Annotated in this window: 58 protein-coding genes, 2 tRNA genes and 1 pseudogene (1 of these 61 cut by a window edge); 17 read left to right on the top strand and 44 right to left on the bottom strand. The window is 41.7% G+C overall.

Going from position 1 to position 57671, the window contains the following annotated elements:
• From MTF64_RS04735 to MTF64_RS04605, 27 genes are all read right to left on the bottom strand, one after another.
• On the bottom strand, nt 1-318 hold the 5' end (the start) of the coding sequence (locus MTF64_RS04735) for a phage minor head protein (protein WP_248450757.1). The gene continues 1164 nt to the left of window position 1, outside the view; the window shows 318 of its 1482 coding nt (coding positions 1-318); its start codon is at nt 316-318; its stop codon lies off the left edge, out of view.
• Nucleotides 319-1884: a DUF935 domain-containing protein gene (locus tag MTF64_RS04730; RefSeq protein WP_248450756.1), complete on the bottom strand. Its 1566-nt coding sequence runs from the start codon at nt 1882-1884 to the stop codon at nt 319-321.
• Between the two features lie 157 nt (nt 1885-2041).
• Nucleotides 2042-3646 carry a terminase family protein gene (locus MTF64_RS04725; RefSeq protein ID WP_248450755.1) on the bottom strand — a complete coding sequence of 535 codons (1605 nt, stop codon included), beginning with the start codon at nt 3644-3646 and terminating at the stop codon, nt 2042-2044.
• On the bottom strand, nt 3639-4235 hold the full coding sequence (locus MTF64_RS04720) for a DUF3486 family protein (protein WP_248450754.1): 597 nt from the start codon (nt 4233-4235) through the stop codon (nt 3639-3641). Before MTF64_RS04720 ends, MTF64_RS04725 begins: the two co-directional genes overlap by 8 nt.
• Nucleotides 4236-4238: 3 nt before the next feature.
• Nucleotides 4239-4538: a hypothetical protein gene (locus MTF64_RS04715; RefSeq protein WP_024606090.1), complete on the bottom strand. Its 300-nt coding sequence runs from the start codon at nt 4536-4538 to the stop codon at nt 4239-4241.
• Nucleotides 4539-4549: 11 nt separating this feature from the next.
• The gene (locus tag MTF64_RS04710; protein WP_024606089.1) at nt 4550-4762 is read right to left on the bottom strand and encodes a hypothetical protein; all 213 of its coding nucleotides are present in this window, start codon (nt 4760-4762) and stop codon (nt 4550-4552) included.
• A complete protein-coding gene (locus tag MTF64_RS04705; protein WP_002960373.1) occupies nt 4749-5063 on the bottom strand; it encodes a DUF2730 family protein in 315 nt (104 codons plus the stop codon). Before MTF64_RS04705 ends, MTF64_RS04710 begins: the two co-directional genes overlap by 14 nt.
• A gap of 1 nt (nt 5064) precedes the next feature.
• A complete protein-coding gene (locus MTF64_RS04700) occupies nt 5065-5286 on the bottom strand; it encodes a TraR/DksA C4-type zinc finger protein (protein WP_024606087.1) in 222 nt (73 codons plus the stop codon).
• Entirely contained in the window at nt 5283-5729 is a 447-nt protein-coding gene (locus tag MTF64_RS04695; protein WP_248450753.1) for a 3TM-type holin, read from the bottom strand. The genes MTF64_RS04700 and MTF64_RS04695 overlap by 4 nt, the downstream gene beginning before the upstream one ends.
• Nucleotides 5719-5982 (bottom strand): hypothetical protein, encoded by a 264-nt coding sequence (locus tag MTF64_RS04690; RefSeq protein ID WP_248450751.1) that lies wholly within the window; start codon nt 5980-5982, stop codon nt 5719-5721. The genes MTF64_RS04695 and MTF64_RS04690 overlap by 11 nt, the downstream gene beginning before the upstream one ends.
• A complete protein-coding gene (locus MTF64_RS04685) occupies nt 5982-6569 on the bottom strand; it encodes an N-acetylmuramidase (protein WP_248450750.1) in 588 nt (195 codons plus the stop codon). Before MTF64_RS04685 ends, MTF64_RS04690 begins: the two co-directional genes overlap by 1 nt.
• An 85-nt stretch (nt 6570-6654) precedes the next feature.
• On the bottom strand, nt 6655-7326 hold the full coding sequence (locus MTF64_RS04680) for a hypothetical protein (protein ID WP_248450748.1): 672 nt from the start codon (nt 7324-7326) through the stop codon (nt 6655-6657).
• Nucleotides 7323-7733: a hypothetical protein gene (locus tag MTF64_RS04675; protein WP_248450746.1), complete on the bottom strand. Its 411-nt coding sequence runs from the start codon at nt 7731-7733 to the stop codon at nt 7323-7325. Before MTF64_RS04675 ends, MTF64_RS04680 begins: the two co-directional genes overlap by 4 nt.
• Complete coding sequence (locus MTF64_RS04670) at nt 7733-8845, bottom strand: hypothetical protein (RefSeq protein ID WP_248450744.1); 1113 nt, start codon at nt 8843-8845, stop codon at nt 7733-7735. Before MTF64_RS04670 ends, MTF64_RS04675 begins: the two co-directional genes overlap by 1 nt.
• Before the next feature lie 141 nt (nt 8846-8986).
• Nucleotides 8987-9172: a hypothetical protein gene (locus MTF64_RS04665; RefSeq protein ID WP_248450742.1), complete on the bottom strand. Its 186-nt coding sequence runs from the start codon at nt 9170-9172 to the stop codon at nt 8987-8989.
• A gap of 128 nt (nt 9173-9300) precedes the next feature.
• Nucleotides 9301-9654, bottom strand: a complete 354-nt coding sequence (locus MTF64_RS04660; RefSeq protein ID WP_248450740.1) for a hypothetical protein — start codon at nt 9652-9654, stop codon at nt 9301-9303.
• On the bottom strand, nt 9654-10079 hold the full coding sequence (locus MTF64_RS04655; RefSeq protein WP_248450738.1) for a Mor transcription activator family protein: 426 nt from the start codon (nt 10077-10079) through the stop codon (nt 9654-9656). The genes MTF64_RS04660 and MTF64_RS04655 overlap by 1 nt, the downstream gene beginning before the upstream one ends.
• Nucleotides 10072-10539 carry a regulatory protein GemA gene (locus MTF64_RS04650; RefSeq protein WP_248450736.1) on the bottom strand — a complete coding sequence of 156 codons (468 nt, stop codon included), beginning with the start codon at nt 10537-10539 and terminating at the stop codon, nt 10072-10074. The genes MTF64_RS04655 and MTF64_RS04650 overlap by 8 nt, the downstream gene beginning before the upstream one ends.
• Entirely contained in the window at nt 10532-10711 is a 180-nt protein-coding gene (locus tag MTF64_RS04645; RefSeq protein WP_182194166.1) for a hypothetical protein, read from the bottom strand. The genes MTF64_RS04650 and MTF64_RS04645 overlap by 8 nt, the downstream gene beginning before the upstream one ends.
• Nucleotides 10712-10808: 97 nt before the next feature.
• Nucleotides 10809-10991, bottom strand: coding sequence for a hypothetical protein (locus MTF64_RS04640; RefSeq protein ID WP_002960355.1), 183 nt, complete (start codon nt 10989-10991; stop codon nt 10809-10811).
• A 10-nt stretch (nt 10992-11001) separates the two neighbouring features.
• Nucleotides 11002-11604, bottom strand: coding sequence for a DUF3164 family protein (locus MTF64_RS04635; RefSeq protein ID WP_024606074.1), 603 nt, complete (start codon nt 11602-11604; stop codon nt 11002-11004).
• Nucleotides 11605-11610: 6 nt separating this feature from the next.
• Nucleotides 11611-11817 carry a hypothetical protein gene (locus MTF64_RS04630; RefSeq protein ID WP_002960351.1) on the bottom strand — a complete coding sequence of 69 codons (207 nt, stop codon included), beginning with the start codon at nt 11815-11817 and terminating at the stop codon, nt 11611-11613.
• 2 nt (nt 11818-11819) lie between these two features.
• The gene (locus tag MTF64_RS04625) at nt 11820-12152 is read right to left on the bottom strand and encodes a LacI family DNA-binding transcriptional regulator (RefSeq protein WP_248450734.1); all 333 of its coding nucleotides are present in this window, start codon (nt 12150-12152) and stop codon (nt 11820-11822) included.
• Nucleotides 12136-12741, bottom strand: a complete 606-nt coding sequence (locus MTF64_RS04620; protein ID WP_248450732.1) for a hypothetical protein — start codon at nt 12739-12741, stop codon at nt 12136-12138. Before MTF64_RS04620 ends, MTF64_RS04625 begins: the two co-directional genes overlap by 17 nt.
• A 10-nt stretch (nt 12742-12751) precedes the next feature.
• A complete protein-coding gene (locus MTF64_RS04615) occupies nt 12752-13459 on the bottom strand; it encodes an ATP-binding protein (protein WP_002960345.1) in 708 nt (235 codons plus the stop codon).
• An 11-nt stretch (nt 13460-13470) separates the two neighbouring features.
• Entirely contained in the window at nt 13471-15681 is a 2211-nt protein-coding gene (locus MTF64_RS04610) for a DDE-type integrase/transposase/recombinase (RefSeq protein ID WP_248450730.1), read from the bottom strand.
• Complete coding sequence (locus MTF64_RS04605) at nt 15681-15941, bottom strand: helix-turn-helix domain-containing protein (RefSeq protein ID WP_248450729.1); 261 nt, start codon at nt 15939-15941, stop codon at nt 15681-15683. Before MTF64_RS04605 ends, MTF64_RS04610 begins: the two co-directional genes overlap by 1 nt.
• Nucleotides 15942-16242: 301 nt before the next feature.
• Between MTF64_RS04605 and MTF64_RS04600 the strand changes: the two genes are divergently transcribed.
• From MTF64_RS04600 to MTF64_RS04540, 13 genes and pseudogenes are all read left to right on the top strand, one after another.
• The gene (locus tag MTF64_RS04600) at nt 16243-16851 is read left to right on the top strand and encodes a helix-turn-helix transcriptional regulator (protein WP_248450728.1); all 609 of its coding nucleotides are present in this window, start codon (nt 16243-16245) and stop codon (nt 16849-16851) included.
• A gap of 701 nt (nt 16852-17552) precedes the next feature.
• A tRNA-Asn gene (locus MTF64_RS04595) sits at nt 17553-17629 on the top strand.
• Nucleotides 17630-17650: 21 nt separating this feature from the next.
• A tRNA-Asn gene (locus tag MTF64_RS04590) sits at nt 17651-17727 on the top strand.
• Between the two features lie 148 nt (nt 17728-17875).
• Entirely contained in the window at nt 17876-19819 is a 1944-nt protein-coding gene (locus MTF64_RS04585) for a GGDEF domain-containing protein (RefSeq protein ID WP_248450726.1), read from the top strand.
• 214 nt (nt 19820-20033) lie between these two features.
• Nucleotides 20034-20615 (top strand): electron transport complex subunit RsxA, encoded by a 582-nt coding sequence (gene rsxA / locus MTF64_RS04580; RefSeq protein WP_004589478.1) that lies wholly within the window; start codon nt 20034-20036, stop codon nt 20613-20615.
• Nucleotide 20616: 1 nt separating this feature from the next.
• Nucleotides 20617-21171 carry an electron transport complex subunit RsxB gene (gene rsxB / locus MTF64_RS04575; protein WP_004589479.1) on the top strand — a complete coding sequence of 185 codons (555 nt, stop codon included), beginning with the start codon at nt 20617-20619 and terminating at the stop codon, nt 21169-21171.
• Nucleotides 21172-21179: 8 nt separating this feature from the next.
• Nucleotides 21180-23732, top strand: a complete 2553-nt coding sequence (gene rsxC, locus MTF64_RS04570) for an electron transport complex subunit RsxC (RefSeq protein ID WP_248450725.1) — start codon at nt 21180-21182, stop codon at nt 23730-23732.
• On the top strand, nt 23729-24787 hold the full coding sequence (gene rsxD, locus MTF64_RS04565; RefSeq protein ID WP_064386453.1) for an electron transport complex subunit RsxD: 1059 nt from the start codon (nt 23729-23731) through the stop codon (nt 24785-24787). The genes rsxC and rsxD overlap by 4 nt, the downstream gene beginning before the upstream one ends.
• Nucleotides 24784-25422 (top strand): electron transport complex subunit RsxG, encoded by a 639-nt coding sequence (gene rsxG / locus MTF64_RS04560; protein WP_248450723.1) that lies wholly within the window; start codon nt 24784-24786, stop codon nt 25420-25422. Before rsxD ends, rsxG begins: the two co-directional genes overlap by 4 nt.
• Nucleotides 25419-26117: an electron transport complex subunit E gene (locus MTF64_RS04555; protein WP_004589483.1), complete on the top strand. Its 699-nt coding sequence runs from the start codon at nt 25419-25421 to the stop codon at nt 26115-26117. Before rsxG ends, MTF64_RS04555 begins: the two co-directional genes overlap by 4 nt.
• A gap of 44 nt (nt 26118-26161) precedes the next feature.
• A complete protein-coding gene (nth, locus tag MTF64_RS04550; RefSeq protein ID WP_096041465.1) occupies nt 26162-26794 on the top strand; it encodes an endonuclease III in 633 nt (210 codons plus the stop codon).
• Between the two features lie 171 nt (nt 26795-26965).
• Nucleotides 26966-28321, top strand: a complete 1356-nt coding sequence (locus tag MTF64_RS04545; protein ID WP_248450722.1) for a serine hydrolase domain-containing protein — start codon at nt 26966-26968, stop codon at nt 28319-28321.
• Nucleotides 28322-28406: 85 nt separating this feature from the next.
• Nucleotides 28407-28649: pseudogene (locus MTF64_RS04540) on the top strand (endonuclease III); the annotation flags it as partial.
• A 49-nt stretch (nt 28650-28698) separates the two neighbouring features.
• On the opposite strand, the gene MTF64_RS04535 reads toward MTF64_RS04540, so the two are convergent.
• Together MTF64_RS04535 and MTF64_RS04530 are read right to left on the bottom strand one after the other, a co-directional pair.
• Nucleotides 28699-29358, bottom strand: a complete 660-nt coding sequence (locus MTF64_RS04535) for a hypothetical protein (protein WP_248450720.1) — start codon at nt 29356-29358, stop codon at nt 28699-28701.
• Between the two features lies 1 nt (nt 29359).
• Nucleotides 29360-29866 carry a sigma-70 family RNA polymerase sigma factor gene (locus tag MTF64_RS04530; protein ID WP_248450718.1) on the bottom strand — a complete coding sequence of 169 codons (507 nt, stop codon included), beginning with the start codon at nt 29864-29866 and terminating at the stop codon, nt 29360-29362.
• Between the two features lie 499 nt (nt 29867-30365).
• Here MTF64_RS04530 and MTF64_RS04525 point away from each other — a divergent pair, with 499 nt between their 5' ends.
• On the top strand, nt 30366-30869 hold the full coding sequence (locus tag MTF64_RS04525; RefSeq protein WP_054983420.1) for a hypothetical protein: 504 nt from the start codon (nt 30366-30368) through the stop codon (nt 30867-30869).
• Between the two features lie 87 nt (nt 30870-30956).
• Here MTF64_RS04525 and MTF64_RS04520 read toward each other — a convergent pair whose 3' ends face one another.
• Entirely contained in the window at nt 30957-31322 is a 366-nt protein-coding gene (locus MTF64_RS04520; RefSeq protein ID WP_248450717.1) for a DUF4345 family protein, read from the bottom strand.
• 2 nt (nt 31323-31324) lie between these two features.
• Nucleotides 31325-32290, bottom strand: coding sequence for an AraC family transcriptional regulator (locus MTF64_RS04515; protein WP_248450715.1), 966 nt, complete (start codon nt 32288-32290; stop codon nt 31325-31327).
• Nucleotides 32291-32499: 209 nt separating this feature from the next.
• Here MTF64_RS04515 and MTF64_RS04510 point away from each other — a divergent pair, with 209 nt between their 5' ends.
• Together MTF64_RS04510 and MTF64_RS04505 are read left to right on the top strand one after the other, a co-directional pair.
• A complete protein-coding gene (locus tag MTF64_RS04510; protein ID WP_248450713.1) occupies nt 32500-33450 on the top strand; it encodes an SDR family oxidoreductase in 951 nt (316 codons plus the stop codon).
• Nucleotides 33451-33561: 111 nt separating this feature from the next.
• Nucleotides 33562-34119, top strand: a complete 558-nt coding sequence (locus MTF64_RS04505; protein ID WP_248444024.1) for an alpha/beta fold hydrolase — start codon at nt 33562-33564, stop codon at nt 34117-34119.
• 586 nt (nt 34120-34705) lie between these two features.
• Here MTF64_RS04505 and MTF64_RS04500 read toward each other — a convergent pair.
• From MTF64_RS04500 to MTF64_RS04445, 12 genes are all read right to left on the bottom strand, one after another.
• A complete protein-coding gene (locus tag MTF64_RS04500; RefSeq protein WP_248450711.1) occupies nt 34706-37663 on the bottom strand; it encodes a TonB-dependent receptor in 2958 nt (985 codons plus the stop codon).
• A 601-nt stretch (nt 37664-38264) separates the two neighbouring features.
• Nucleotides 38265-41312, bottom strand: coding sequence for a TonB-dependent receptor (locus MTF64_RS04495; protein ID WP_248450709.1), 3048 nt, complete (start codon nt 41310-41312; stop codon nt 38265-38267).
• Between the two features lie 78 nt (nt 41313-41390).
• Entirely contained in the window at nt 41391-44126 is a 2736-nt protein-coding gene (locus MTF64_RS04490) for a poly(beta-D-mannuronate) lyase (protein WP_248450788.1), read from the bottom strand.
• 523 nt (nt 44127-44649) lie between these two features.
• On the bottom strand, nt 44650-45612 hold the full coding sequence (locus MTF64_RS04485; RefSeq protein ID WP_248450707.1) for a class 1 fructose-bisphosphatase: 963 nt from the start codon (nt 45610-45612) through the stop codon (nt 44650-44652).
• Complete coding sequence (fbaA, locus tag MTF64_RS04480; RefSeq protein WP_248450706.1) at nt 45609-46691, bottom strand: class II fructose-bisphosphate aldolase; 1083 nt, start codon at nt 46689-46691, stop codon at nt 45609-45611. The genes MTF64_RS04485 and fbaA overlap by 4 nt, the downstream gene beginning before the upstream one ends.
• Nucleotides 46692-46704: 13 nt before the next feature.
• Nucleotides 46705-47322 carry a bifunctional 4-hydroxy-2-oxoglutarate aldolase/2-dehydro-3-deoxy-phosphogluconate aldolase gene (gene eda, locus MTF64_RS04475; protein WP_248450704.1) on the bottom strand — a complete coding sequence of 206 codons (618 nt, stop codon included), beginning with the start codon at nt 47320-47322 and terminating at the stop codon, nt 46705-46707.
• Between the two features lie 65 nt (nt 47323-47387).
• Nucleotides 47388-48320: a sugar kinase gene (locus MTF64_RS04470; RefSeq protein WP_248450703.1), complete on the bottom strand. Its 933-nt coding sequence runs from the start codon at nt 48318-48320 to the stop codon at nt 47388-47390.
• 58 nt (nt 48321-48378) lie between these two features.
• A complete protein-coding gene (locus MTF64_RS04465; protein WP_055020381.1) occupies nt 48379-49686 on the bottom strand; it encodes an MFS transporter in 1308 nt (435 codons plus the stop codon).
• Between the two features lie 3 nt (nt 49687-49689).
• On the bottom strand, nt 49690-50034 hold the full coding sequence (locus MTF64_RS04460) for a cupin domain-containing protein (RefSeq protein ID WP_004589273.1): 345 nt from the start codon (nt 50032-50034) through the stop codon (nt 49690-49692).
• Between the two features lie 5 nt (nt 50035-50039).
• Nucleotides 50040-52256 (bottom strand): heparinase II/III family protein, encoded by a 2217-nt coding sequence (locus MTF64_RS04455; protein WP_248450787.1) that lies wholly within the window; start codon nt 52254-52256, stop codon nt 50040-50042.
• Between the two features lie 5 nt (nt 52257-52261).
• Nucleotides 52262-54520 carry a chondroitinase-B domain-containing protein gene (locus MTF64_RS04450; protein WP_248450701.1) on the bottom strand — a complete coding sequence of 753 codons (2259 nt, stop codon included), beginning with the start codon at nt 54518-54520 and terminating at the stop codon, nt 52262-52264.
• A gap of 146 nt (nt 54521-54666) precedes the next feature.
• A complete protein-coding gene (locus MTF64_RS04445) occupies nt 54667-55545 on the bottom strand; it encodes an NAD(P)-dependent oxidoreductase (protein ID WP_024034160.1) in 879 nt (292 codons plus the stop codon).
• 939 nt (nt 55546-56484) lie between these two features.
• Between MTF64_RS04445 and gloA the strand changes: the two genes are divergently transcribed.
• A complete protein-coding gene (gene gloA / locus MTF64_RS04440) occupies nt 56485-56883 on the top strand; it encodes a lactoylglutathione lyase (RefSeq protein WP_004589277.1) in 399 nt (132 codons plus the stop codon).
• A 37-nt stretch (nt 56884-56920) separates the two neighbouring features.
• Here gloA and MTF64_RS04435 read toward each other — a convergent pair whose 3' ends face one another.
• Nucleotides 56921-57187 carry a DksA/TraR family C4-type zinc finger protein gene (locus MTF64_RS04435; protein WP_024034161.1) on the bottom strand — a complete coding sequence of 89 codons (267 nt, stop codon included), beginning with the start codon at nt 57185-57187 and terminating at the stop codon, nt 56921-56923.
• Nucleotides 57188-57671 lie beyond the last annotated feature (484 nt).

Raw genomic sequence — 57671 nt, 5'->3', positions numbered from 1 at the left:
GTAGGCTTGGCGTATATTGGTTTCGTATATTAACTGGCTACGCCATGCAGGTTCTCCGTTGTGCTCCCAGCCGTAACGCGATTTGATGTTATTAAATTCGTTTTGAAACCAGTCCAGGCTTTTACCTTCGCTTATGGCTTTGTCTACTGAGGTGTAAAAGTCGTTAAGCATGTCGGCTTTGGTAACACCTGCCACCATAAACGCGCGGTTATGGGCGTTTTTCCATACATCATCCCAGCTGTTGCTGGGTGTATTTAGCTTTTGCCTAAAAAACTTTATCCCTTCGTCAAACGGCAGTGAGCCGTATCTAACAGCCATTTAACGGCCCTCATCCACTTCTAGTGCGCCTAGTAATTCGCTGGCTGCCATGGCCTTTGCCATTAGCTCGCTAAAGCCCTCTGTGCTTATTTGTGGCTCAAGGGTTAGTATGCCGTCGCGTATTTCTTCTAAGCTGCTGGCGTTTTTAACCAGTTCGGTTACGGCATCGCTCATGCTGTTTAAATGGGTTTGTGCTTGTGCGGCTAGCTGCTCGGCCAATAGGTCGGCATTATCTTTTTGTGGCTCGGTTTTAAGTGCTGCAAACCCTTTTAGTGCGGCGCTTTGTTCGGTTGGCGCGGTGAGTGGTGCAATGCTTAAAATGGCTTCGCCCTTTTCTGGTAGCGGTATTTGGGTTTTTTCGCTTACCCAACTAACTGGTACTGGGTAGTTAGCTTCGGTAAGTATTTTAAGCGCAGGTGCAAGTACGGCTATGTCGTCTGCTTCGCTAGTGTCAAATTTAAAGCGAGGTATACGGCGTGCGCCTGAGTAGCTTTTAGAGTTAAGTGCGTGCATTGGGTAAATAATATCGCGCGTTATGGTGTTGGCTACTTGTTTTAAATCGCTTTCGGTTATGTCGTTTAGTACGTCCATATGCACACTACCCAGCGCGTTAGTGCTGGTTTTACCATCGGCTTGGCTGGTAAGCGTTGCGCCTAACACGGCTTTACTTTGGGTGGTTTCACACCATTTGATCATGGCTTCAAATGGGTCGGATTGACCATTAGCAGCATTTTGAAAATCGATTTCCATGCCTTTGGGGATAATACCGCCTGCGTTATGGCCGATGCTAAGCACGGCGCGTAACAAAGTGGCTTTTTCGTCTTCGCTTGCGCCATTAGGGTATTTACCCAGGCGTAGCGGTAAGCCGTAAATTTCTAAAAATTCGGCTAGGTCGCGTATTGAATAGTTTTTAAATAAGTACGGCCATGCCACGGTTGACGTTAACCCCGTGCGATGTATGTAACCCGATTTACTGCGGTGAACATGCGCACACCAACCAAACGGATTTAGCGCTTGGCCTGTGTAGCTGTTATCGCGCAGCATAAGCTGATTGCGGTTGTCGGGGTGGGTTTGAAATAGGTTTTGATCGCGAAATTCGTAACCGGTAATAATATGCTCGCCGTTATCAAATGCCCAATTAAGCTCGTTACATGAAAACGATTTTAGTATGGCGTCGCTGCAATCAAATAGCAGGTCGTCTAACCAGGTGGCATCTTCTAATATTTCTTGAATCGCTGCGGCGTCTTTTTCTTCTTGCTCTGTGGCGTTGCGCGGCGGTTCTACTGACCAGTCGTATTTTAACCAGCCTCTGCGGCGTTTTGTTAGTTCGCTAAATAGGTGGCCGTCTTTGTCTTCCATGTCTTTTGCTAGGTCGGCCATGGCCGCTAAGTCTCCGGCTTCGGCGTTTTTTAATAGCTGCGACAATTTAGCAGGGGTAAGCGCTTCGCTCGGATGCTCGGCGTACTGGCGCATTAACATGCCAATGCGGCTGTCTTGCTCGGTTTGTACTTGCTTAAAGTCGGTTGAATTTAGCGGATTTCCGTGAATGTCTACTATTTGGTTCATGGGTTTACTCTAACTTTAATGATGGGCTTAACGCTTAGCACGTATACATCTAGCGTTTTAGTGTGTTGGTGGGCCTTGGCTAAACTGGCGGCTGTTATATCTAGTTTTTGTACTTGTGCGGTGAATATCTCTTGGTAGAACACTCTAAAGCGCGGCATTACCAAGCAGCCTTACGATCACTTGCAAAGTCGTCGCTGTGGTCGGGGCGCAAGCTATTAGCGGCTTGCTGGGCTTTACTCGGCAGTGGTGTGTATTCTATGGCGCTGCCGTCCATTTCAGCGGCACGTATAAGCATGGCAATTGATACCGCGCTATCGCCGTGGCGTTTGTTGCCATCGGTGCCTGTGTTTTTACCTTTATCGACCTGCGCAATACCGTTTTTAAGTTTAATTTGACCTAAGTCGTCTAGTACATCTTGGTCTTTAGGTAACGTTATGTTATCGGTTTCAAAGTAGTCTTTTAGTTTTGGCATCCATTCGCGATACCAGGCTTGTGATAAATGCACGCTATCTACTAGCTCAGTGCCATATTTAAGGCTTGCAGCTTCGGCTAAGAAACCACCGTTACCTGTGGCGTCAAACGCAAGACCACGTAGTTTTGGTAAACGGTCACAAATATAAAGCATAATTTGCTTTTGCTGCTCGTAAGTAACGTTACGCAGCTCGACCATAAACGGCACGGTTAGGCTGGTGTCTTGGTTTATTTCACCAATACTGAATACGGTTAAATCGCCTTTACGTGCAAAATCCTCACCAAAGGCGTGAGTTAGATCAGGATTTAACCTACTTATTAAATCGTCAACATTTTTCTCGCACCACGTACTAACATCTTTTACGCGCTGCTCTTCTGTCCAACTTTCAAAGTCGGTGGGTGCTTCATAACGCAGTACTTTACAGTCGTCGTTTAGGGCACGTTCACGCAATCGGCGGCTTAGGTATTGCCCTGCGCCTTGGCTTGGTACGCAGTAAAGCTCTTCGTTTGCGGCCTCCTGTGTGGGGTAAAAGTCAACTTGATTGGCAAGCCATGAGTCTTCTTTGGCTTGCGTCCACTCTTGCCCACTGACTAAGCAAATACGCTTATATAGGCCGTGCCTCAGCGCTTTATCAATAGGAATGTGATGCACGGAATACTTTTTAGTGCCGCGCCTAGCTTGGGTTATTAGGGTGTTAAATAGGTTATCTACGCCGTTATGGGTCGAAATAATACGTACTCGCCCACCCCACATGGTAAGGGCCATGGCAGCTTTTAGTACTTCGTCTAGCTTGTCGTGGAATGCGGCTTCGTCTATTACTACGTTGCCTTGGCGGCCACGCAAGTTACGTGGGTTAGAGCTAAGCGCTACAATTTTTTTACCTGTGTTTGGAAACTTAATTTCAAAGGTATTGATTGATCGCTTTGTGCCGTCTGGGTCTTTTTCTTCAAAAATGCCCTCTTCCACTTCGCCCATGACCATGTTGAGCTTTTGCGCCCAAAATGCACAGGCGTCTATAAACTCCTTAGCCATTTCTTTGTCTGAGCCAAGGTAATAGGTATTTTGACCGTTGGCGGCTGCCGCTGCGCTTAATACGTCGTCTAGTGCTTCGGCAAAGGTTAACCCAGTACGGCGCGACTTTTCGGCAATTTTTACTATTGCGTTGTCTTCCATCCAGGCTTTTTGATAGCCAAAAAGTATGTCGGTGCCCATGGCAACCGCTAACGAACCTGATACTTTACTAAGCGGCAGCTCGTTGGTTTGGGTAACGCTTTGCGCTGTGCTAGTCATGCTTTAGCCCTAATATGTCACGTTTGAAAAAGGCCAGCATGTCGTCTGCGGTTTGCGGTAAGTTTTCATTTTTAACCTTTTGGTCTAGGTCTCTGGCGAGCTTTTGCGCGTAGGCTTTTTCTATTTCTTGCTGGCGTTTGTGTGCGGCCATGGCGGTTTGCTCTAGGCGCTGGGCTGCTAGCATGGCGTCTTTTATGGTGTCTATGTCTACCGCTGCGTCTTCGTCGGGGCTCATCATTTGTTGCTGCATAGCACGGAACAACTGAGAACGGCCCATTTCTAAAATAAGCTTGGTGGTATCGCCTGTGGGCTTTTCGCCCAGCTCTGCGGTGAGTGCTTTGGTTGACTCGCGCAGGTCACGTAGCTTTTGGCCTATGGCTTCGGTTTTTTGCGCATGGCGACTTAAGCCACTGCGGCTAATGGTTGCACCCTCGTCTAAACCCGATTCAATAATAAGGCTGTTAACTGCGTCGAGTATTTCGCCCTGGCTAAAGCGTTTGTCGCGTAGCATTGAGTCAAGCTGCTTTTTTATGTCTTCGGGCAATAAATCAACTTTGCTGGGTTGGCCTCTGCGGATTGATTCACTCATAGTTTACCCTCGTGGCCCTGGGCGCTTGATGCCAGGTACAACACTTATGCCCTCAGCAACGTCGATGCCTGATTGCGTAATACGAGCTACCCAGGTGTTTTCTGTGAGTTTATCAAGTGTTATATAACCGTTTTGCTCTAACCAATTGAGCAAGGTTTTAAGCTGATCGCGACTGCAACCCAGTGCGTAGCGCTGTAGTACATCGGCTAGCATGCTGGTGTTAGCGCCAAAATCGGCGGATTCTTTTAGCGTTATAAGTATGCTAATTCGTTGGTGTTCGGCTTGAACTTGTAACATTGCCATGGTGGTTTTTCCTATGGATGGGGCTTAAGGGCTGGCACGGTTTCCTCTACTGGTTCGCCGCACTTCATGCAGCGATACAGCGTGTAATCGGTTATGCCTTTATTAAAATCGTTGGTGGTAACAACCTGAGCGTGTATGTTTTTATAGCAAGCCTCGGTTTTATTTGTTCCTGTAAGTACGGTGATTTTTGCGCCGCATTGGCACTTATCGTTAACTATCGCCACTGCGCGTGCCTCTGAGTTCGTTTTCCATTAGTAAGTCGGTGAGTCGCTTTATGTCGGTGAGCTGTGGATTTAGTACGTCAATTTTGCCACTCACTTCAATCAGGCGTTTATCTAGGTCGTGTAGGTCATCGGCGTTAGGCAGGTCTTTTACTGTTTTTTCTACGGCACTTAAACGGCTTTCTAACACTTCATGCACCTTTTTAGTTACAAAAGTACTGCGTAGCCATGCCAATGCGCCTGCGCCAACTATGGCTACACAAACGGTTATAAATGCCTTTTGCCACTCCAAAATAAATTCCATGTTAGTGCCTGTAATGCTGTTGTTGTATTTCAATAAGTGATTGGCAATCAACACAGGTGCTACAGTTTTTAACTGCGTCACGGCGTTGCTTTGGTATGTCTATGCCGCACTCTTGGCAGTGCATAAACGTCGCCCCTGGTTTATTTGCTTGTTCGCGTTGAATAGATAGCGCGGCATCTAGCAGGTGCTGGTCTATTTTTTGTGCGTCGTCAACTTTGCTCAATGTGGCTTCCTTACTTTTTCAATTACGTTTTTAATACTTTGCTTAACGCTTGGCGCGGCCTTTTCAACGGTGCGGCCAATAACGTAGCCACCTATGCCTAATTGCAGTAAGTCCCATGCCTGCGCTGATAAGCGAAAAGCCAACCAACCAAATGAGTCAAAGCACACCAACACTAAAAACGTAAGCATGGTGATTGGCCGCCAATTACGCTGTAGCCAGCTTTCGCCATCAGCCTCGGCGGTAATAATTTGCGATTGTGCTTCTAGCACTTTGCCTTGTAGCTCTACAATTTTGCCCTCTAGCTCTAGCACTTGGCTTTGCGCCGCGTTTTCAATGCGCTTGAGTTCGTTGGTAACGGTTTGGCGTTCTTCGTCGCTGGTGAAGAGATCATCAATTAAATTGGTGATTGGCTCGACCACGTTAAACCAGTTTTTAATTGCCATTAGTCTCTCCAAAACGTTTTCTAAGGGCTTCACGGGCGTTTTTGTAGCTTTGCTGGCTGTTTACGCGCAGCTGTATGTCGATGGATCTAACCGATTGCCAGCCTTTGTTAAAGTGGCTTTGCATAGTGCCGCAGTGGCTGTGCATTGGTATTTTACGGGGATCAAATGGCATGTTGTGCATACGCGCATCTACCTCTTGCTCCATGCGTTTCTCGCGGCCTTTTTGATATGACCAATCCCAATTCTTACCCATTAGGCCACCTCGCTTAGCTGGTTTACTGCAAATTCAGTTACGTGGGCTAGGCGGTTATACCAGCCCTCTAAGTTTGGTTTTTGGCTTGAGTCGTTTGCGCAAATACGGGCGTACTTACGGCCACGGTTTACGCTGAGCAATACGGTTAGGCTAAGCGCTGGGCGCTTTAGGATAGCGGCTAGGGTTTTTGGCCCCATGCGGCCATCGGGCTTTGAATTGACTAATCTCTGGGTTAATTGGGTCATGGCGGGTGCGCCGTGCTGCACTGCGCCATCTAACAGCATAAAGTCAACACCTGCGGGGCTTTGCTCGCAGTGCATGGCACGCCAATAGTCACGGTGATAAAGGCTTACTGCTTTAGAAAGCGTTAGGTTCTTAATATCAAGGTTTGGATATGCACGCTGGCTTATGCCATATTTGGTAAGGCCGCCACGGTCTGATGCAACATTATTTAACCCGCCATCGCTGCGCAAGCCACCCTCTAAATAGAGGATTGGTAATATGCACTGGGCAAATTTCAGCGAGTATGGTGCAAGCGTCGCTTGTATTTCGGGAGATTGTTTGAAGTAGTTTATAGCTGGGAGCATACCGAAAAACCTTGTTGTTTTTCGGTATTGTGATTAATTAGCTTTGATTAGTGGCCGTGCGGGATTTCGGGAATTAAATAACTTGTTATTTATTTTTAGCCTTACTTTTTTTTGCACTTTTATCAACAGGCTTATAGTAAACATTAATTGGAATGTGCCGAACAGTGTAATCATTTGAACTGCCTGTGTGCTCATGCGTTGATATGAAACAATCTTTATTTTGAGTACAAATTTCGGCTTTTATACTTCTAGACTTATAAAAAGGGTCCTCAATCAGCATTTCTTTCCATTTATTTACCACTTTGGCAGTGTTTCCTCCTCTATTAATTATTATAACTGCACCATGATTTTGCTTATAATTACCTGAACTATATCTATCAGATAATTGTTTAAAGCCCTCTAACAAATCATCATATTTCCTATGGATTTTAGACTCACCAAGCCATTGATAACCGTGTATTTTATCATTTACTATAATGTCTGGATGCCCTTTGTTAAAGGTATCATGCCCTGCATCATAACCTATCATATTTAGGTGGTTTGCAATCTCTATGTTATATCGATCTTCTTCATCTTTTTGTCTTATTGAAGCTGATGTAATAATGCTTCTGGCAATATAATCATCAATGTCGATGTATAGACGAGTAATCCAATCTTCGTAAGTCGATCTAGAACAAAGCCGTGAAGCGAAGCCTGCTAATGTTGGAACATGATCTTCCATTTCTATAAGTTGAGATAGTGTCATGTTGGTATTCATATATCAGCTTCCTTCACAGCGAAGTTAGAAAGCTTAAAATAAATATATATATGATCACGGACGTCAGAAATTAATTCACCCGAATCAGGTATTTCTATTTCATTATCCTCTATTGCTGACTTTGTGTTTTCTTCATCCAAATCAATACAGTAGTCTTCTAGAATATATTCAAAGTGCATTGTTAATAAAGGAACCCTTGCCCCACAAAAATATTGGGAAAGCTCAGTAATTTCAACAGAAGACATATCACATTTGCAATACTTTTTAACTAACGGGTAAGTTAAATGTATATCTTTGCTTATTTCTTTGGTAAAAACTGACTCAAGAAAATTTAAAGCAAAAATGCCCAGGTTGGAGCGCTGCCAATCGGTTTCAATTAAATTTTGCCAATAAGTATATTTATCCATCACACACCTTTTAGTATGTTAAAAAAATCATCCTGATCAGATTTTAACGGTGAAGATGTCATTACAGCTGAGAATAAAGTTCCACCACCTTTTTTACTTATTTCAGCGAGTGCCGAATTCAACGATAGCTCTACTTCTGTAGGATCTGAGTTTTCAATTTTATCATCTTTTTTAAGTTCAGAGTCCCATCTAATGGATATTTTATATGGTCTTAAATCATTACAATTGTCTCGACCACCTATGTGAAAGCTACCATTACGTACATCTCCACCTTTTTGCTTACTTCTATTTCTTTCATTGTGAACATAACCTTCATCTGTACAAAATGTTAACTCACAAACCCTATATTTCTCAGATAAATAGAGATTTTCTATGAGAGGGAAAAAATTAAATGGATTACTAAATGCATTACTAGTACTAAGTTGATACATACCAATAAAAGCTTCTTTTATACATTTAAAAGCTAAATCCAAGTCTTTTTGACCTGAAATAAGATCGCTATCTAATCTTATATCTAAAGTATTGTCAGAATAATCTAAACATACAACATCTATGTATTGCTTTAGCCTTTCTTCAAAAACAGTAACTTTCTTATATTTTTTTAAAAATGAGGCTATTTCAGTTTGCTCGTTGTCTTCATACTCTTTGGGTATTACTTCTTTTTTCTCTGTTATTGATTTTATTGATGAAAAATAAAAAAATTGTTTAGTACCTTTATTCTCTATGTTAATTAACTCGACTTCACTGGTTTCTTTTACCAAATCATTAGGAATTACATAAGGAAAATATTCTTTTGCTAGTTTGCAAGAAATACTAGATTCTTTAAAAGTATTCTTTTTGAAAATATGAGTTTGACTGAAATCACTAGGAAGTCTGTATATTTGAATTGTTTTCTGACCACCAACTAAAACCTCATAATAATACTCTCGAAATATTTGAATAAAGGTTTGTGCATTCGATTCTTTCCGCAAGAAGTCTTTAAGACTAGCTAATGTATTGATTGAACCTTTGAGAACTTTGTAATTATGTCTTTTTAATAAAGCCTTCAATTGCTCCCAATGCATCTTATCATCAAGAGATTCAAGTAAAGTTATAGCTTCTTTTACTGCCATGTCCCTTCCAGCAATTTTAATTTTGTATACATAACTATAACTTTTATATTTATTATTTAAAACTAACTTCTCTTTCTTCTTTAAATTTAAATATTTTTTCAGTATTTTGTTAAAAGCCGCATTGCGCGGCTTATTGTTTTATTAATCAAGATTACTAAGATTTAGTTTCATTCGATGGGCATTATCAGCTAGTACCGTGGCGATATCGCTCAAACCTATTGGTACATCATTGCTGTTGGGGAGACTTGCAAGCTCTGCAAATAAAGATAAGGTGACTTGAATGTTGTGTAACTCATTTAATGCATGCTCTTTTAATTTGTTATCCATTACCAATTCCATAATAAACATTTACGTAATTATTGAGTAATTCAGCAGTTACGGAAGTACTTCAACGATTTCAGCCCCTAACTTAACTTAAAACGTAAATCGCGCAACTGTTCAGGATTAACTACTGTTTATTGACGTAACTCCTTAATTTTAATCTGTAATTCAGTAATACCCTTTAGTAATTCGTTTGGTTTATGTATTAACATAAACTCTAAATCGCTTGCTTTTACACTTTCAAGGGCTGCGGGGGGTTTAGCTATAAGCGGTGCGCCTACTTCATCTATGAATTTGTTTTCGTCTTGCATAACATGCAGCTGTATTTGTATGTCGGTGTACTGCTCTTGCAGTGTGCCCAAGAGTACGTAGTTGTTTGGGTATTTGCCCTCTAGCATATCGACTATTAATGTATCGATGTACTCTACCGCCTCAGCAGCTACATTAACCGCTTCGCTCATTGGCGCTTTACACATGGTATTGCTCATTAAAATAGTCTCCGTTGGCGGCGTTCGGTTTCTACACTGCGTTGATACTGGATTATTTCAGCTATACGGCGCTCTGTTAGCTTAAATTTATTGGCAAGCTGTTCGATGTTATTGCCTTTGTATTCTTGCCATATTTGTATATCGCGTAGTGCGGCTTTTAGCCGTTGGTCGGTGGGTATGTAAACATCACGTCCACCAAAGTAATGACCTATTGCCAAAGTTATAGCTTCGCCTACCCCTTGTGGGTTGTTTACGCTGGCTTTGGTTAGCTGCGACTCAATAAGTAGTGCAAGCGATTGTAAGTTGCTAGGCCAACGTTTACGTACTTCGGCTGCATCCTCGGTAGATAGCTTGCTTAGGCAGTCTTGCAGCTGCTCTACACTTTCGCCAAATAGCTCTGGCTGTTCCTCTTGTTGGTTAGACATTATCACCTCTATATTGCTTTTTTTGTAATGCTCGCTTTTGCCACTGCTTAAGTGATTCAAGCACTTTAAGCGCTTGTTGCTGAGTTAAAAAATGAGTATGAAGACTGATATTTTTACCTAGCTTATTACGATTTAGAACACGATTAACGTAACCATCTAGGGCTGTTTCTGAGCCATTACGCACAAAGCCTTGTTTGTGCATGGTGATCCAAATTGCGCGTATTTTGTTTATTTCGCCTAATTGCTTTGGTGACGATTTAGGGCTTAAACGGCGTTTAGCCTTTGTTTTAAACCCTGCTTTTTTAAAGTGTTCTAACACTTTGTTTAGCTCTGACAAGCTCATTTGGCTGCATGATGTTTTGCCCGCTGCGCCAAGTAGTGCGGCGCGGTAGGTGTCGTCGTCTAGCCCTAGCTGCCCTTTAGCGATGTGAATTAGCTGAATTAACTTTGCTTTAGTCATTTTTAAACTCTTCTAGCTGCGCACGTAGGCTTAAATAGCTTTGACCTATGTCGTTGGCTTCTTGGTCTGTAAATATGCTGGTGTCTACTGCTAGCTTGTGTGAGCACTCTAAAAACTTAACGAGTGCAACAAGCTGTTTTAGCTCTAATGTGGGCTGTATTAATAGGGCCATGTGACCTCCTTTTGTTGCTTTATTTTTATCAAAATGCTTTTTGTTTTAGGTAAAGCACTTTGATAAAAAGCCGCATCCGTGCGCGCTTTTTGGTTACTTAATTAGGCTTTGTGGTTGGGCCTAGTGTTGTTGGGTTTACACTTACCAGTTGGCTTTGCACTACAAAGGTGATGTTTTGAAATACAAAGTTAATACTTACTGGTTCTTTACTTTGAGCGACCTGATTTACGATGTTTTGTAGCTCGCTGTGTTCGCTTACTTGAATTGTTATGCCTTCCATGAATTGCTCCTTATAGCTTTGCTATGTCGAGTGATATAGCGTGTTCGTGCTCGCCTATGGTTTCGTAAAAACGAATAAAGCGGGTTGAGTCCATTACCAGTATCGAGTCGGCTATTATGTCCATTGCACGCTGCCATTTACCGGTTTCGTCGGTGATTTTAAGGCGGCGCAAGCCAAGTACTTTTTGCACTGAAACTTTGCCTTTTTTGTCGGTGGCAAAGGTTTGTTCAATAATGAGTTTTAGGTTTTCGTTTGCGCCCTCGCTCCATTCGTTTAGGCACTCGTCTATTAGCTCTTTAGCTACAAGCAGCTCGGGGCCAAGCTCTATGCTTTCTTGCACTTGGAGGGTTACTTTTTGTTTGTGATCAAAACTGCGTAGCGTGACGTTACCTTTAGTGCCGCCCAACTCAACCGCATACTCTTGAGCTAGTAAGGCTATGAATGCGTCAAACTCACTCATTTGCTGCTTTTTAAACTCAGCGAGTGCTTTGCTTTGCTCCTTGGCTTTAGCTATGGCCGATTGCACAAATTCATGGCGAATTATGTCGGCTGGGCGTATCGCCTTAACGGGCACCTGGTGGCCTTTTTGATTAATTAAAAATTCTTGTGGCATAGTGGTTTATCCTTCTATAAACATGACAATTTGGCCGTGTAATTTAGCTGGGCGAACTTGTCGCGTTCGCCCGTTTTTTGTTTCGGTTATTACGGGTAAATGTGCTGGGGCTTGGCCTGCCACTTCGATTACATGGCGGCTAAATCCCTGATGTGTGTCTAGGATTTGTAACCCTTGTTTTTGTAACTCTTTTAGTGCGTTGCGTAGTTGCATGGTTATTTACTCCCGCATATTTTTGAGTGTGGGCAACCGTTACGACAGGCTCTATAAAGCGCTACGCGTACATGGTTGGTTGCTGCGAACTTTCTGTTTTGATGTTCTAGGCATACGTTCAGCGGTATTTCGTCCAAGATTGGGCAAGTTACTGTTGATGCCATGAATACACCCTCTACACGCTGCTGTATTACGTGTGTAGAGGCTTTGTATTTGCTATTTATTACTTGGCTTACTGTGGCTTTACTCACGCCAAGTTTTTCGGCAACGCTGCGCATGCCTTGTTTTGCTACTTCGTCTTTTAAGACGTGTAGCCAATTAGTTATTGAAGTCATGCGCTTCTCCCAGTGTGACGGGCGCTATTTTTACGGTTTTACGTTGCACGACGTTAAACTCAACTAGCTCGTGTGTGTTTGGGTCAAATACGCCTGTTGCTTTTGGGATCGGGCGTTTGGGACCGGTATTTTTAAGTATTCGGTATATGGTTGACTCTCCTGCTCGCTCAATGACTGAGCCTGTACGTGGGGCTGATTTGACAACAAATATGTACCCTACTTTTTTTAAAATTGAGATATATGAACGCGCTGAGGCTACCGATATGTCTGCGGTGCTAGCCACTTGCCCTGCGTCAAATTCATTTAGGATTCGCATTGATTGCCACATGCGCTGTCTCCCTGAGTTTTTTTGCTTTGCATCGATTTTATTTACTTGTTTAAACGGCTTATATTTTGCGTTTATAACGGTGTAAGTGATGTGCTCGTGATCAACATGTTCGGCTATTGCTTTTGCTGCTACTAGGCGCTTTGCAAAGGCTTTTAAACTGTCGATCGTTGTGTGCTCTATGGCATCGCGCACTTGTTGCAATGAGAATGTTTTTAAGATTCTCATTGCTTGCCATGCGTCTTTTAGTTGTGGGCGGCTCACTAATTTCTCCTTACGCTTTTTTAAGGAAAAATTCTTTATTGCCCCACTGTTGTAGGTCGATGCTCGTTAACCCATTCGCCAATGCAAAGGCTTCTATTTTTGATAGCCCTGTGATGATGCGACGCACCTCGCCGTCGGTGTCGCTAAGCAGCTGGTTTAGTAGGTCGTCTTGTATTGTGAGCGTTGGTTCAATGACTGCATTGACGATAATTTGCAGGTCTTCGCGCTGAGTTGGCTGAAACTCTAACCATTCTGATATACGGTTATAAAATTGACGGTGACGTTGTAATTTACGGCGTACTGATTCCATGCCAATAAGTACTACTGGGCAGTTGGTTAGGTCGTGAATGTCGCGCACGATTTCGAGTGTGTTTTTGTCGTTTAGTAGGTAGTCGGCTTCATCTATAAACAGTGGGCGATTGTGGATTGCCATGTGCTCAATGATGTAGTTAAGCATGGCTTCACGGGTGTAAATATCAGGGCCACTTAGTTCTTTAACTATTTGACGTAGCAACTGCGCTAATGTCATGCCTGATGTTGCACGAATGTAGATGCCGTCGCAGCGGTTAACCAACCATGCTGTTGCGGTGGTTTTACCAAGACCTGGATCGCCGTAAATAAGGCCAATACCTGGCACGCCATGAGCGCGCTGGTTTAGCGCTTCTACCATCATTTGTGTGGCTACTACGTTGCTTACGATTGCTATTTTAGTTTTCATGGTTTTTCCTTTTACTGGTTATGTAATTTTGTGGTTGCAGCAGGTGCTGGATTCATGTCGTTTAGTAGGTCGTCTAGGCGCTTTGATGTGGCGCGATTGTTTTGCTCCCACGTGTTAAGCCATAGCGCGTCTACGTCACTTAACTGATTTTCTAGGCGCTGCTTTTTATGAAACATGGCTTTACTTTGTGGGTTGTCGAATAGCGGTGTTGGGTTTACGTTTGCTACTGCTGTTTCTTCATCCAACTGCTTACGACGTTTTTCAAACTCACTTAATTGCTCGTCGCTAAAGCCGACTGCTGACTTGCTGTCTAGCGCTTTTATTGCTGATTGCGTTATGACGTTGGTGTGTTCAACCGACTGTTTAGGCAGTGTTGAAAGTGCTTTATTTTGGGTTGTGTAATGCCCTAATACTTCGTTTGCTATGTCTGATACGTTGACGCTTTTAGCGGTCTTTTTAAGCTCTTTTAGCTTGCGCGAAGTTTCGGCTGATTGGCTGCGTTTTGCATAGCGAGCAACGTCCTGGCGTGTCATGCCAGCTGACTCTATTTCGTGGTCTACCGCGATACAAATAAACTCGTTATTTATGCGGTTAAACACGTAAATACGGCCAACGTTTTTAGGGTCCCATTTACATAGGACTTCATCGCCTACGATTGCACCTAGCTCCGCTGCTATATAGAAACCACCACTCAGTTTTATGCCCTCTTTATGCACGGTACGTAAACCGCGGTTGGTGGGTATTGGCTGTAGCATTACATCAAGCAAACGCTCGTCTTTGATCACTCTGATTTGGTCGCGGCTTGCTGCGAATAAATCGAATGGTGTTTTATTACCAACGTTGCTATGTGGCTTGTGGTGGTAGCGGTTTTCTATCCAGTTATCTACGAACTCTTGCAACTGCTGCGCGGTCATATTGATTTCGATAGCTGACTTATCACCGCCTTGCTTTGCTAATAAGCGCTGTGCAAACGTTTTTCGCGCTTCAATTGCCTGGCGTTCTGAAACGTTGTGACCAATGTAACCGGTTAATAGCTCAGCTATGTCGTGCGAGAACGTTTTAAAAAACCGCTCTATATATGGCTTTTCTTCACCACTAAACGGGCGTGTTGTTTCGTGCTTTATGTCGAGCGCGTCAAACACACTTTTTATTTGTATTGAGGTGTAGTCTTTACCGTTATCGGTGCGGGCAATTTCGGGTATACCCCAGTCGAGTATTGCTTTGCGGATAACTAAACAAATACCGGTGCTGTCACTAGTTGGGTGAATAACGACTTTTGCACGGCGGCTAAATACGTCGATAATTCCGATTAGTGAGTGGCGGCCATCGGTTAGCATTACGTCTGATGGGGTTGAATCGAACTCCCACAATTGGTTAAGACGTTTTACGTTTTCGTCCATTTTACCCATGGCGCTCATATACTTGTTTTTCCAAGCGTCTGGGTTTGCCATTTTTGTATAAAGTGCGCTGTTTTCGCGCTTCCAACGTGTTAGCCAATCGCGAATTGTGGTTTCTGCTGGTAGTGCTTTTCCTACCTGGTAAAAGCGAGCAATTAAGCCCTCTTTTATTTGTGTGGCTTTTACGTGTGGGTATTCGTAGATCATTGCTATGCAAAAATCGGCTAGCTCTTTGTCTGAGTCGATGATTGATTTGCCGCTACGCTTAGGCTTTAAAGCTAAACCTGCTACGCCTTTTTCGGCTATGGTTTTTTGCCAGCGTATTAGTGTAATGCGCGATACAGATGGAATTAAGCTTCTGTATTCTACAGGTACGTCGATTAGTCCTTTGTTATAGCGTTCGCTATATAGGTCAAAGCCTGCAACTTTCGCTAGGTTGTTCGCACTTACAAAATTTTCTGCCTCTTTTAAAACCCAGCATTTCGCACTTGCCTTGGGTGGAATACTTTCCAGTGCAGCAAGTTGCTTTAAGTTTTGGTCTTTAAGCTCAGTTATTTCAGAGTTTTTAAGACGATCGGCTTGTTCATTTACACTTAAATAAGCCTTACCGCTGTGTGCTGCTGAACTATTTGTTTCTTTAATTATAGCCTCTTTAACCTGCACACAAATGTGTGCAGGAAGATCGGCAAGTGCATACTTACGTACTTTTCCGCCTCTGCCTTTAAACTCTGTATAAGGCCAACATTCGTTTTTAGCTCTTATTTGAATACTGCGCTTATTTACAAGCATATAAGCAGCTATTTGATGTGCAGTGTATAGTTCCATTACGCACTCCTTTTAAGGGCACGGCGGCCCGCCTTGCGGTTAGGCTTTCCGTCAACACCATAGCGATCAGGCCATAGTTCTAAAGCACTAACCCCGATAACCTCAGCTATTATTTTCTCAACAATTGGATACGGTCTGTGTAATGCGGTTTGTACTGCATTAGATTTATAGCCGCGACTAAATGAAAGCTGACGACATGACCAACCTTCTTTTTCTAACGCGCCTTTTATATCCGTGACCGTCCAACCTGGACTATTCATATCACCCATCTTCTTGCACCCCATTGTGTGTATTTTGTATTCATGCACACAAATATATACACACAAAATTGTGCATACAAGCTTTATTTGCACACAATTGAATGCATAACAGGCAACCTATTGATTTTATTTGATAATTATTTTTAAATTTTTACTTATGAAGTGGATCGCGGTTCGCACTTTAAAGTGCGAATGGATCGCAGTTGAGGAAAGTGAGTGTTTTAAATTTTTATTTTGTATGCACCCGCTTGTGTGATTAAATACATAATGTTTATTCATCCGAACACTGACTAAAATAAAAATGCCAGCATTCAATCAATACTTAAAAGCACTCAGAGAACGCAAGTTCTTAGATATAGGCACTGTAGCCTTACGCACTGGTGTGCATAGAAATACTCAATCAAAATATGAGGACAGCCGTGATCCTCCTTTTGATTACCTGGTTGAGTTCGCTGAGCTGGTTGAGGTGCCTTTAGTAGAGATATTATTAAAACGCTTGGAAGATTCAAAAGCATCTGAGCTTGCAGTAGCTGGCGCTAAAGCTTGTTTGAGTACTAACAAACAAAGCGTTCAAGAAGCCCAACAAGCCTCTACCACAACAAATACTTTAACGAGTATGGAGCTTGGTGAAGAATCCCATGGGCTTATCCCACAGGGTGCTGTAGCATTTGTAAATACGGCTGATAAAACTATTAAGGCCGGTAATATGTATGCCTTTTTAAACCCTATGACAGGTATGCACTTTGCTGCAAAGCTTTCACTTACGACTACAAAACTCAAGTTGGTATTTGAGAACCCAGAACGTAAAGACTTGGAGTTTGCTATGGAAGCTGGGGAAACAGAATCACACTATATTTTAAAGGCTTTGGGTTTTTTAGGTAGAATAGTAAAAGTAGAGCTAAATTTTTAGTTATCATCTCTCCCCGTTTTTATCAGGCTTTCGCGCTTTTCTTTATCACTTATTCGCACTTTTTCTGATCGCACTTAATTTTATTAAAACTAGTCTTAAGCCCTTATTTTTCCCGCCTTTTCCCATCTATTCTTATCTATTCCCTGTTTATCATTTAGATCTGGTAGTTACACTTACAAACAAAAAATTAAGCTAAGCCAAATCTTTGTGCCTAATACAGCTATAAGTGTCTTAATTAGTTAACGCCAATATTTAGCAACTTATTGATTGTTTTGTTTTTGTACAGCTTTTTAAAATAAAGTTTTCAACCACGGCTTTATTAGTTTAACCCCTCTTAAATACCGTAATACGAAAAAACTACCCTACTGGATTTTTTAAAAAGATCTGCTAGCTAAATTTATACTCGGTTTTATGACAACCAGGTTAAATACAAATTTACTGATTTGCCGCGATAAATTTTGTCTCAGCGGCATTTTTTACACATAAATTAAACAATGGCTATTTTATGGGCGCTGTTTTTTTCACATTGGTGTGAGTCTAAATAGAGATTTACCGCCGTGTTTTGCATAAATAGAGTTATAAAATGCGCAGATCGAACATAAAAACAACGAATAAACTTCTTTTTTAAATTTATGACTTTTATATGTTGACACTTTGCGGCTCCATCATTAATATTTCGCCCCGTTGAAAGGCATGACGCTTCCCCCTTAGCTCAGTTGGTTAGAGCGACGGACTGTTAATCCGCAGGTCCCCCGTTCGAGTCGGGGAGGGGGAGCCAAGTTTTTCAATCATAAACGATTCCCCCTTAGCTCAGTTGGTTAGAGCGACGGACTGTTAATCCGCAGGTCCCCCGTTCGAGTCGGGGAGGGGGAGCCAATCATAAGAATTTCATAGACATTTCAGTAATTTTCCACTACTCTTCTGCTTTATAACTAAAACATAATATCTATTCTAATGTGTTGCTATTAGTTGAATGATCAAGGACCTGATTCCTTTCCTTTTGAACTATTAAAAGATTGATAACATGGCTGGCTTTAAAAAACTTATTTTTATACAAATCCTGTCTTGGCTTGTATGTGTTGCGGCTGGAAGCTACTTCATATCTGTAAGCTTTAATAATGCAGTAAGTGAAGCACAAACTTCAGCGCAAACCAGTGTAACACGTTACATTAACAGCTTAACAAGTGATGAGCTTTCGCCTGAAAGTATAAAAAAAACGATTGGCGATGGTAAAACGTTTTCAAGCTTTATACTAAGAGACTACCAAGGGGCTGAGGTATTTTCAGTTAACTCCCCTACCCAGCTACCCATGTTTGCTGAATTTATTCAATCTAGCTTTAATTCGGTTCGCCCACAGTTTGCCGTTAACGACGCTGCAGATATAAAAGTAGAATTTACCCTCAACATTGAACGTTTAGCGCAGCAGCTACAAACCTCGTTATTTATAGTTATATTTATTTCTGCCTTTTTAGTGATTATTCCTATCATATTAATGAAGTCTATTTTTCTTAGCTTAAATAAAAATATCAGCATGACCGTAGCCGATGTAATAGACATTTATATTAACCAAAATCAAATTGGCGACGACTTAGACACCGCACTTGATGCAAGTAAAATGAAAAAGCTAGGTAAAGATTTAGTCCCGAGCTTTAATCGCCTTTCGCATTTTTTAAAAAATAAAAATGATGATATTCAAAACGCTGCCTTAAGTATCAAGCAAGAAGCCTATAAAGATGTAATTACCGAATTAGGTAACCGTAATATGTTTGTTGAATATTACGAAAAACACATCGAAAACAGTGAGCGCAGTACGTTTGGATCGTTAGCGCTTGTACGCTGTAGTGAGCTGCAAACTATAAATCAAAGCCGTGGCTACCAAAAAGGTGATGACTACGTTAAAGGTGTGGCGGATATAATTAAGCATATAAGCGGCACTTACACCGGCAGCCAAGTATTTAGGCTAAATAGCTCAGACTTTGCCGTTGTACTTCCTAATACCCCACTTAAAGAAGCAGAGCGTTTTGGTGAAAACCTGCAATCGCGCTTTACTCAATATCAACAAAACCAAGAGCTAAGCTCTGTGGCTAACACAGGTATTGTGGGCTACGAAAAAGGCAAACCGCTGGGTGAGCTATTATCGGTTGTCGATAACGCAATGAGCATGGCGCAATCTAAGCAAGTAAATGCATGGCATGTGCAGCGCGAAACCGATTTAGTTAATAATGTAAGTGCAGGGTTTGGTAACCAAAACTGGCGTAAAGTGATTAACGAAGTGATTGAATCAAAACGTGTTCACTTAGTAATGCAAAATATTATGCCGCTGGGTAAAAGCATTAAGGCGTATGCAGAGATACAAGTGCGCTTTAAAACCGAAGATAACCAAGTGCTCCCTACGGCCTCGTTTTTAGCCATGGCTGAAAAACTCGATATGGCCATAGAAATTGACCGCTTAATTATTGACTCATCACTTGAAAAAATTAAAAGCCGTAACCTCTCTGAAAAGTTTTTTGGCCTGAATGTAACCGCCTCAAGTGCACATAACGATCAATTTGTTATTTGGTTAGAGCGCCGCTTATTAAAAGATACACATATAGCCTCTAAATTAGTATTTGAAGTAAGTGAGTTTGGCCTACAGCAAAATATTAAAGCCAGTAAACGCTTTATTGATATGGTGCATCGCGTAGGTGCCCGCGTAACGGTTGAACGCTTTGGTGTAGGACTAACGTCGTTTAAGTTTTTCCGTGATTTAAAACCAGACTTTATTAAAATGGATGCAAGTTACACCCGCGGCCTAGAGGATGATAAAAACAATCAATACTTTATGCGCCTAATGGTTGATTTAGCCCACCGCATTGGTGTGAGTGTGTTTGCTGAGGGCGTTGAAAGCCAAGAAGAAAAACACATAGTAGAAACGCTTTGCCTAGACGGCGTACAAGGTTATTACATAGAAAAACCTAAAGATATTTAGCACCTCCCCTTAATGAAAGTAAAAAAGAGCACATGTGCTCTTTTTTGCGTTTAGCTGTTTAATTTTTCGCTTACTTTAAAATCACATAAATTTTACAGCTTTGTGATCGCTTAATTATTTTACTGTGTTTATTTAACTGATAACGACTCGCATATGTTGTTTATCGGGGCAGAAAAAAGGATAATACACAGGATTTTAATAGCGCGAGGCACACATGACAGAATATGTCTTGTTATTGATTGGAACCGTTCTAGTTAATAACTTTGTATTAGTACAATTTTTAGGCTTATGTCCATTTATGGGTGTATCAGGCAAGCTTGATACCGCTATTGGTATGTCTTTAGCAACCACGTTTGTGCTTACTCTTGCCTCTGTTACAAGCTATTTAGTTAATCAATATATTTTAGCGCCGCTAGATATCGAATTTTTACGCACCATGAGCTTTATTTTAGTGATTGCCGTTGTGGTGCAATTTACCGAAATGGTTGTGCGTAAAACTAGCCCGACTCTATACCGTTTACTGGGTATATTTTTACCGCTGATCACCACTAACTGTGCGGTATTAGGTGTTGCGCTTCTTAATATAAAAGAAGATCACACCTTTTTACAATCGGCCGTGTATGGTTTTGGCGCAGCCGTTGGCTTTTCATTAGTACTTGTATTATTTGCAGCGCTGCGCGAACGCCTTGCTGCTGCAGATGTTCCTACCCCGTTTAAAGGCGCCTCAATAGCCATGATCACCGCCGGCTTAATGTCGATGGCGTTTATGGGTTTTACCGGATTAGTGAAGTTTTAATATGACCTTAATGTATGCCTTGATAGCGCTTGGCTCGCTAGCGCTTGTTTTTGGACTTATTTTAGGCTTTGCAGCTATTCGCTTTCGTGTAGAAGGCGACCCAATTGTTGAGCAAATAGATACCATTTTACCGCAAACCCAGTGTGGCCAGTGTGGCTATCCGGGCTGTCGCCCCTACGCTGAGGCAATTGCCAACGGGGATGAAATTAATAAATGCCCACCAGGCGGTGAAGCAACGGTTAAAAAGCTGGCCGATTTAATGGGCGTAGAGCCTAAACCGCTTGCCGGTGGCGAACAAGCAGAGCCGATAAAAACAGTGGCCTATATTCGCGAAGACGAGTGCATAGGCTGTACTAAGTGTATTCAGGCATGCCCTGTGGATGCCATTGTTGGTGCTACACGCCAAATGCACACTGTACTAATAGAAGAATGTACCGGCTGCGATTTATGTGTAGAGCCCTGCCCTGTAGATTGCATTGATATGCTGCCTGTAGCCGAAACAAAACAAAACTGGAAATGGCAACTTGATGCTATTCCTGTCACGCAAATAGATTAGAGGTTTGAGTGGAAAAGTTACTTGAACAAATTAAAAAAGGCACTGTTTGGGCATTCCCGGGCGGCGTGCATCCACCACAACAAAAAACACTCTCTAACAGTGCGCGTATTGCTAGGCTTCCTCTACCTGATAAGTTAGTTGTACCAATTAAACAGCACATTGGTGCTAACGGAAAATTAATTGTAGAAAAAGGCCAACAGGTATTAAAAGGCCAAGCACTTACCGTGCCCGTTGCGAATTGGTCTGTGCCTGTACATGCGCCCAGCTCTGGCACCATAACAGATATTGCTTCTATGCCTTCGGCGCATCCATCGGCTTTACCTGAGCTAAGTATTATTATTGAGCCTGATGGCAAAGATCAATGGTGCGAACTAACCCCAACACCTAACCCAAGTGAGCTTAGCCACGATGAATTAGTCGATATAATTCATCAAGCAGGTATAAGTGGTATGGGTGGAGCAGGCTTTCCTACTTATGTAAAAGCCGATATAAAACAACCTATTGAGTTTTTAATTGTTAATGCTGTTGAGTGCGAACCATACATAACAGCCGACGATGTGTTAATGCGTGAACATGCCAAGCAAGTAGTGCAAGGCATTGAGCTAATGCAACAAATTTTAAACCCGACACTGTGTATTGTTGGCATTGAAGATAATAAGCCCGAAGCCATAGCGGCTATGAAAAGTGCCGCAGAGCACAACGCCAATATTGTTATTCAAACGGTGCCTACTGTTTATCCATCGGGTGGCGAAAAACAATTAATTAAATTACTTACAAACCGTGAAGTACCCAGTGGCGGTATTCCTGCCGATATTGGTATTTTAGTACACAACACAGGAACTTTGTTTGCTGTGCAGCAGGCAGTGTACGAAGGTAAACCGCTTATTGAACGCGTTGTTACAGTAACAGGTAACACCATTCATAATGCGGGTAATGTATGGGCATTATTAGGCACCGAAGTTAAGCACCTGCTTGATTGCCAAGGTTTTTCACCCGTACCCCAGCAGCGCGTTGTAATGGGCGGGCCGATGATGGGCTTTACCTTACCGACTGTGCGTATTGGGGTAATTAAAACCACCAACTGTATTTTAGCTCCCGATCATAAAGAGCTGGCAGAGCCTGGCCCTGAAAAAGCCTGTATACGTTGTAGTGCCTGTGCAGATGCCTGCCCAGCTTCGTTATTACCCCAGCAATTACAATGGTTTGCAAAATCAAAAGAATACGACAAATTACAAGAGCACAACTTATTTGATTGTATTGAATGTGGTGCGTGTGCGTATGTATGCCCAAGCGAAATTCCACTGGTGCAGTATTACCGCGTAGCAAAAGTAGAAATAAAAGAGCAACAAGCCGAAAAAATTAAAGCCGATAGAGCAAAAGAGCGCTTTGACGCCCGTAAAGAACGCCTAGAGCGCGAGCAACAAGAACGTCAAAACCGCCATAAACGTAAACCAGCGGCAAAAACATCAGATGAAAAGCAAAAAGTAGCGGATGCCCTTGCCCGCGTTAAGAGCAAATCATCAGATGGCGATGAAAAATCAGCTGTAGCCGCTGCAATTGCCCGCGCCAAAGCAAAAAAACAGCAAGGTGAAGAGCTAGAGCCAGATAACAGTGAAGTAGCTAAAGAGCGTGCACTACGTAAAGAAAAAGCACGTAAATATAAAGAACAAAAAGCTGCCGAGGGCGAGTCATCACCAACACCTGATGATAAAAAGTCAGCCGTAGCTGCTGCTATTGCTCGCGCTAAAGCTAAAAAAGCGGCGCAAGCTGAGCAAAGTGCAGAGCCACAAAGCGATGAAGCTCCCGCCCCAGCTGATGATAAAAAAGCAGCAGTAGCTGCTGCTATTGCGCGTGCTAAAGCTAAAAAAGCGGCGCAAGCTGAGCAAAATGCTGAGCCACAAAGCGATGAAGCAACCGCCCCAGCTGATGATAAAAAAGCTGCGGTAGCTGCTGCTATTGCTCGCGCTAAAGCTAAAAAAGCGGCGCAAGCTGAGCAAAGTGCAGAGCCACAAAGCGATGAAGCTCCCGCCCCAGCTGATGATAAAAAAGCAGCAGTAGCTGCTGCTATTGCGCGTGCTAAAGCTAAAAAAGCGGCGCAAGCTGAGCAAAATGCAGAGCCACAAAGCAATGAAGCCCCCGCGCCCGCAGATGATAAAAAAGCAGCGGTAGCTGCTGCTATTGCGCGTGCTAAAGCTAAAAAAACCGCTAAAGCGGCTGCGCAAGCCCAGCAATCAGATGAACCAAGTGCTGCTGAGCAAACAGGTGAAGTTGAGCCTGAAAACTCACAAACACGCTCTCCTGCCGATGACAAAAAAGCGGCCGTAGCTGCTGCTATTGCCCGCGCTAAAGCTAAAAAAGCCGCTAAAGAAGCAGAGCAATCAGCAGCAAGTGAACACAGCACACCTGAACAAAGCAATGAGCCACAAACCAGCAGCGGCTCAGACTCTGAGCAAACGGCCTCTGAGCAAACTGCAGCAGAAAAGAAAAAAGCCGCCGTGGCCGCCGCAATAGCGCGCGCCAAAGCTAAAAAGTTACAAAAAGAAGGAAATGATCAGTCATGAAATTAACCATGGCCAGTTCGCCGCACAACCATAGCCATAAGTCGTTAACGCGATTAATGCTAACCGTAATTGCTGCGTGTATTCCTGGGCTAATAGCGCAAGTGGTATTTTTTGGGACTGGCGTACTTATTCAGTTAGTACTGGCACTTGTTGCTGTAAGCGTATTTGAAGCAGCCATTATGTTAATGCGTAAACGCCCTGTTTGGCCTGCATTGAGTGATGGTAGTGCTTGGCTTACTGGTGTGCTGTTAGCACTGAGTATTCCGCCGCTGGCGCCTTGGTGGGTCATTATTATTGGCTGTTTATTTGCCATTGTGATTGTAAAGCAACTTTATGGTGGGCTTGGCTTTAACTTATTTAACCCAGCAATGGCCGCATACGTACTACTTTTAGTCTCGTTTCCGGTGCAAATGACCGCTTGGTTACCCGTTACCGATTTACTTAATGCCCCAATTGGCTTTATTGACCAATTACGCCTTATATTTACTGATTTTACCGCTCTGGGCTTTAGTGTTGATCAAGTCCGTGCCGGCGTTGATGGTCTCACCATGGCCACCCCGCTTGATACAGTTAAAACCGATGTAGCACATGGTCTAACCGTTAGCGAAAGTATGCAAAAACCGATTTTTTCTCAATGGGCTGGGCTTGGTTGGCTATGGGTTAACCTAAGCTTTTTAGCCGGTGGTTTATACCTTTTAAAAGCTAAAATTATAAACTGGCATATTCCAGTAAGCTTTATAGGCTCACTAGCGCTGTGCAGTGCCATTGGCTATATTGCCGCGCCGGGTACCGAGCCGGGTATGGTCTTTCACTTATTAAGTGGCGCGACCATGATGGGCGCATTTTTTATCGCAACCGATCCTGTTTCGGCTGCAACTACCAATAAAGGGCGCTTAATTTATGGCGCATTAATTGGCTTGTTGGTGTATTTAATTCGCACCTTTGGTGGCTTCCCTGATGCGGTAGCCTTTAGTGTATTATTAATTAATATTGCTGTACCGCTGATTGATTACTACACCCAACCACGCACTTATGGCCACGGAGCAGTAAAATGATTATTTCATCAATGGCTAAAAATGGCGCGATATTAACAGCCTTTGCACTGATAACAACAGGCTTAGTTGCCTCAATTGATGCCTTTACCGCCGATAAAATTGCCGAGCAAGAACGCTTGCAACTAACCTCACAATTACAAGAGGTATTAAACCCAAGCAGCTACGATAATCAGCTCAATACAAATTGCGTAATTATGAGCGACGAACAACTTGGTCCTTACCCCGAGCAAGTTATTTACCGCGCTTATAAAAATCAGCAACCTGTTGCACTTGTAATAAGACACATAACACCTAGTGGTTACAGTGGCGATATTAACTTATTAACCTCCGTACTTGCTGATGGCACCATTGCCGGCGTTCGCACGACTAAGCACGAAGAAACGCCCGGCTTAGGCGATAAAGTAGAAGTTAAAAAGTCGCTATGGATCACTACATTTAACGATTTAACGGTTCAAAGTGAAGACGATGCCCGTTGGGCGGTAAAAAAGGATGGCGGCCAGTTTGACCAATTTACCGGTGCAACAATTACCCCTCGCGCCGTGGTAGGCTCGGTAAAAAATGCCGTATTATTTGCAAAAACTAACTTTGACGCCATTTTTAAACAGCCTAATGCTTGCCAAGAGGTAACACAATGAGTGAGTTAAAAACCTTATACAAAGAAGGCGTATGGGCTAACAACCCCGCGCTAGTCCAGCTACTCGGTTTATGCCCGCTTTTAGCTGTAACATCAACTGTAACCAACGCTCTTGGCCTAGGGTTAGCCACTTTATTAGTTTTAGTAGGCTCTAATATTACTGTTTCAGTTGTGCGTAATTGGGTGCCTAAAGACATTCGTATTCCGGTATTTGTAATGATTATTGCAGGCTTTGTGACCATAGTTCAACTACTTATGAATGCGTACACCTTTGGCTTGTATCAATCATTAGGCATATTTATTCCACTAATAGTAACTAACTGCGCCATTATTGGCCGTGCAGAGGCGTATGCCTCTAAAAACCCTGTGCACCTGTCTGCATTCGACGGCCTAATGATGGGCTTAGGCTTTATGGCCGTACTGTTAGTGCTAGGTGCAATGCGCGAACTGATAGGCCAAGGTACATTATTCGATGGAGCCGATTTGCTCCTAGGGCCATGGGCACAAAGCCTACGCTTGGAAATATTTAGTTTCGATAGCCAGTTTTTACTCGCTATTTTACCACCCGGCGCCTTTTTAGGGCTTGGGCTGCTAATAGCAGCAAAAAATGTTATTGACGCACAAATAAAATCAAAACAAGTAACGCCGCCAGAAGCCGAAAAAGGCCCACGCGCACGTGTTACTAGCTTAACTTAAGGGGAAAACGCATTAACGCTATTAGCTAATGCGTTTTAAGTTGCATGAATAAAGAAAAACGTCACCAAATACTCTCGCGCTTGCGCGAGCAAAACCCGCATCCAGAAACCGAGCTTGAATATTCAAGCCCATTTGAGCTACTAGTAGCTGTTACGCTCTCTGCACAAGCCACCGATGTAGGGGTAAATAAAGCCACCCGTAAATTATTTCCGGTTGCTAATACGCCACAAGCCATTTTAGATATTGGCCACGATGCGCTTCGCGATTATATAAAAACCATTGGGTTATTTAATTCAAAAGCCGCAAACGTGTACAAAATGTGCCAAATATTGGTTGATCAACATAACGGCATTGTTCCCGAGAACCGCGAAGCTCTAGAAGCCCTACCCGGTGTTGGCCGAAAAACCGCAAATGTAGTGCTCAACACAGCCTTCGGCTGGCCAACCATTGCCGTAGACACGCATATTTTTCGTGTTTCAAACCGCACCAAATTTGCGATGGGCAAAGATGTAGTCGCCGTTGAGCAAAAACTTGAAAAGGTTGTTCCTAAAGAATTTAAAGTAGACGTACACCACTGGTTAATACTACACGGGCGCTACACCTGCGTAGCACGTAAACCTAAATGCGGCAGCTGTATTATTGAAGACTTGTGTGAGTTTAAAGACAAAACTGATTAACTAGCAATGGGTTATGAAGTTTGTTATTAATAGTTTAATTAAAAAAGTGAGAAATGTTGCAACAGAATCCTATGTAATTAACTCACTACTAAATTAATTTAACAGAATAGTGTCACGCTAATGATCCGAAATTTCACTGTAATCCTTCTTATATACTTTGCAATATCTTCAATGGCTTATGCAGTCGAGGAAAATACACAAAATAAGAATATGAAAGTGTCTGAAGTTGCAGATAACATCGCAATTCAATACCAAGAAATGGGATGGTTTTCAGGAAATGTGCTGATAACGAAAGATGGTAAAGAGGTATTTTCATCTTCTTATGGTTTTCAGGATATTGAAAAAGAATTAAGGAACAGAACTCAAAGCCGCTTTAATCTTGGATCAATAATGAAAGACTTCACCAAAGTCCTAATTTTGAAACAAGTAGAAGCTGGAAAGCTCAAGTTAAGTGACAAACTCATTACGTTTGAGTTAGGCTTTAAACAGCTTCATGCTGAGAAAATTACAATTGAACATTTACTAAATCATAGAGCTGGATTTGCTGATATCTTTGTAGCTGAATATCGTGAGAATCAACTCGCGTTTGATACTCTAGACAAAAAACTAAAACTGTTAATAGACACCCCTCTCTTATTCGAACCTGATAGCGATTATAAATATTCAAACTACGGTTATGTAGTGTTGGGTGTCATTCTTGAAAAAGTTACAGGCCAATCATTCGAAAAGTTACTTGCAAACAATATTTTCAATCCAGCTGGCATGTCATCAACAACCTTCAAGCCTATGAACTATCATGAGCACCAGTCGATACGATATACCTATAAGTACAATAATACGTTGAAACGAGTTGGTGTTACAGAACATCCCAGCCCGGATGGTGGCATTGAGTCTACAGTTATAGATGTTCAACAGTTTTATCGTGCGCTCTTTTATACCGATAAACTACTAAAGAACTCTGACCATACAAATCGTAAGTCATTTGCAATGGATGGCTCCCATTGGGCCGCATACGGTGGAGGGTTGGGAGTGAGTGCTGCTGTTGAGGTTGATTTGGAAAATGGTTATGAAATTGTCGTCTTGGCCAATACCGATCACCTAATTGCAGAGCGTATTTCTGGCCGAATTTTGTCTTTTATTCAAAATGGTAAATATGAACCGATAAAGCAATTGGAAAAAAACTTTGCTTTCGAGTATTACCAAACAAATGGCCCAAAAGGGTTTGTTAAACACTTTAAGAGGACATACCGCGAGAACGGTTATAAGCAGTTTATTGGTCGAACAATCAATGAATTAGGCATGGAGTTGCTTAAGTCAGAATCATGGACAGCAGCATTTGATATGTTTAAGTATTTGATATCCCTTTTCCCTGATGCGCCGCAAGTATACGATAGCTTAGCATTTGCTTACTTATCAAAAGGAGACTTTGAAATGGCGAAAAGCACTTTCCGTAAGTCGTTAGCAATTAAATCCGATTTTAAAAGTGATTATGCAAGTGACAATTATGGTCATATTAAGCAACTGTAAGTACGTTTATCGCACAAAAATGACCGTCAATATGGGTATGCTGCGAGGCCATAGTTTAAAATAAAATCTATTTTCCTTATCTTTAGGCTGGCCAACCATTGCCGTAGACACGCATTTTTTTCGTGTTTCTAACCGCACCAAATTTGCAATGGGTAAAAATGTAGTTGCTGTTGAGCAAAAACTTGAAAAGGTCGTCCCTAAAGAATTTAAAGTAGACGTACACCACTGGTTAATACTACACGGGCGCTATACTTGCGTTGCCCGTAAGCCTAAATGCGGCAGCTGTATTATTGAAGACGTGTGTGATTTTAAAGAAAAAACGGACTAACCTCGAATAACTCTATTTTGGGTATTTTGAAAGTAAGACAGCTAATTATTTAGCTGTCTGTTGATTCTATACTATTTATAAATTGCGCCATATTTACTAAACGCTCACCGACAATAAATGCAATGGTGCGTTTAACCCAAGACGCTTTAATATTTGTGTAGTTTAGTTTAGCTAATACGCAGCTTGTAATTATTAAAAGTAGAAGCGATGACACGCTGTAAAACCAAACCATATGTTGCTCTAGGTGAGCATACAAGTCAATTTCAAATAGCACATCAAAGCCAATAAAAACATAAGCCATATAAAAAGGTGCAGACATAAGTAACAACTTAGTTAGTTGTAATTTATGTGAGCAAAGGCGGTAAACGTCTTTTTGTAGTTGGCTAATTGGCTTTGCATAATCAACGTTAGCAATATGCACTATTTGGCCGATATTACCTACAAGGCCAGCAATGGAAAATACACTCAGTATCAACGCAGATATTGAAGGCGCTGAAACACTAAAGTTATTTGCAATATACTGCCCCAATAAAACAATAATAAAAAAGAAGGCTGCGCTTTCAATAATACGTGCCCACTTCATAGCATTAAGCTCTTTCATTTGTTTATTCACTTTTGTTTCGCTCAGCAGTGATTGGTTTATTGTAATGGCCGATTCGTTAACACTATTTTGCTGCTGCCATGTGTTTTTAATGTTATCTAAATTCATATTAAGCCCCCTGTTTTTCAAATTGATTTTTTAGTGTTTCTTTAATGCGGCCAATTCGCGTAGCGACGTTGGTTTTACTTATGCCTAAACTCGTCGCTATGCTTTGATGGGGTTCGCCTTCTAAATACAACAATACTATGGCTTTATTTAACTTATCGAGCTTTGCTATAAATTCATAAAGCTGCTTAACCTCTTCGCTTTTATCATTGTGCGCTGAGAGGTCGGCTATGTGCACAATGCACTGCTCACTTTCATTGGCTTTATCTTCTCGTTTACTGTCTTTGCGGTAATATGAAATCGCCACATTCAGTGCTATTCGGTACATCCACGTAGAAAATTTATAGTCTTTGTCGTAATTATCATAAGCAAGCCACATGGTGGTGAGTATTTCTTGCGCTAAGTCTTGCCTGTCGTGTTGGTTTTGACAGTAAGAGTTTACAACTTTATAAATAATGCCTTTATGCTGCTCCATTGTTTGAGTAAACAGTGCTTTTTTATTGGTGTTCATTTACGCATAAATCCATCATCTAAATTAATCTCATCACGTAGTTGGCTCATCACAGTTTCATTGTGTTTAATTTCTAATGCACCTGTTTTTAAAAGTAATAAAGTGCGGCGCTTTGGCTAATGCAACATAGCCTGTACACATTTATATAAACATTTTAGCTGCACGATAGTACTCACATAATCGCCTTATCTAGTTATTCGCAGTATCGCTGAAATAATCACAACTATTTAAAAAATAATTATCTGAGGGAGTAATAAGCTAAGTAAAAGAGCAAAGCGAGGAGCTAGCTCTTTTTTCTGCTTTGCTATTAAAAGGGGACTCCTAGTTAAAAGATTTTTTTAATATAGCAATAGTTAATATTATTGTATCTCTGGTTATCAAATATGACTCAGGCTAAAGGTGGTAAAAAAACATACAACCTGCTATTAATAGTGAATAATAATTTAAGGAGGTTTCTGCGTTAGCGCTGTAAGAAACCACATAACTTCAAGGATGTATTTTGCAAAGTAATCATTCAAAATTTCAGCCAAATAAGTGGTCATTATTAAATTTAGCTGTTGTGCTTATACTGGCGGGTGCATTTTATTATTTGGGTCAATTTTCTGTATTTCATTCGATTCTTTTAAGCCTAATTTGTTTTATTTCATTTTTAACCTTATTAATTTTAAAGCGTTGGAAAGCATATATTAACTATTTAAAAGCAATAGGAGATGAGATAGAGCGAGACAGATTTCACTTAGGTGAACACATAGTATCGATGGTTCCTTACATGAACTTACAAATAACAGTTCATGCACGTATGGATGAATCAGCTTTATTAATCAAAAAAGCAAATTGTTATATTTCGATTAATTTAAAAGATATTTGCTCATTTGAGCCAACTGAATATTTCGGACGGCCAATCGCGAAAGTAATTTTGGCCGATAATAAAAACTTAACTCCTGCACTCTATGTACCTTGGTCTGAAGAAATGGCGCTAACTCAAAGTAAAGCTCATGGGTAAACGCCTTTGTTTGCTTATCATGCCATAAAGGTATTAAGCGTTACACTCTAAGGCGATACTAAGATTTATAGCGGTTTAACTCTGATACTAAGTGCGTACTTTTAAATACCACCAAATTAATGGCGCGAGTATTACTATTTCAATACCCACATTTAGCCACTGTTTTGCTACCGAGCCATCTAACATAATGCCAATAAGCCTTGCAATTAATAGTCCTACGAGTAACGATGACAGTGTTGCCGCTATGCTAGCTTGCCAAGGTACAAGCTGATGATGAAATTGCAGCAATAAGCCAAAACCAATAAATAACCCCCACCAAATTCTGCGCTCTACGGCCTTAAAAATATCATTCGGAACTGGCTTGTTGCTTATCAGCTCAGGATTGGCAGCTAACACTATGCCAAAAATAATGAATACCGCACCAACAACCCTAAAAATGACTGTATTATCCATGATCAATCCCTCAGGCTGGTTGTTTGATCAACTGTTTGAACAATCGATTGCTCAACAAGCTCCTGAGGTAACTCCTTTGCTTGGCTCCACTGCTTTGGCGATTGCCCATACATACGTTTAAATTCTCGGCTAAATTGTGATGAGCTAACATAGCCTACCGACATGGCCGCCGAACTTACGTTCATACCCGCTGCAATTTTCATCGCGGCGGTATTTAAGCGCATAGATTTCACAAATTGAATCGGCGACATACTGGTCGCATCCTTAAATTTTCGATGCAAAACAGCCCTACTTACGCCAATTTTTGCAGCCATATCGTCTATGGTTATGCTCTCATCTAATCGAGATGCCAAATAATCAATTGAGCGTGCTATGTCGTTTCCTACGCCAAAGGCTTGGTGCACACTACTACCTGCCTGTCCGTTTAATATGGCGTAATATAATTCTCGCAGTCGCCCTTCGCCTAAAACCGCAATATCTACAGGGTTGCCTACAAGTTGCAGCAATCGTAGTAATGAATCGGTAAATGAGTCATCCCATGCTGCGAGTGTAAGCCCTTGCGTTTTGGGGCCTGATGCGTGTTTTTTTACACCTTGTGCAGCCATGGTAATAGATAATTCGGTCATCACTTTTGTATCTAGCGATACAATAACGCCTAGCAAGGGGGTCTCAGGTGAAGCCGTGGGTGTACCCGCTTCTACCGGCATAGACATAGGGCAGCACATATAATTATTTTCATCGTATATAAAATGCTTACCATCGAGTATGGCTTCTTTAGCGCCACTGACTATAGCAACAATACACGGCTCGTATACCGCAGGTGCACAGCGCATAGCATGCGTTACTTTAAACAACTGAACACCTTTAATACCCGTTTCTATTAGCCCTTGGGTATAATTTTCATCGTTGTTTACATCGTTAAAAGACAGGCTATTTTGTATAAGTTGCTTAATGTGGTGTTTGCTCATTCACCCATATCTTTTAAATATAGAATAATTCTAATCTAGCACCGTAAATACACATTCTCAATGCAGCGATACAAATAGGCATATTTTAAAGAGGATATCGCCTAGTTACACCTGGTGGCGAGAGTTATATTACCTAACAAGCACTTTAGAGCAATACGCATAACCCTGTACTGCATATTTATACTTAACTATTGATAGGAATTTAACTAATGAGCGCAACTAACCCATTTGGCCCTTCTGGCTGGACTCCCGACCAACTCAGTTCTTTAGTTGGTAAATGCTATCTAATAACGGGAGCAAATACAGGCGCAGGCTTTGAAGCAACCCGACTATTACTCGCTAAAGGCGCAAAAGTAGTTATGCTCAATCGTAACCCTTTAAAATCAGATGAAGCTATTGCTAAGTTAAAACAGGAGTTTGGCAATAGTACCGATGTGAGCTTTATAAAAATGGACCTAGCAGAGCTTGCATCAGTACGCCATGCAGCCAACGAGGTATTACAAACTGTGCCACACATAGATGCACTTATTTGTAACGGCGCTATTGCGCAGGTCGCGACTCAGCAATTTACTAAAGACGGCTTTGAAAGTCAGTTAGGGGTTAACCACTATGGGCACTTTTTACTGTGTGGTTTACTTTTTAACAAAATAGAGCAATCAAACGGACGTATTGTCGTAGTGGCCAGTGAAGGTTACAAAATGGGGCTTAAAACGATTCAATTTGATGACATGAATTGGAATAAAAACTACCACCCAAATAAGACCTACTGCCACAGTAAACTTGCACAAATGATGTTTGCTTATGAGCTGCAAAATAAAATAGCCGCCGCCAATAAAAATGTGCAGGTGTTTGTGTGTCACCCAGGTGCAGCTAATACCTCTCTTATTGGCGATAATGTTAACTTTGCAACCCGATTTACCTGGTCACTAATAGTAAAAATGGGCTTAGCGCAATCGGCAGAGCAAGGTGCATACCCTGAGGTTATGTGTGCCACCGAGCATAACCTAAAACAACGTGCGTATTATGGCCCATCAGGAAGATGGAATTGGAGCGGCCCCGTAGGAACATGCAAACTTGAGCCGTTTGCTTTAGATCAGCCTGTACTTAGCAAATTATGGGCGGTTACTGAGCAGCACACTGCTTTTAAATGGACAATATAATTACTAATAGCGAACGTGTGTAGGGTGTAAAAGTAATGAAAAAACCATTAGTAATCGGACTAATACTTTTACTTTTCCTAACCGGCTGTAAAAGTACCAATAATCCTCCCTGTGCAGTATAAACCTAATGATGAGCTGGTAGTACTTGCCCATGGATTAGGCAGAAGCGATTGGGCAATGCCATATTTTGCCCAGCAGCTTAAACGTGCACATTATAAAGTATGCAGCCTAAATTACGCCTCTTTAGGGCAAAGTGTTGAGGCTGTATTTACTCAAACAACCACACAAATTAATGCCTGTATTGCTAATGCGAGTAAAGTACATTTTGTAGGCCACTCCCTAGGTGGCTTAGTTATTAGAGCCTACTTGCAAAATAACCCTCGGGTATTTAATGATAATACACTTGGAAATGTCGTGTTAATTGGTACGCCTAACAAAGGCAGCGAATTAGCTAATCATTTAAATGGTTCATGGTTAATGCATATAGCCGGCGGTGTAAGCCAATCTTTAATTACAGGCAGTAAGAGTTTGGGCAACACCATAAATGAGCTGGACATTAATTTAGGCGTAATAGCCGGTACTAAAGCATCCACCCTGACACAGCATTATTTTAAAGGTAAAAACGATGGCTTGGTGTCTGTAGAATCAGCCAAACTGAGGGCGTGTTGATTTTTGCGGATTGAAATTTGTTCAATCTAGGGGCGATTAAATCGCGGCGCGAGGTTTGTAACCTAGTGGGCTCGATAACTGCTCCTGCGTTATTCTAATGACTTACATCCCTGTAAGAATAAGTAAAAACCAAGTAAAGCTTCCGCGCCCTGCTCACGCCCCTTACCTACATCCATGTAGGCAACAAAGAGTTTATCGCCCCTAGGCAGAACCCAAAGGGCAGCGCATGTTTGGCATTTATGCAGCGTTATCGCCTATTTATGGGGAATAACCACACTTCACAGGCTCTGCCTTGCCTAAAAACCAAACACACTGCTGCAAATTCAACCATCAAATACCAACACGCCCTACTAATATGCGTGATTTTATTACCCTTGATGTAAGCCACACGGGAATGCGCTACAACCAACAAGTAATACAACACACACTTTATTTTTTGCAAACAGGTGCATTTTTCCCCCCAACACAAAGAACCACGGCCCATTATTAACCACCTAACTGCGGCTAATTTTAGGTAAAAAAAAAGCAAGCCATGTGGCTTGCTTTTTAGTGCCCGTTCAAAGGCTACACACTCTCAACATACTTTTTAAAAACGGTAACTTGCACCCAGTGTAATACGACGGTCAGTTAAACCTTGGAAACACAATAGTGCGCTTTCGTTTACACATGATTGGCTAATTTCAGATTCAGTAATATTTACTGCCTCTAAGCCAATATTAAGTTGCTCGTTCACATCGTAACTAATACTTGCATTAAGCTGGCCACGGTCTTCTTGTACCACTGGGAAACCCCAAGGGAAGCTAGACGTACTACCAAAGTCATTTGAACGATACCCTTCACGCCACGTGTAACGCATACGTGCTGATAGGCCAAATTTTTCGTAGTACAGCGTAAAGTTATACGCGTTTTCAGAAAGGTTAAGTAAGCCTTGAATTTCACTTACTTCAATACCTGGCGTACCGGTGGTTGCTGCAAATACATTACTTGCTCTTGAGGTTGCTGAATTTTCGGTTTCACCACCTGAGAACTCTTGAATTGTATAGTTAGCTAATACACCAAAGCCAGATGCCCACCCTAGGTCTTTTTCAAAGCCTGATAGGTCATACTGAAAGGCAAACTCAATCCCTTTTTGGGTAGTTTCACCACTATCGTTTACTTTTGTTTCTGTACCAACACATACGCCACGGCCATTCTCAGGGCCAAATACGTTTATATCTGCAATGGGGTTAAATATACCGCCACCTTCACATGGGTCTGTTAAGTCGCGATACCCTGTTACAGGGTCTTCAACTGGCGAGGTTAACTGATTTACGTGTAAGTCTTTACGTGTTTTATGAAAAATACCTACGCTAAATACACTTGCCTCTGCAAAATACCACTCTGCCGATAAATCGTAAGACAGTACTTCTTCAGGTTTCAGTGCTGGGTTACCAAATTCCACTTCGTCATTTGGACTTGTGCTGTAGGTAATAGACGTTGATAGGTCGTTATAATCAGGGCGACGAATATCTTTACCTACACCAAAGCGCACAAGTACATCTTCTGATACATCAGCGACAAGGTTTAAACGAGGTAAAATAAAGTCATAGTCAGATTCATTGGTAATACGCGTTACCAGTTCATTACCACTACCATCTTGAGTAACTGAGTTGCCCGTAGACTCTACGTCTGTTTGAATGTAACGCACACCAATGTTACCGCGCACCATTTCGTACTCAAAGTTAGCTTGTGCATATAGCGCATGGGTGGTTTCTTCTATATCAAAAAAACCTGCAGAACTTGAAGTAGGTGCATTTAATGTTTTGCTTGAACCGTGCGCAGTCATCGCTGCTTGTAATGTGGCAAGTACCGCATCAGGGTCTGAGGCCACAAGCTCAGGATCAATAAGTAAAAAGTCGCCTATGTATAACGAGCGGCCATCAGCTTCGTTAAAGTTATCTGGGCCTGCCACTAATAAGTCGGCAAATAAATCACCCGACGGGCTATCAGCCATGGTTCTTAAACCAATGCTTGAAGTAATTTCGTTTTGTTTGCTTTGTGATTTACTGTAGCGGTAACCAAAATCAATAGAGGTTACAATTGAGTCTGTGTAATAGGTTGAATCAATACGGAACGCATCTTCAGAGTTTTCAACGGTATCTTGACCAATATTTACATCACGTAGCACTACATTTGCAGGGTCTAGTAGTTGTTCAACCGTTGGTGCGTACTCTGCCCCCTCTGCAATACCAAATGCCAATGCGCCACCTGATAAGTCATACTCAAACGGCACACTATTATCATTACCGCCACCAGCATCTAATGGCACATTAGGGTTAATAAAGTTAAGCGTTGTATTAAAGCTAGGCGTAGTTGTATCTGAAGATGACGAAGCAATTTCAGCACTAACAAACCACTTATCGCCTTGCCATTCGCCACCGAGTCTAAAAATATTACTGTCGGTAACACGCGAGTTTGTATCACTTGAAAAACGAAGGTTAGGATCGTCATCATCGTTTTCTAAATTAACCGGAATGACACCGCGTAAGGCCGCTTGAATAGACCCAAGGTTGGTACCGCCAAGTGAGCCTAAGTTTACGGTTTCAAATTCATCAGGAACCGAAATATCATTAAGCGCACTTACACCAGAAGCCTGTACACGAGAACTTTCTTGGCGACGTTCTTGATCGTTAACCACAGCATCAAAATAAAACTTTGTGTTGTCGTTTGGCGCCCATTCAATGGTACCTACAAAGTTTTTAGTTTCGTATTCGTAGTTATCGTAATCTTGTACAAAAAATTGAATCGGTAAAAAGTCAAAAGACTGAGCGCTGGCTACACCGCTATCTGCAGTGATAATGTTATCTCTATCTGCACGTGGGCGAAACGCCGTTACATCTTGCTCTGCGTAACTGCCGCTCACTAACACACCAAATTTACCGTAATCACCTTCCCAGTTATCAGCAAAAGTTCCCGAAAAACGTGGTTGCAAACCGCTATCAGTGCTTAAGCTACTGTGCTCACCTTGCACTCTAATAGTGGCTAGCTGCTCACCTAAATGCAGTGGGCGAATCGTTTTAAGGTTAATAGTACCGCCTACAGAGCCCTCTATTGTTTTCGCTTCAGGCGACTTTATTACCTCTAAGCTTGAAATAATTGACGCTGATACATCTTCAAAGCTAATACCACTTCGACCAGAGCTTGAGCCCACCGTTGATACACCGTTAATTTCGGTACGGTTAGCATCAGTACCACGAATTTGTACACCTGTGCCTACACCCGCTTGGCGTGTAATTTGAATACCCGTTACGTTTTCTAATACTTCAGCGAGGTTTTGATCGGGTAATTTACCAATATCTTCTGACTGAATAATTTCAACTAGGCTATCTGCAGAGCGTTTTTCAGCAAGTGCATTAGTAAGTGATTGACGAATGCCAGATACTTCGATGATCTCTACATCATCTTCTGCAATTGGCTTGGCTTCCTGTGCGTGTGTGGACAAAGAAAGGTTTAATGCTGTGGCAGATATAACTGCTAGCGTAATTTTTGATAACTTGTGATTCATAGTTTTTCCTGTGTGTGTCAGTGCTATGTGTAACTCGCTATATATTTTTTATTAAACGCCTTACCATTTATCTAAATGGTTAACTTAATATTTACAGCAAAAGCACCAAAGGTCAACCTATTGGTAAACCATTTTTTGTAAAAAAAGCAAAAACAGTCATTACCAATAAAAGCCAATTCGGCATGACAAAAATACTTTTATTACTGACCATAATATAACCACTTGTATTTAATGTGCTTTTAAATCTCAATCAAGGTTAAATAACACACAAAAATAGATTAAAACCTCCTCAATCTCCTCGATATATTTTTTTTATATATACAGCGTTATTTTTATATTTAGCCGCTTTTACCGAATTAATTGGTCAACCAAGATAAAGATAGTAGACTTTTGGCTAACTAATTCGCTGCCAATAACGCAGCGTTACTAACACTGAGTTTAGTAATGCTGCGCTTTAGGTAAAAAGGTTTAGCCAAGATTTAGTTAAGAAAGTGCGCCGCGATTCAAAAAGCTTAGGTTTAATAGCCCACACACATACAAAAAAACCCAATTAGCGGCATACGCTAATTGGGCTTTAAAGTGGGGATCACTGGTTATTGTGTTATAGCTTAAAGCTCATTCCTAAGAATAAACGTGGGCCGTAATCGTTTACTTCACCTAGGTTATCTTCCACAAAGAAGTCTTGTGACTTAGGTGCGCTAAACAAGTTAATGGCTTCAGCTTTAACTCTAAAGTGCTCGTTAATTTTATACGATGCACGCATTTCCCATACACCTACGGCATCAACATAACGTAAGCGGGTACCATTACTGGTATATGGTTGGAAGTATTCACTACGGTATTTATAAATAATGGCCGTATCAAAGTCACCAATTTGGTAATACAGTTGGCTGCTAAATACATGCTCTGAGAACCCCGGCACCGAACCAGGTTCAATAATACCGGCAGTTAATTGAGTAGTATTGCCATCTAGGTCGGTAACGTATGTATCGCCATATAAGCTATCTTCAAACTCAAAGTCAGTATCTGCAAAGTTATAGCCAAATTTTACACCAATACCATTATCCCAACGGTACGAGAACGATGCTTCTAAACCCAGTATATCGCTATCATTATCGGTTGTTACCGAATTTGTCACTGGTAATGATACCGTTTCACCGCCAACCACATAGTCTTCAATTACAGTTTGTTGCTGGAAGCCACCTTGGAACTGTTTGTAGTATAGGCTTAGTGCTAAAATAGAATCTTCATTAGGGTACCATTCAAAGGCTAAGTCGTAGTTCCATGACATTAATGGTTGAGTATCAGGGTTACCTGAACCATCTACGGTTAATAAGTCAGAAAGCGATAGCGCAACAGATTGATCGTCTGTTACAAAGTCGCGATCATAGCCTAAATCAGATGGGTCAGCACGTGACATACCACGGTAAATACCCGCACGCAGTAAAATATCTTCACTGTAATCAACTACTAAGTTAAAGCTTGGTAAGTATTTGGTATAGCCACCGCCGCTTTCGGTTCTTTCTAGTGAATCCCCTACATCGAGGGTTACAGCGCCTGTAGTTTCATCTACATCTACAGTGTAATTTGTTCTAAAGCCTACCGAGGTTACATCAGTATCAACTATACGTAGGCCGAAGTTACCACGAATAAACTTACCAAATACTTCGGTGTCGTAGTTTGCCATTAAGTACACTGAGGCGGTTTTTTCAGTAACATCTATGGTACCGGCATTTTCGTACTCAACATCAGGGTAACCAAATTCACCTGTATAGTCAGCGTCTGTAGCCGCTACGGCTTGAGAGAAACACACGTTATCGTAGGTCGCCCACGAAGAACCTGTTCCAGAGCTTATTACATTACCGCTACTATCTACATTTGTTACTAAGTTGCCATCCGATACGCTAGATAAAAAATCAGATTCTGGGAAGTCAATTTGACAGCCTTGAAGTATCTCTAATGCTGAGTCATCGCCTATCGTGTACTCAGTACGAGACCCATTACCTTGGCTACCACCAAACTGTATAAAGCTTAGCTCTGAGGCTCTAATACCCCCTTCAATACTGGTAAATATATCGCCCTCTAACGCGTAGTCAAAATCAATACGCGCCGATTTAACTACGTTTTCGCGAACATTTTCACGGTCTAAACGTGTACGTAAGCTATCTGTAAAGTTAGAAATATCAGTTACATCAAAGTCCGTTAACGTGAAGTGAGGAATTTCATCGCCCATATCCCAGCTAAACAAATTACGGTCTGCGGTTCTACCACGGTTAGAAATTTGTAGCTCTTCACGCTCAGTTTTTGAATACGCTAAATCAAGATTTACAGTAAGGCGGTCGGTTACCGTGTGCTCAATATTAATACCATAACCTTGGTAGTTTTCTTCACGTGAGAATTGCTCGCCCGCCGATTCAATACGTTCTTCACCTTCCCAATGTAAAATTCCGCCTACATCGTTAGTAACAAGCGTTGGGCCTGTTAAACCAGGTGTTGCGCGTTTTTGTAAAAAAATTAAATCGTGGCGTGCTTCTCTTTGTGTTCTGTCAGAGATTTGTGCATCAAAGTTAACATCCCACTCAGACGACGGCTGGTATTGCATTGCAATAAATACTGCATCACGCTCATCTGAGGTTTCATTTTGACGATAGCTGCGGCTACTGCCTGTCCATGCGTATGGAGTGCCATCGCTTTCGGCTTTGCCTGTTTCTGGGTCGATGTTTGTTTGATAACCTTGATTGTTACTGCCACTTACTTGGTCTTCACAATCACCTGCGCTGCTTCTGTAAAAGCCTTCATTCGTATTAGTTGGGTCATTTAAACATGCCCAAAGTGAAGAGCCCGATGGACTTGAGCTTCTGTATTCGGCCTCTGGTTGGCTAATATCTTGGCGCTGCACACCAAAAGACACACCCACCGCTTGGCCATCGGCAAACTCAAATTGGTCAACATAACTAAACGTACCACGATAGCCTGTATCACTTTGCAGTGAGTTTTCTACATTACTTTCATCTGGATTGTAATTTAGTTTAACTTCGCCTTGTACGCGTTGCTTGCCGTAATCTAGCGGGGCAATCGTTTCAAGTGCAATCACACCGGCTACGCCACCTTCAATCATTGAAGCATCTTGGGTTTTGTAAATAGCGACCTTTTTTACAAGCTCTGATGGAAACTGCGAAAAGTTAACCGAGCGGTCACCACTACCATTGGTAGCTTCACGGCCATTAATATGGGTTGCGCTTAAAAATGGGCCTAAACCACGAATGGTGATTTCGGTAGCGCCCCCGTTTTCACGGTGAGATGCGGCACCGGTAATCGACTCAAGCGCTTCACCAATTGACAGCGCGGGTAAATCACCAATATCTTCTGCAGATAAACCATCGACAACCGTTGTTGCCTCACGCTTAATTGCAATTTGATCTTGTATGGTTCTACGAGTACCTGTAACGCTGATGATTTCTACATCTTGCTCTACTTCAGTCACTTTTTCTTGGGCTTCTTGCTGAGCAAAAGCATTAAATGACAATGAACCTGCCATACCCGCAAGTAAACTAGCTCTAATTAACTTAGCAGCAGGTGAAAGTGCAAAATGATTACAAACAGAGCTGTTTGTAGAATTTTGACGTCTTCGATCCATTTTTAACGACATGCCGCGTTCTCCTTTATCATTGTGTGTGTTGTGCGTAGTTTGCTATTTTTATAAATATTAGTAATGTGCAGTGTGGGCTTATTCATCTTGTGCCACCCACGTAGAACCTGCACCTACATCAGTGCTTTGGATGTAGTATAAGTTTCTTGCACCTGCTAAGGCTTGTGCTCCATTTGAGTCAGTCTCAAGCAGCGTACTTGTAGCAGTGACAAACTCTGGGATTTCTTTACCATTTGCTTCTGGGTTTTGGTCAATAGCGCCATCGGTGTCGTATTCACCATTGCCATTTAAGTTTCTAATATCAACCCATAGGTCGCTCGCATCGCCCGACTCATAACTGTCACTAAAGCCAAAGCTGTTAGAGAACAGTGATTCAGTATGGTTAATTAGGTCACAGTCGTATTCAAAAGAGTGATCGCTCGACAGCTCGTTAGGGTAAAAGAAACCATAAACAAGCGCGCTGCTTTCAATGGTGTCTTCATCAGTTTGATCGCCCACCCCATTAGCATTTAAATTACCGTTGAAGTTAATTTCAAACGCATTTTTAGTTAAACCATACAGTACAGGTGCATTTTCTGCGGTAAGCTCATCACAATCTCCAACAGGTGCCTTTGAACCTATTTCTGTACTAAATACAAATGGTTGCTGTGAGTTAAGTACCGTATTGTTTGTCACATTAAGGGTAAAGTCGCCTGCGCCATCAAGCACAGCTTGGTTACCTCCATTTGGCACCCCGCCATCAGCTTGTGAAAATGGGTTAGCGGTAAATACAATACCACCGGCTTCTTTATTACCAGAACGAATACCAGCGATGTAGTTATTGCTAACAGTGTGGCCTAAAGGCGTAACTAGCACGCCGGCAGGACGATCGCTTGAACTTGCAATATCAGTGGTACGAATAATAATGTTGTCTGATACCGTATTAAATCCACCATCTTCAAGCGAAATACCGCCATTAGGATTTAAAATAGTATTGCCTTTAATCGTCGCGCCAGAGGTTTGTACGCGCATTAAACGTCGGCCTGTAACAAAGTTTTCTACTCGGTTATATTGAATAGTAAAGTTTGCATCATCAGCAGAGCCTGTACCTGTTGTACTCCCTGCGTTAATTAAGTGCAGGCTAGAGTTACCAAAATTTGGGTTGCTGCTGGTACCTGTGAAAAGGTTATATTGAATAACGTGGTTAGTGCTCGATGAAGACATTTTTATCACCGAACCATTTTCTGCTTTATCGCGGTTGGCAAAGGTATTACGCTCAACCATTGCGGCGTCGCCTTTAAGCATTAACCAATGGTAGGTAGAGTTATTTAACGTCTCTGCTTCACCATCGATAGTATTTTGTGTAAATGTGAAGTTGTCACCCTCAGAATAAATAACGGCATCTTCTTCGGTTTCACAAAAGCCACCCGATTTAGTATCAATATTTTTAAATGTAAGGCCTTCAATACCCGCGCCATCAACCCCACTGGCTACATGAATACAAAGCTCGCCACTAATTACCGGGCTTTGTCCTTCAACAGCTTTAAGTGTTGCTGCGCTGGTTAGCATAATGGCATCAAGATCGGCATATACACCGGTATTTAAACCAAGCACATCGCCATCACCAAGCCCTGCATTAATAGCACCTAATAGCGCATCTGCATCGCTTATCACTTGCGTGTACACTACTGTATCGGCGGCACCGGTAATTGTGCTTGAAAAGCCATCGTTATCGGTATAACTCGCAGTGACCGATATAATCGCGCCAGCTTGATTAGTTGGCGTAAATGTTTTGCTGTTGGTATCTGCAATTGCAACGCCATCAGCAAGCCAAGTGTAAGTAACGTTTTGCTCATCTACCCCATTGTTATCGCTAATTTCAGCGGTTAATTCGCTAGTCACTAAATATGGCGTAGCCCCTGAAATGGTGATACTACCCGCTTCATCTACAGCCTCTGCAGAAACAGCAATGGTTGCCTCAGAAAGGTTGTCTTCGGTAAAACCGTGATCGTCCGTGTAGGTAACCTGCACGGTAATAAATTGCCCTAATAATGACTCATCTACAACGTAAGTGCTTTGCGTGGCACCACTAATTGCAACCTCATCAGCAAACCATTGGTAAGTAATTGTGCCGCTTGCGCCATCTTCATCTGTTATTTCGGCTATAAGTGTATTACCCACCGTAGGTGTGCCAACAATAGCCACCGACCCTTCTGAATTTGCACGCTCTACTGGCGCTGTGGCAGTTGATGTAGCTGACTCTGCAAAGCCTCTGCTATCTTCAAATGCTGCATTTACGGTTATAACTTTACCTAGTTGCGATTCGGTAATAGTGTAGGTTGCTAAGGTTTCATCGGCAATTTCAACATCATCTGCAAACCATGTATATGCTACAAGCGCCGGATCAAAACCATTTTCATCCGCTACATTAGCACTTAGTTCATTACCTATAATTGCATCACCGTTAATTTCTACCGTGGCCGCAAAAGGAATAGCTGACACTTCATCGGTGGGCTCACTTAAATGTGACTCATTAACACCGCTGTCATCTGTATAAAGTGCTTGTGCTGTAATTGCAAAACCAATTTGCTCATCTGTTAATGTAAAAGTTGCGTCATTAGCGCCACTTATAACTTGTCCGTCGGCGTACCAGTAGTAGCTTACTTCGCCAGAAATACCATCGGCATCATTTACGCTGGTCGACAATGTTTCGCCCGTTAACGCTGTACCTGATAGAGCAATAGAGCCCAATGTGTTGTTATTATTATTTGAATCCGTGTCACAACCTATAATGGCAGCTGCAACAGCACATAATGCAAAATGTTTTAATTTCATCATGGCTCTATTCTCCTTAATTGTGTGGTTTAGTATTTAGCAGGTGTTATGTGTGATTTACCAAATACCCAGTGTGTTATTACCAAATTATTTTATTTTTACGCTTCATTGTTAACCAACTTGGTAATATAAGCATAATAAAAACACTTTTACCACTATATTCGTTCAAAATTCATCATATTTTATTAACTGAAAGTTAACTTATGTCTATGCCTAATAACGCAGCGTTATTACCAATATTAATTTCACGAATAGATAAACAAGCAACCTTTATGAACAATTGGTTTTACCGAAAGAATTACGCTGTATTAATACGTAGCGCGATAAGCACATTAAGAATGGAGGGTGGGGATACAGGTGTGAAGCTTTAGCTGTAATAGCCTATAGATATGAATTTTTGGTGTGTATATAAAATAGCGTAGCCACTGCGTTTAACTCACTATTAGTCAGCAGCGGCATACGTTTTATTTAAAAGGCGTAAGAGCACAATAACCGCCCTTTTGTACTGAGGCCTTAGTCAGATTTAATAAACCGTAGAATTAAAGTAAGTCACAGGTTCACTAGAGCCTAAAATAACAGGCACACGCTGATGCAGCTCATCGGGCTGAATATCTAAAATACGCATGCCTTTAGAGGTGGCTATACCGCCTGCGTTTTCAGTGAGCATTGCCAGTGGGTTAGCTTCGTAAAGTAAGCGTATTTTACCGTTTTCATTACCCGCGCGCGTATCTTGCGGGTACATAAATACCCCGCCACGGCATAAAACTCGGTGCACATCACCAACCATGGCTGCATTATAGCGAATTGAGCTTTTAGCAAATTCTTCTGATGTATACAGTAATTTATCAAAGTAAACTTGTGTTGCTTCATCCCAGTATCGGTAATTTGCCATATTAACCGAGAACTCACGGCTTTTACTCGGTACTGCAAGCTCTGGTTTTGTAAGCAAAAAGCCACCGTGGGTTAAATCGTGTGTATAACAGCGGGTTGGCCCACCAGTACTCATTACTAGTAACGACGATGGCCCATACAGCACGTAGCCTGCACAAACCTGATTAGTACCGGGTTGATTAAATTGCTCATCACTATCGTAGGGCACATCTGCTTTTGCAGGGTAAATGGTAAAAATAGTGCCTATTTGCCCGTTAACATCAATGTTTGATGACCCATCAAGGGGATCAAATGCCACGATATATTTACCATCAGGGTGGGCGCCTACTGCATTATCTTCCTCTTCAGATGCCACTGTTTTTACAAGATCATCATCAATTAAGGTATCTTTTAACAGTTGATTGGCAATGACATCTAACTTTTTTTGCACCTCGCCCTGGATATTTTCGTTAAGGGTAGAGCCTAAAACACCCGCAAGCTCACCTTGGCTTACTCTAAACGCTATTTCTTTTGTGGTTGCTAATAGCGTGCGAATTAACATGATAAGGTCGGTTTCAACCCCATCTTGCTTTAATACTTTATTCAGTCTTTTCATGCGCTATACCTGTTCACACAATTAAGGTCGTCAAAACATTGGATCAGGCGAGCCACCATATGCTGCTCCGACTGACGTAACCACACACGTGGATCATAGTATTTTTTATTGGGTTTATCTTCGCCATCAGGGTTACCAATTTGACCTTGCAAGTAGCCTTGTTTTTCTTGGTAGTAGTTTAATACCCCGTTCCAACTCGCCCATTGGGTGTCGGTATCAATGTTCATTTTTACCACCCCGTAGGTTAGCGACTCAGCAATTTTACTGTGCTCAGAGCCACTCCCACCGTGAAATACAAAATTAATAGCGTTATGCTCTAAATTAAATTTTTCAGCTACATAGGCTTGCGAGTCGCGTAATATGGTAGGTGTTAATACCACATTGCCAGGCTTGTATACGCCGTGGACGTTACCAAACGAAGCAGCAATGATAAAATTAGGGCTTATTTTACTAAGTCGCTCATAGGCGTAGGCTACATCCTCTGGTTGAGTGTAAAGCGCAGAGCTGTCGAGGTGTGAGTTATCAACCCCGTCTTCTTCTCCGCCGGTACACCCTAGCTCTATTTCAAGTGTCATGCCTATTTTTGCCATGCGCGCTAAATAACGCTCACAAATTTCTATATTTTCTTCCAGTGGCTCTTCTGACAAGTCAATCATGTGCGATGAAAAAAGCGGCTTACCTGTTTGCGCAAAATACTTTTCGCCTTCATCTAATAAACCATCAATCCAAGGCAGTAGTTTTTTTGCTGCGTGATCTGTGTGCAGCATGACAGCAACGCCATAGTGCTTCGCCACGTTATGCACATACTGTGCAGCACTTATTGCCCCAACAACGGCAGATTGCTGGCCCTCTAGTGCTAAACCTTTACCACAAAAAAACTGCGCTCCCCCATTAGATAGTTGAATAATGACCGGCGACTTCATTTTTTTTGCGGCCTCTAAGGTGGCATTAATTGACGATGTGCTCACCACGTTTACAGCAGGCAATGCATACTGATGCGTTCGTGCGTGTTTATACACTTCGCTTACTTCATCGCCAACAACAACGCCTGGTGTAATGGTTGGGGCTAAATAATTCATTTTTTGCTCCTTGCTATTTTAAAGCCTCGATACAAGAGTCTGTAATGGCTTGCCAATTACCCTGCGTTACCCATTCTTTTTTAGCAACCCAGGTACCGCCTACTGCAAATACATTGTTTAACGACAAGTAATCCATTTTATTTTTTTCGCTTACACCGCCAGTCGGACAAAAGCTCACTGCACGAAATACAGATGAGACAGCAGAGACAAACGGCGCACCACCAGCAAGTGAAGCAGGAAAGAGTTTTTGCTCTTCAAAACCATACTCAAGTGCCATTAATATATCGCCGGTATTTGATACACCTGGCAATACTGGCACGTTACACTTAACCAGCTCACTTAATAGTGTAGGCGATACAGCGGGAGTGACTATAAAATCTGAGCCTGCTTCTAGCGCTTGCTTTAAAATTGTTTCGTTAATAACGGTGCCTGCGCCCACTTTTAGCTGTGGAACCTGTTCTTTTATGGCTTTAAGTGCATCAATTGATGCATCTGTTCTAAGAACAACTTCTACCAAAGTTAGGCCTGCCTCTGCCATTGCTTTAGCAATGTTTACACCTTGCTCTGGCGTGTCTGCTTGAATTATAGGTAGCAGAGTTTGCTCTGCCATTAGTTCAGAAAAGCGAGTCATGCGTTATTTCCCTTATTTTTAAATAATCGTGCTACTTAGTGTTATAAATTGAGTAAATTAGCCAGTTAGAGACCTGATTTGGCCATGGCTTGTTGAAAAACATCTTTTGGTGCAATAGCACCGGGTTGCTGAATAACAGCGCCGGCAGCCTGCGCGCCCAGCTTAACCGCTTCGCTAATTGGGCGCCCATCTAAGCGCGCTCCTAAATACACGCCGTTAAAGGCATCGCCTGCGGAGGTTGTATCAACAACGTTTTTAACCGGCGTAATACTGTGGCTTTGCACTGTATTAGCCTCTTTTGTAATGACTGAATCGGGGCCGTTTTTTACTATAATTTCGTTAATGTTGTACGGAGCCAAATAATCAATTACCGCTTCTACACTTTGCACGTTGTAAAGCGTTTCTAAGTCTTCAACGCCGGGTAACGTAATATCGGCTAAGCTAAATGCACTATGGTATTGCGCTTTAGTTTGCTCAACGTTATCCCAAAGTCGCGCACGGTAATTTGGGTCAAATACTATTTTTACACCCGCGGCTTTAAGTTGCTTCACTATGTCCCAAAACTGCGCTCTTGCTTGCTCTTCTATTACGGCTAAAGAAATACCCGAAAAGAAAAACATATCACCCGATGACAGCTGCTTAACGAGCTCAGGGCTGATAAATTCAACCACCTTTTTGGCTGCTGAATCATCACGCCAGTAAATAAAACTGCGCTCACCTTGCTCGTCCGTTTCTATGTAATACATACCTGGGACTTTACTGCTATGAGCAAATACATAGTCTGTATTTAATTGCTCACTTGCAAAACGCTCACGCATTTTTTTACTTAAGTTATCTTCCCCTAAAGCGGTAATAACTGAGGTGGTGATTTGTGGGAAACAACGCTTTAAGTAAACTGCCGAATTGTATACGTCACCTGCAAATGACTGATGCAATGTAGAGGGAACAGTCGCTCTTAACTCAATCATGCACTCGCCAATAAAGTAAATATTTTTCATTATTATCACTTACCTTAGGTAGTAAATGGCTGTGAGAAACACAGCCTTTGCCAACAAATTAGTTAGGCTTTTTCAATGGTTCAATTTTTGGAATTAAAATCCATACAGCTGCCATCGCAATAATCGCTAAAGACGCGCCTATCACAAACGCCGGTGTATAATTACCGTCCGCTGTTAAAATAGGTACCAATGACGTAAGGCCTACAGCACCTAATTTAGCGGCCATTCCAGAGAAGCCCGACAACGTACCTACCGCTTTTTTACCCAGTAAGTCGCTTGGTAAGGTTTGCACGTTACCAATGGCGGTTTGAAAACCAAATAAAATAACAGCCATAATAAGTACCGCAATTACCGGCTCGCCTGGGTTTGCCATTGCAAGCAGCGCCGGCAACATAATTAGACACCCTAATGTGATGGTCAGCTTACGCGTTTTATCGGTATTCCAGCCTGCTTTAAGGCGGTTTTGGGCAAGTAAGCCACCAAACCAAGCACCAAACATAGCGCCTACATACGGAACCCAGCCATAAATACCAATCGATTTAACATCCATGCCATACACTTCGTTTAAGTAAATTGGTATCCAAAAAACAAATAACCACCAAATAGGGTCGATAGCTGCAGAGGCTATAATTACGCCCCAGCTTTGCTTACGAGAGAGTAACTCGCCTGTAGACGGGTTATATTCTTCTTCGTCATCGCTTGTTACATCGCCGTTATCATCAACGCGTCTTTGTCCGGTAAGAATGTACTCACGCTCTTCTTCACTTATCCAAGGGTGAGAGCCTGGAGGCGCTTTTACCAATATAATCCAAGGAACTAACCATAAAAAACCTAAGGCACCAACAAATACAAACACCATTTGCCAGCTAAAGTACACGGTTAAATAAGCAATAAGCGGGATAGCAATAATGCCACCAATGGCTGCGCCAGAATTAAATATACCTTGCGCTAAAGCACGCTCTTTAGTTGGGAACCACTCGGCATTACCTTTAGCTGCACCGGGCCAGTTACCAGCTTCGGCTACACCTAAAATTGCACGGAAAATACTTAAACTAAGCACCCCTTGTGCAAAAGCATGGGCAACAGTGGCTAATGACCACACACCAATTGAAAGCACAAAACCTAAACGCGTGCCAACCCAGTCAAAAATTTTGCCAAAAATAGCTTGGCCAAATGCATAAGCAAATACGAATACTATAGAAATATTAGCGTAAATTTGTTTACGCTCTAAAGCAGATTCATCAGGGAACATTTCTTCCACAATATCTGGCCATAAAACGCTAAGCGCTTGACGGTCTATGTAGTTAATAATGGTAGCAAGTGCAATTAGCACTATAACCCACCAGCGTAAGCCTTGAATTTTCATAGGTTATTCCTCAAGAAAGTCTTCGCGAGCTGGGCTAAAGGTATCAATCAGTATACCGCCAGTTGGGCACGTTGCACCGTGATCAGCAAAAGGAGGAATAAAACAGCTATCACCCGCTTTTAAGATTTTAGTTACGCCATCAATGTTAAAGTGAAACTCACCCTCAACCACATACGTTACTTGCGAGTGCCTGTGCGCATGGTTATAACCAATAGCCCCTTCTGAGAACCAAATTTTCACGGCCATTAGCTCTTCGTTATAGCCAAGCATTTGGCGTTTTAAGCCATTACCTAAATCTTCAATCTCGGTTTCGTTACCAAATGAAAAGTGTGCACTTTGCTTTTGCATCCTGTTTACTCCTGATTATTCTTCATCGCATAAACGCCAAGGCGGCCATTTAAGGTGAATGCTTTATTTTGATATGTGAATGTGTGTTTAGCTGCTTTATCGGCTTTGTTGATAGCAACCAAATAGGTATTATTTTTTACTTTAACTTCAATTAGGTCTAAGTGCTCTTGTGCGCCATACTTAAGTGACGATACACGGCTAACAGCCTCTAGGGTATATTCTTTACTTGGGTTGTATTCACCGTGAGGCTCAAGTACTGAAATAAATTTATGCTGTTTTTTACCTTCTACACGGCGAATGTAGCCATTTTCGTTACTAAGATTAAAGTGTGGATCGTTTGCCCCTATTTGCGTAAATAAGAAAGACTCATCCCCTTTCACTAGGCTAGTTTGTGTATAAAAACGGCCGTTGTCGTTTAACCACGTTACCTTTGCTAGGCCTTCATCTGGTTGTGCCTGTGCTTTTAACCATAAATGTTGATAGCCATTTTTATCACCCAGCGCAGCTAAGCTTTTGGTGTTACCAAGTAACTCAAAGCTGGTATCAATTAATTGGCCTTTGTAATGCAGTGGTAAATCAATTTTATGGGAGGTATCTGCAGTCACATTAAAAATATCAACTGCAAGCGTGCTTTCAAGCATAGGTAAATTAATTAACGCTAACGTGCGTTCAAGCTCAACACCTTTGTAAGCGGTGCTTATTTGCCCACTTGACACCGTTCCGTATTGGTTTGTTTCAAAGAAATTAAGCCTAGGATGATTGTTATTACCCACTTTAACATTTGCATTAAAATGCGAGGTTTCATCAATCACAACCGTATTGTGTGCCACGGTATGTTTTGCGTAAGTTTCGTTTTCTGGTAGGTAACGGCCGCCGTATTTAGCCTCAACATTTAAAAAACGTGCAGCGCCATAATCAGACACAATTTCATTGCCATGATCGTAAAACTGCCAAGTTAATTTATCAAAATGTCCATGCCCTAAACCCTGTGCGGCAGGTTTAAATAAAAGTGCTTGGTCGCCACCAGTTTGCGTACGCATTACTACCAACGCCCCTTGCTCGCCATCGTTACCATCGCCAAATGCTACCGATTTAAATACATAAGGAGTTTGCTTATTTTTATCCAGCGCTTGAGCCACTTTTAGGCCATCGCCAGAGAGTATTATTTGATTTTGCTTTTTAGCTATATCTAAGTAACCAGTATCGTGTGTTAAACCATAAGCGGCTGTTACACCGTGTACCAGCTCTATTGTGTCTATACCTTTACTTTTAATTGCATCGTTTATCGGGAAAAACAAACCGTTATAGCTTAGCTGAATAGTGGTATCAATGGCTTTAAGTAATATGCCATCGCGATATTCAAAAATGTCTCGCTGCGGTTCGTTGTTTTCAATTGCTTTAGCAAAGGTAACAAACGGAAGTAGTGCAAAGCGTTGATAATAAGGACCTTCGTTGTAATAGCCCTGTGGCGAAAACAGCATGTCTAGCTGCTTAATAAAGCCACCCTCGCCCGATTTATCTAAATCGTAAAGAGACTTTTCGACCCACTCAGATTCATCTAATACATACCCTGCCATGCCTACACCGGCTGTAGCCCACGTACCATGGTTATGTACTTTGTTAAAGGTTGATGGCTGGCCTTGTGATAAAAATAACGATACTGGGCGCAGTAAGTCATTTTCAATGGTTTTAATATTAGCGGCGCTTAACGCATCATGCACTAAATCGTATGCTTGAATGGTATAAACCAGCCACATGGCCTCATTAAGGCTTTGCCAAAATAGTTTACCTGGGTTTTGCGACTTAACTTTGCGCTTAGGGTGTACATCAAGTGTTGGGTATAATTTGGCATACTCAAGCAACATATCACGTACGTAATGAGCGTATTTATCCTCTTGGCTTAGCTGATAAATAACACCGGCGTTATACATAAGCTGATAATTTTTTTTGTGTCGTTCGTGGGTATAGCCTCCCCCACCGTCTTTTGGTACAGGCACTGTTATAGGGCTTTTAATTTGCTCATCCACTTGTGCCTTAAGCGCTGCAAATGCGTTGGCAAACTTGCCCTGTTCGTTGTTGCTAATTGCTTGGCGCATTTGCTGTACATCATCATTGGTTATTACCAAATTTGGATGCGCTGCGTAGGCGTTTATCGATAAAACTAAGGCACTTACAGTAACACCCAGCGTTTTAAATAATGACTTATTTTGGGTTAAATTCATCATTGTTAGTTCACCTTATTTAAAACGTTGTTATTTTTAATCGTTGCCGTGTGTGGGCCCGCTACACGTAACTCTTTTACGCTTGGCGCTTGAGTTGCATCAAAGGTGTTATCTGTAATGGCTGTTATTGGCTCACCAACCGTGTGCTCAATTTTAATCGGTGCCGATTTTTCAAATACGTTGCTTGCAATATTTGTGACTTGTACACCGTGCGCATACACACTCGCTTGCGCCTTGTTGCGCTTACCTAAACCTACTTTAGTTAGGGTGTTATTGGTCATTAATAAATGCGGACCAAAGGTGCTTTCATCACTTCCACCTCGGTATAACTTAACGACTCCACCGGCTACCTCATTAAAGGTATTGCTTTTAAGTGTTACATACTCTGCGTTATAAATACCTAAGTCTTCTATTTCGGTATTGAGACGTAAAATATCGCCAGTCACATTTTTAAAGGTGTTATTTACTAACGTGATTTCATCTGCCATCGCCCCTTTACCCGTTACAAAAAAGTGAAATGAGTGATTAATATTAAGATTAGTTAATTGTGAGTTGTATATTTCAAAGCGGTAGTTATCAACCATGCCCCACTTTTTAGTACGTACCACACTATTATTAATGGCATCAGGTGCGTTTTCACCCGAGATAACTAAACCATCTAGCTTTAAGCTACCGCCATCATGAATTTCGAATAAGGTGGAGCGTTGGTAGGTCAGCTTAGCTTTGCCAGTATGTTTAGCCTTAAGGGTAAGCACTTTTGTTATTTTAACGAGTTTAGAAACATCGTATTGACCATCTGCAAGCTCTAATACATCACCCGTTTGGGCTGCATTGATTGCGTTAAGTAAGGCATCTGCAGTTGCTTTAACCTGGTGAGTTTTACCCGTATCAAATGCTACAACTTGCTCTGTTTTTGGATACCAACTAACGCCGGTATCGGCCTTTTTTAGCACCTTTAAACCGCGTTTAGCACCTGCACTAATTTTGCTTGATTCAGGATACAGTAAACCGTTACTAGCTCTGGTTAGTGTTACATTTTGCTGTTTAACACCGTAATTTAACTCTTTTAATACCTGGGTATTAGCTACATTTTCACTAAATTTAATACCGCTTACATCATCAAAGGTTGTAAAAGGCTGCTCGCCATTTTGATTAATAATAAGGTTATTTTTCATTACGCTATTAATTGGTGCAGCGCTACGCTCGCTATCGCTACCTGCGCCAAGTTGTATATGACGCACATTTACATAGGTATTGTTTTCAATTGTCGCGTTTTCTACCTGATGGTAGCGATTTATTGGTGAGTTAGGTACGCCGTTCATAACCGTAAAACCACTGCCAAAACGGTAGCCTGTTAAACCTTCTAAGTAGTTATTTTTTACTGTTTGGTTTTTATTAATGATGCGAATGCCACCTGTGTGATCTACACCGTTACCAAAAAAAACGTTCTCTTGAATAATATTGCCATTACCATGGCGCAGCGTTAGTGTGCCGCGAGATTCAAAAAACACATTATTGCGGATTTGGTTTTTCCCTGATTTAACCGAGATTATTTCTACTTCGCCGTTAGTACGTTCAAAGTAGTTGTTTTCAACTACGGTAAATGAATCACTTAATGAATAGTGGCTAGTACCAATGCGTAGTGTTTCACCGCCGTTAGATCCAAAAGTAGGACGATAGCCAAAGAAGTTATGATCAATTTGATGGTGGTTTTGTCGGCTTTGCTCACTATTAAGCCTTACTGCAACCGTAACGCCTTTGTTACGTTTACCTACTAAGTGGCTGTGATCAAAACGATTGTGTTTACCATATAGAGCCACCCAATAGTCTGATTCTCGTTTATCGGGGTTATTGTAGTTATCGATAACAACTTGTGTTACGCGGGAGTGAGTAGCAAGCTCATCTTTATTTTTACGAAATTCAATAACGGCTGAGCTAGGCGTATAACCATTTTTAAATACAAGCCCTGACACTTCTAAATATGAACCCGCCAGTCTTAAATTAGATTGCCCTGATAAAATAACGTTACCCTTGGTTTGCGCTGTAAGCTTTATAGGGGCGTTTTTGGTTCCTTGGCCTTGTAATAAAATTTCGAAATTAGACCACGTACCGTCTTTGAGAGTTATTTTATCGCCGGCAACGAGTTTGTCAGAGATTTCTTGAAAAGCTTGTTTAGTGTCTACAAAATAATCTTTGGCTGCCAATTGTGTGGATGTGCACCCAATAAGAACTAGGCTAAGCTTTATTATATTAATTAAACGCATAGATAACTCTTTTTCAGTGTGACCGGAAGTAATGCCTTATCAATAGTAATGCTGCACTCATTGCACAAAGCAGGTTAAATCTAGCCAATTGATGTTGTGTGTGTTTTGGTGCTTTAACTACGTTAAAGCACCCAATGTTGTTGGTATTACTTTTCTAGAGTTTTAAAGTAATCAAAAATTTCTGGTACGTTGCCTTGCCCCATACCTGCATCAAATGCCGCTTGTAAGTTAGCAGATGACCCTTCAGCAATTTTTGATTCAGTCCCAAGGTCTGAAACCATTTGTAGGAAGTAACCTAAATCTTTGTTTGCATTGGCAATTGAAAAACCAAGGTCGCTTACATTGTCTACCGCGTAGTTTTTACAAAATTGCATAAATGGAGAGCTAGAAGGCCCTGTCGACATAATGTCAAATAGTTGCTGGCGGTCTACACCGGCTTTGTCTGCTACAGCAAACGCTTGTGACATAGCACATACTGTGGTCATACCCATAAAGTTATTGATTAACTTAGTTGTATGCCCTGCGCCTAGCTCACCTAGGTGAAATACGTTTTCGCCTTGATCTTCAAGTACAGGTTTAACTTTATTGAAGGTGTCAATATCGCCCGCTGCCATAATATTTAATAGGCCGTCTTTAGCATGGGCTGGAGTACGCCCTAGTGGTGCGTCAATCATGCCTGCGCCTTTAGCGGCTAGATCAGCACCAATTTTTTTAGTAGATGAAGGAATTGATGTACCAAAATCAATTAATACCGCGCCTTCTTTAATACCCGCTAAAATGCCATCTTCTGCGTACACAATTTTTTCAACAACTGCTGATGTTGTTAAACAAAACATAATTATGTCTGCACCTTGTGCAAGCTCTTTTGCAGTGCTTGCTGTTTTTGCACCTCTGCTAACGCATGCAGCAACCGCATCTTTGTTTAAATCCATAACAATAAGCTCATAGCCTTTGTTCTGTAAGTTTTCGGCCATATTGCCGCCCATTAAGCCAAGGCCGATAAAACCGATTACTGGTTTAGACATGAATAACTCCTAAATATGATGGCGCGTGCTTTTATGAGTACGAGTAATGATTTACCCCATAAATAGGTACGCTGTGTCGTTTAATTCAATTTGCTAAAGTAACCCTGAGCATGTTCATTTGAATAGGTAACCCGCCGCGTTATTACCATTTGAGCGAATAAAAACAGAGTGATTACACGCTGTATATTATTGACCGGTTACGTATTTATTTCGTTATGCTTAGCATTGCTTTGATTATTTATTAATACCTTGGAGAAGCTAAAACCAATCAACTTACCAATTGGTATGTAAAAACTGTATTACCATACACCAATCTTGTCAACCAATAAGTTAACTTTGTAAACCAAGGTAATTTACAATTCATTTCAAATTAACAAAATAACAATAATAAACAATTAGTTATAGGCAGTATGGAAATCAAATTAATTCAACGCACTTTTCCCTTCTTTGGTTAGAGCTTAATAAAAAATAGGTTGACCAATAAGTGCAACAACTTTATAAACTCGTATAAATAGCGTGGCTATAATTACATTGTGCACTAACCCATTGTTGGTAATACCACTAATTTAGTGTGCTAATATTATGGCAATGCGTGGTTGTAAATGCCTAGCCTTGCCCACATTTAGCTTAAATTGCCCGAACTCAGGTTAAGAAGTTTACTTACGTATTAAATCGTACTGATATTTTAATTTATTTCACAAGCCGAGGTTTTCAGTGAAGGCAAAGCCACTTGCGCGGCAATAACTGGGCTTATTGCACGTAAATTTGACGCAATGAGTGCGCAAATAGCTGGTTAATATAAACTTATTGTTCAAAGTTGAGGTAAAATAAGCCTCTCGGTATATGGCAGGCTCTGGCCTATGCAATGCGGTTATGAATACCCCATAAAGACGCTATGCTCCACACCTATTTAAATTTAAACTCACAGAGGTAACCTAAATGCGTTTATTACACACAATGTTGCGTGTAGCCGACTTAGAAAAGTCACTTTCTTTTTATACACAGATTTTAGGAATGAAAGAATTACGCCGTTCTGACAACGAAGAGTACCGTTATACATTAGCTTTTGTAGGGTATGGTGAAGAGGATAGTAATACTGTATTAGAGCTTACTTATAATTGGGATGAAAATAGCTACGATCTTGGTAATGCATATGGCCATATAGCTATTGAATTTGACGATATATACAAGGCATGTGACGACATAAAGGCCGCTGGTGGAAACGTCAGTCGAGAACCGGGGCCAGTAAAAGGCGGCACAACAGAAATTGCTTTTGTGAAAGACCCTGATGGCTATTCAATTGAGCTTATTCAGAAAAAGAAAAACAAAGCTCACTAGGGAATAAAATTTATCAAAAAGGTGCCTAGTCGCACCTTTACCTTAGTTGGCTATCTTTACTTGCTCGGCGGTTTACGCCAGCAACGCCTTTGCCTTTAGCCTCAAGCTCGCTTTGACACGCCACACAGTGCCTAACACCTGGCAGCGCTAACCTGCGTGCCTGTGGTATTTCACAATCACACTCATCACAGAATTCAGCACTCGCGCCTGAGATTAAATTTTGCCTTGCATATTGCACTGCATCGTTAACACTTGCATCGATTTGATCTTGAATTGCGCCATCACGCGCCCAACCACTTGCCATAATTAACTCCTAATAATAAGAAATTAAGCTAAAAGGTTAGCAGCACAGCGCTTTATAAATGCTGAATATTTTGTACTGGCTTTATTGAGTAAGCTATTTAAAGGATGAATAAATATGGTTAAGAGTAATTTGAAATTTAGTTGTGCTATCCATTTTATCTACACATGCAGTTATAAATATGTATTTTTAACGCAGACAGCAAAAAATTTATCACTGTAAATGAATAATTATTATTGCGGATCGGTCTTGAAAGCCTAAGAAGTTATACGTAGGTGATTATTAATTAAATAGATAGGTTTATAGATATTGAAGAAAATTAAAAGTGTAAAACTAAAATTTTAACGGATAAACGGTAGAAATTAATGCGCTGGATAGCGCAGAGGAAGTTATAGCTTTATACACTACTAAAATAGTAAGTGGCGTCCCCAAGGGGATTCGAACCCCTGTTACCGCCGTGAAAGGGCGGTGTCCTAGGCCTCTAGAC

The sequence above is a fragment of the Pseudoalteromonas sp. 2CM41L genome (genome assembly GCF_023161905.1).
In the GTDB taxonomy this organism is placed as follows: domain Bacteria; phylum Pseudomonadota; class Gammaproteobacteria; order Enterobacterales; family Alteromonadaceae; genus Pseudoalteromonas; species Pseudoalteromonas atlantica.
Note: the sequence above shows the minus strand (reverse complement) of the source record. Positions and strands in the feature narration are given on the sequence as shown.

Bases quoted from the DNA above. Each gene is read 5' to 3' on its own strand.
- MTF64_RS04730 (WP_248450756.1), bottom strand. From the start codon at position 1,884: ATGAACCAAATAGTAGACATTCACGGAAATCCGCTAAATTCAACCGAC.
- MTF64_RS04725 (WP_248450755.1), bottom strand. From the start codon at position 3,646: ATGACTAGCACAGCGCAAAGCGTTACCCAAACCAACGAGCTGCCGCTT.
- MTF64_RS04720 (WP_248450754.1), bottom strand. From the start codon at position 4,235: ATGAGTGAATCAATCCGCAGAGGCCAACCCAGCAAAGTTGATTTATTG.
- MTF64_RS04715 (WP_024606090.1), bottom strand. From the start codon at position 4,538: ATGGCAATGTTACAAGTTCAAGCCGAACACCAACGAATTAGCATACTT.
- MTF64_RS04705 (WP_002960373.1), bottom strand. From the start codon at position 5,063: ATGGAATTTATTTTGGAGTGGCAAAAGGCATTTATAACCGTTTGTGTA.
- MTF64_RS04695 (WP_248450753.1), bottom strand. From the start codon at position 5,729: ATGGCAATTAAAAACTGGTTTAACGTGGTCGAGCCAATCACCAATTTA.
- MTF64_RS04690 (WP_248450751.1), bottom strand. From the start codon at position 5,982: ATGGGTAAGAATTGGGATTGGTCATATCAAAAAGGCCGCGAGAAACGC.
- MTF64_RS04685 (WP_248450750.1), bottom strand. From the start codon at position 6,569: ATGCTCCCAGCTATAAACTACTTCAAACAATCTCCCGAAATACAAGCG.
- MTF64_RS04680 (WP_248450748.1), bottom strand. From the start codon at position 7,326: ATGAATACCAACATGACACTATCTCAACTTATAGAAATGGAAGATCAT.
- MTF64_RS04675 (WP_248450746.1), bottom strand. From the start codon at position 7,733: ATGGATAAATATACTTATTGGCAAAATTTAATTGAAACCGATTGGCAG.
- MTF64_RS04670 (WP_248450744.1), bottom strand. From the start codon at position 8,845: ATGGCAGTAAAAGAAGCTATAACTTTACTTGAATCTCTTGATGATAAG.
- MTF64_RS04665 (WP_248450742.1), bottom strand. From the start codon at position 9,172: ATGGATAACAAATTAAAAGAGCATGCATTAAATGAGTTACACAACATT.
- MTF64_RS04660 (WP_248450740.1), bottom strand. From the start codon at position 9,654: ATGAGCAATACCATGTGTAAAGCGCCAATGAGCGAAGCGGTTAATGTA.
- MTF64_RS04655 (WP_248450738.1), bottom strand. From the start codon at position 10,079: ATGTCTAACCAACAAGAGGAACAGCCAGAGCTATTTGGCGAAAGTGTA.
- MTF64_RS04650 (WP_248450736.1), bottom strand. From the start codon at position 10,539: ATGACTAAAGCAAAGTTAATTCAGCTAATTCACATCGCTAAAGGGCAG.
- MTF64_RS04645 (WP_182194166.1), bottom strand. From the start codon at position 10,711: ATGGCCCTATTAATACAGCCCACATTAGAGCTAAAACAGCTTGTTGCA.
- MTF64_RS04640 (WP_002960355.1), bottom strand. From the start codon at position 10,991: ATGGAAGGCATAACAATTCAAGTAAGCGAACACAGCGAGCTACAAAAC.
- MTF64_RS04635 (WP_024606074.1), bottom strand. From the start codon at position 11,604: ATGCCACAAGAATTTTTAATTAATCAAAAAGGCCACCAGGTGCCCGTT.
- MTF64_RS04630 (WP_002960351.1), bottom strand. From the start codon at position 11,817: ATGCAACTACGCAACGCACTAAAAGAGTTACAAAAACAAGGGTTACAA.
- MTF64_RS04625 (WP_248450734.1), bottom strand. From the start codon at position 12,152: ATGACTTCAATAACTAATTGGCTACACGTCTTAAAAGACGAAGTAGCA.
- MTF64_RS04615 (WP_002960345.1), bottom strand. From the start codon at position 13,459: ATGAAAACTAAAATAGCAATCGTAAGCAACGTAGTAGCCACACAAATG.
- MTF64_RS04610 (WP_248450730.1), bottom strand. From the start codon at position 15,681: ATGGAACTATACACTGCACATCAAATAGCTGCTTATATGCTTGTAAAT.
- MTF64_RS04605 (WP_248450729.1), bottom strand. From the start codon at position 15,941: ATGAATAGTCCAGGTTGGACGGTCACGGATATAAAAGGCGCGTTAGAA.
- MTF64_RS04600 (WP_248450728.1), top strand. From the start codon at position 16,243: ATGCCAGCATTCAATCAATACTTAAAAGCACTCAGAGAACGCAAGTTC.
- MTF64_RS04585 (WP_248450726.1), top strand. From the start codon at position 17,876: ATGGCTGGCTTTAAAAAACTTATTTTTATACAAATCCTGTCTTGGCTT.
- rsxA (WP_004589478.1), top strand. From the start codon at position 20,034: ATGACAGAATATGTCTTGTTATTGATTGGAACCGTTCTAGTTAATAAC.
- rsxB (WP_004589479.1), top strand. From the start codon at position 20,617: ATGACCTTAATGTATGCCTTGATAGCGCTTGGCTCGCTAGCGCTTGTT.
- rsxD (WP_064386453.1), top strand. From the start codon at position 23,729: ATGAAATTAACCATGGCCAGTTCGCCGCACAACCATAGCCATAAGTCG.
- rsxG (WP_248450723.1), top strand. From the start codon at position 24,784: ATGATTATTTCATCAATGGCTAAAAATGGCGCGATATTAACAGCCTTT.
- MTF64_RS04555 (WP_004589483.1), top strand. From the start codon at position 25,419: ATGAGTGAGTTAAAAACCTTATACAAAGAAGGCGTATGGGCTAACAAC.
- nth (WP_096041465.1), top strand. From the start codon at position 26,162: ATGAATAAAGAAAAACGTCACCAAATACTCTCGCGCTTGCGCGAGCAA.
- MTF64_RS04545 (WP_248450722.1), top strand. From the start codon at position 26,966: ATGGCTTATGCAGTCGAGGAAAATACACAAAATAAGAATATGAAAGTG.
- MTF64_RS04535 (WP_248450720.1), bottom strand. From the start codon at position 29,358: ATGAATTTAGATAACATTAAAAACACATGGCAGCAGCAAAATAGTGTT.
- MTF64_RS04530 (WP_248450718.1), bottom strand. From the start codon at position 29,866: ATGAACACCAATAAAAAAGCACTGTTTACTCAAACAATGGAGCAGCAT.
- MTF64_RS04520 (WP_248450717.1), bottom strand. From the start codon at position 31,322: ATGGATAATACAGTCATTTTTAGGGTTGTTGGTGCGGTATTCATTATT.
- MTF64_RS04515 (WP_248450715.1), bottom strand. From the start codon at position 32,290: ATGAGCAAACACCACATTAAGCAACTTATACAAAATAGCCTGTCTTTT.
- MTF64_RS04510 (WP_248450713.1), top strand. From the start codon at position 32,500: ATGAGCGCAACTAACCCATTTGGCCCTTCTGGCTGGACTCCCGACCAA.
- MTF64_RS04500 (WP_248450711.1), bottom strand. From the start codon at position 37,663: ATGAATCACAAGTTATCAAAAATTACGCTAGCAGTTATATCTGCCACA.
- MTF64_RS04495 (WP_248450709.1), bottom strand. From the start codon at position 41,312: ATGTCGTTAAAAATGGATCGAAGACGTCAAAATTCTACAAACAGCTCT.
- MTF64_RS04490 (WP_248450788.1), bottom strand. From the start codon at position 44,126: ATGAAATTAAAACATTTTGCATTATGTGCTGTTGCAGCTGCCATTATA.
- MTF64_RS04485 (WP_248450707.1), bottom strand. From the start codon at position 45,612: ATGAAAAGACTGAATAAAGTATTAAAGCAAGATGGGGTTGAAACCGAC.
- fbaA (WP_248450706.1), bottom strand. From the start codon at position 46,691: ATGAATTATTTAGCCCCAACCATTACACCAGGCGTTGTTGTTGGCGAT.
- eda (WP_248450704.1), bottom strand. From the start codon at position 47,322: ATGACTCGCTTTTCTGAACTAATGGCAGAGCAAACTCTGCTACCTATA.
- MTF64_RS04470 (WP_248450703.1), bottom strand. From the start codon at position 48,320: ATGAAAAATATTTACTTTATTGGCGAGTGCATGATTGAGTTAAGAGCG.
- MTF64_RS04465 (WP_055020381.1), bottom strand. From the start codon at position 49,686: ATGAAAATTCAAGGCTTACGCTGGTGGGTTATAGTGCTAATTGCACTT.
- MTF64_RS04460 (WP_004589273.1), bottom strand. From the start codon at position 50,034: ATGCAAAAGCAAAGTGCACACTTTTCATTTGGTAACGAAACCGAGATT.
- MTF64_RS04455 (WP_248450787.1), bottom strand. From the start codon at position 52,256: ATGAATTTAACCCAAAATAAGTCATTATTTAAAACGCTGGGTGTTACT.
- MTF64_RS04450 (WP_248450701.1), bottom strand. From the start codon at position 54,520: ATGCGTTTAATTAATATAATAAAGCTTAGCCTAGTTCTTATTGGGTGC.
- MTF64_RS04445 (WP_024034160.1), bottom strand. From the start codon at position 55,545: ATGTCTAAACCAGTAATCGGTTTTATCGGCCTTGGCTTAATGGGCGGC.
- gloA (WP_004589277.1), top strand. From the start codon at position 56,485: ATGCGTTTATTACACACAATGTTGCGTGTAGCCGACTTAGAAAAGTCA.
- MTF64_RS04435 (WP_024034161.1), bottom strand. From the start codon at position 57,187: ATGGCAAGTGGTTGGGCGCGTGATGGCGCAATTCAAGATCAAATCGAT.